The sequence below is a fragment of the Mesorhizobium amorphae genome (assembly GCF_014843845.1).
GTDB lineage: Bacteria > Pseudomonadota > Alphaproteobacteria > Rhizobiales > Rhizobiaceae > Mesorhizobium > Mesorhizobium amorphae_A.
Genome location: NZ_JHQS01000060.1, coordinates 225,053 through 277,997 on the forward strand (window position 1 = coordinate 225,053; position 52,945 = coordinate 277,997).

Genomic DNA, 52,945 nt, shown 5'->3' on the forward strand with positions numbered 1-52,945 from the left:
TCCGCCGCGCCACATGGTCGTAGAGCTTGCGCGCGGTGGCGTTGGTCTCGTGGGTCATCCAGTAGACGTTCTTGACGCCGATCTTGCCGGCCTCCTGCTTCACCGCTTCGATGAGCGCGGCACCCACGCCCTTGCCGCGCACCTCCGGGTCGGCGAACAGGTCCTGCAGATAGCAATTGTTTTTTTCCGACCAGCAGGACCGGTGGTAGAGATAGTGCGTCAGGCCAACCGCCTTGCCGTCGAGGGTGGCGATGAAACCCTTCGGCTCGAACTCGCCTGCCGTGAACAGCCGCTTCCAGGTGCCGGTGTAGACCTCCTCTGGGAGCTTGGTTTCGTAAAAGGTGAGATAGGCCGTCCACAGGCGCTGCCAGTCGGCACGGTCGGACTGCGCCAAGGGGCGGATGGTGATCTCGGTCATTTCGTTCTCCTCCGAAGCTTGTGGCTTGAAGCTGCCCCGGCGCCCGGTTGGCGGCAACGGTCCAGCGAGGGGATAACCGCTGTCCGGCCGGCCCTTCGCTATGGCTCCCTGCCCTTCGGGCGTTCAGTCCCTTGGAAAGGTCCACTGGACCTTTCGATCCGCCCGAAGGCAGACCGGGTCTTCACCGTTCGTCGCTCGAAAAGCCAAATCGTTGGCTTTTCGTCCGCTGCGCGGACCGCTCCTAACCCTGCCGCCGCGCCATGAAGGCCAGGCGCTCGAACAGATGCACGTCCTGCTCGTTCTTCAGCAGCGCGCCATGCAGCTTGGGCAGGGCGTTCTTCGGATCGGCGCGCAGGTCCTCGGGCGCGATGTCGTCGGAAACCAGCAGCCGGATCCAGTCGAGCGCCTCGGAGGTCGACGGCTTCTTCTTCAGCCCCGGCACCTCGCGGATCTCATAGAACTGGGTAAGGGCGGCGCGCACCAGGCTCTGCTTGATGCCGGGATAGTGCACGTCGACGATCCTGTGCAGCGTCTCGACATCGGGGAAGCGGATGTAGTGGAAGAAGCAGCGGCGCAGGAAGGCGTCCGGCAGTTCCTTCTCGTTGTTGGAGGTGATGATGACGATTGGCCTGACCGCGGCACGGATCGTCTCGCCGGTCTCGTAGACGAAGAACTCCATCCGATCGAGTTCCTGCAGCAGGTCGTTGGGGAATTCGATGTCGGCCTTGTCGATCTCGTCGATCAACAGCACGACCTTCTTGCCGGCAGCGAAGGCCTCCCACAGCTTGCCGCGCTTGATGTAGTTCCTGATGTCGTTGAAGCGGTCGTCGCCGAGCTGGCTGTCGCGCAGCCGCGAAACGGCGTCATACTCGTAGAGGCCTTGCTGCGCCCTTGTGGTCGACTTGACGTGCCATTCGATCAACTCGAGGCCGAGCGCTGCCGCCACCTGGCGGGCAAGTTCCGTCTTGCCGGTGCCGGGCTCGCCCTTGACCAGCAATGGCCGCTCCAGCGCGATCGCGGCGTTGACGGCCACCATCAGATCCTTGTCGGCGACATAGGCCGCCGTGCCTTCGAAACGCATTTTTGCTCCTCGGTTCGATCGAGCCGACCGTAAGGAGGCGGCCTGGTCGGCGCAAGGGTGGGGTGGCGGTGGCGAGGGCCTGAACCCAGCGTGGAAAGAATGTCGTCTCTCTGGCGCTTGGCCACCCATCGGCCTATATTGGGGTTGGCGGTCTGCGCTTCCCGGCAGGAGACACTTTTCCCCGGGGCCTTAACGATCCTTAGGGAGCTGTCCCTGGGAAGACCCGTGGGTTTTCTCACACGGCGCCCACCTACTTTGTAGGCACCCGGGATCGACTTCTCCACCGGTTGTGTGGATCGTCACTCGTTGAAAAGATCATATTTGGCGGATTTTGTCGTCGCGCCGCTTTGTGCGGTGCTCACGAACGAAAAGTTCGCTCCGCTCCTCCAAAACGTCGCTCCTAAAACTCCATCCAAATCTGACCTTTTCTAGCGTCGCGCATGACATCTTCCAAAGAACTAAAAAAACAACTGCGCAAGGAAGCTCTCGGGCGGCGCGATGCGCTCGACGAATTCTGGCGCGTGGAAATCGCGCTCGAAATGGCCGAGACGGCACGCGACCAGTTCGCGGTCGAACCTGGCCAGATCGTCTCCGGCTTCTGGCCGATGCGTTCGGAGGTCGACGTCCGGCCGCTGATGTTCGCCTTGCGCGAGAAGGGCGCAAGGCTTTGCCTGCCTGCCATCCTAGACAAGACCACCATCGTCTTTCGCGAACTGGTACGCGGCACGCCGTTGGTCGAGATGGGCTTCGGCACAATCGGCCCGCATGAAGAGGCCGCGGTGCTCGACCCGGCCGTAATGCTGGTGCCGCTCGCCGCTTTTGACGCGCGCGGCCACCGCATCGGCTACGGCGCCGGCTATTACGACCGCGCCATCGCCAAGCTTGTCGACAAGGGGCAGCCGCCACGGCTGATCGGCATCGCCTTCGACTGCCAGGAGGTGGCACAGGTGCCGGACGAAAACCATGACGTGATCATTCCGGAAATACTCACCGAGAGCGGGCTGCGCCGGTTCGATATATGATGATCTGCTTAACGCGTTTCTAAGACACATCGGATAGTACTTCTGCAATACAATCCGATTCGATGGCAGCAATAGCTATGGTCTTAATGCGTTTCCTCCTGATGCCGTTCGCCCTGATCGCGGTAGTGCTGTTTGCGATGGGATTGCACATCACCGGAACCATCCTGTATCACCAAGCCGCCTGGCATCAGACGGTCGCCACCGTGACGGATGTCGATCCCTACTTTGAAACGAAAAAAAACGGCCTCACGATAGATGGCATCAATGTCGCCGTCACCTATGTGGTTGACGACGCGCCGATGACTTGGTCCGGGAAGGGAAAGGTCATCGGTCTTTATGCGGCGTCCATAGGCGACAAGGTAGAATTGTACTACGACCCTGCCGATCCATCGAACCTCGATACCGCCGCAATGAAGGGCTGGCGCGGTGGGCTGCTGCTCCTTGCCGCCACCGGCGGTTTCACCGCTTTCTATGTCTGGTTCTTCTGGCTACGCCGACGGAACGCGCCGTAGGCGCCGCCTGGCCCGATCGCGTTGCGGGCGCACAGGTGCCGGATGCGAATCACGAGGTGATCTTCCGGAAATACTCACCGAGAGCGGGTTGCGTCGGTTCACGCCGCAATTATAGATACAGGTCAATGGACGCATGATCTTTGCGGAAAGTCATGCAGCTTTTGCTTCACTGACTTTCGGTTCGGGATCACGCATAGATGAGACTTCTCTTCCTCGGCGACATGGTCGGCAAGACAGGACGCACGGCAGTGTGGGAACAATTGCCCGGCCTGATCGCCGACTTCAAGCTCGACTTCGTCGTCGTCAATGGCGAGAACGCCGCCGGCGGCTTCGGCATCACCGAAGAGATCTTTCGCGAGACGATCGCGGCCGGTGCCGACGTCGTCACCACAGGCAACCATGTCTGGGACCAGCGCGACGCGCTTGTCTTCGCGCCGCGCGAAGAGCGCTTCCTGCGCCCGTCCAACTTTCCCAAGGGCACGCCGGGGCGCGGCTCCGGCGTCTACATCGCCAGGAACGGCGCGCGGGTCCTGGTCGCCAACATCATGGGCCGCGTGTTCATGCACCCCGAGTTGGACGATCCGTTCCAGGCCGGCGAGCGCGAGCTCGCGGCCTGCCCGCTCGGCGAACAGGCCGATGCGGCAGTCATCGACTTCCACGCCGAGGCGACGTCGGAAAAGATATGCTTCGCGCATTTCGTCGACGGCCGCGCCAGCCTTGTCGTCGGCACCCATACCCACCAGCCGACCGGCGACCACCAGATACTCAATGGCGGCACCGGCTATATGTCCGACGCCGGCATGTGTGGAGACTATGATTCCTCGCTCGGCATGGACAAGGAGGAGCCGCTCAACCGCTTTCTGTCGAAAGTGCCGAAAGGTCGCTTCGAGGCGGCGAACGGGCCGGCGACGCTGTGCGGCGTCGGCATCGAGATTTCCGACCGCACCGGGCTGGCCGAGAAGATCGCGCCGTTTCGTCGCGGGCCGCGGCTCGAGGAAACCGCGCCGTCCTTCTGGTCATGACATTGATATAGACGCACGCAATACCTAATTGCCGGCGACACCTGCTTCAGATCGTAGAGGGGACGACCTCCATGCAGCTCATCGAATTCCTGGCACCGCATTTTGCCTTTGTCTCCGACCCGACCGCCTGGGTCGCGCTGCTGACGCTGGTGGTGCTGGAGGTCGTGCTCGGCATCGACAATCTGATCTTCATCTCGATCCTGACCAACAAATTGCCGGAAGCGCAACGCGCCCGTGCGCGGCGGCTCGGCATCTCGGCGGCGCTGATCATGCGGCTGGTGCTGCTGGCCACCATCTCGATCATCGTCCAGCTGACGACGCCGGTGTTCACAGCTTTAGGCCACGGCTTCTCCTGGCGCGACCTGATCCTGATCGCCGGCGGCCTGTTCCTGGTCTGGAAGGCGACCAAGGAGATCCACCACACGGTCGATCCCGATGACCACAAGGACACGATGCTCGGCGAGACGCTGCAGATTTCGCTCGCCGGCGCCATCTTCCAGATCCTGCTGCTCGATCTCGTCTTCTCGATCGATTCGATCATCACCGCCGTCGGCATGACCGACGAGATCGCCATCATGTACATCGCCGTGATCGTGGCGGTCACCGTGATGATGCTGGCGGCCGGGCCGCTCGCCGACTTCATCGCCAAGAACCCGAGCATCGTCATGCTGGCCCTGGGCTTCCTTTTGATGATCGGCATGACGCTGATCGCCGACGGCATGGGCTACCATGTGCCCAAGGGCTACATCTACGCCGCTATGGGTTTTTCCGCCCTTGTCGAGGGCCTCAATATGCTGGCGCGGCGGCGGCGGAAGGCAAGGTCCGGCGGCGGGCATTGAGGCTGGCCGGCGCTTAGCTCGCCGGCACACCCTTCGGATGGCGATCGCCGATTAGGCCAAGCGTCAGGCCCTGTTCCAGCCACGCCTTGGCGCCGGCCAGCACGAGCGAGAAGCCGCCGGTCGAATCGATCGCCTGCTTGACCTGTTCGTCACCGCTGCCGGCGAAGCCGAAATTGCGAATATCGAGGAAGGTCGCGTTGTCCGGCATCTCGGTGAAGGTCCAGACCACCGTGGTCGGCGGGTCGCTCCACTGCATGACGATCTTCTTGTCCTTGACGATCTCGTTGACATCGACCGCCGTCGAGACGTCGTACATGCGCCATTCCCACTGAACCGGCTTGCCTGCGTCCAGCCGGCCGCTACCATGGGTGAACCAGAATTTCGTGGTGATCGCCGGGTCGACGATCGCTTCAAACACCTCGGCAACGGGCCGCCTGATCAGCATGGCGGTTTCGGCGGTTGGCGCTTCGCGGATTTCCATGACGATCTCCTTTCAGGGCTTTGGCGTTCACCAGGCGTCCGGTTCGCGCACCATGTGGATGATGCTGGCCGGATTGGCGATCCAGAAGCCACGGAAGCCTTCGCCCAAGGGCTCGATGGCGTCACAGCGCACAATGCCGGCCTTGGCGAAATGATCCGCGGCGACCGGGAAATCGTCGGTGAACAATTCCAGCCAGATTTCAGCCTGGCTCATCATCGGCGCTTCATCGATCCACAGGCGGTTGGGGCCGAGCTCGAAGCCGATTGCCGGCGCCTTGGCGGTGAACGGCTTCAGGCCGACGACATCGCGGTAGAAGGCGATCGTCGCCTCATACTGGTGCGGCGGTACCTTCATGGCGATGTTTACGCCGCCGGTGATTTTCGCGGTCATTGCTGGCTCCACTTCCTAGGTTCAGATGTTGTCGTCATCAGCCGGCGCGGTCCGCGCTCGCTATGACAGGTTGACCTGCCAGGAGACACCGAATCTGTCGTTCAGCCATGCGAAACGGCGGCTGAAGCCATAATTGTCGGGCGGCATCAGGAACGCGCCGTCCTTTGCCATTGTCTCGACAATACGGTTCAGCTCCTCTTCCGAGGAGCAGTCGACATAAAGCGAGACCGACGGCGTGAAGGTGAAGGCATGGTGCATCGGGCTGTTGAAGACCATCACGTCCAGGCCGCCGATGGACACACGCGCCAGCTTGAGCGTTCCTTCCGGGCCATCTTCGCCTGGGCCGTAACGGGTGACGTCAAGGACACTGCTGTCGGGAATGGTCTCGCAGTAGAAGGTCATCGCCGCCTCGGCCTTGCCCTCGAACATCAGGAATGGCGTCACCTTCTTCATGGCAGGCCTCCGTCTCCATCCACGGTCGCTCAGATATTGGTTTCGTTGGCGGGTTCGCCCTTCATCTCGCTGCGGTAATAGCCATCGCGCAAATTGATGCCGTATTCGACATAGGCCTTCATGCAGGCCAGCATCTGCGACCAGCCCTCGCAATTGAGGTAGGATTTTTTCAATCCGACCTCTCCTTCACGCCAGCCGGCCTCTGCGATGGTGACGAAGGTGCCGCCATCGTCCAGCGGCTCGAAATTCATTTCGATGCGCGTCTTGTAGGCCGGCTTGCCGTCGGCGTCGGTAGCGTCCCAACGCAGCACGATGCGGCTGTCTTTCTCGACCTCGTCGACCTCGACGGGCACCGTCTTCCACCATGTCACGGTAGTGCCCGCCACCAGCGGTGCGCTGGCGCCGCCGATGGTGGTGAAGTAGCCGCTGAGCTTGTTCGGATTGACGACCGCGTCGAAGACTTCGGCGACCGGTTTGCCGATGCGTCCGGAAACTCTGAAACCAAGAGACATATCCACAACTCCTTCCTTGCTTGTGTCAACGATATGTTATAGAAATATAACATGTCAAGCCGATCGCAAGATGACAATGTTTTCAAGGCGCTGGCGCATCCGCGCCGGCGCGAATTGCTTGACCAGATGAAGGACGCGCCGCGCACCACCGGCATGCTCTGCGAGGCCTTTCCCGACATGGACCGCTGTACCGTCATGCTGCACCTCAAGGTGCTGGAGGAGGCCGAGCTGATCGTGGCGCGGCGCGACGGGCGCGAGCGCTGGAACCATCTCAACGCGCTGCCGATCAAGCAGATCCACGACCGCTGGATCAGCCAGTATGCCGGCCACGCGATCAGCATCATCGACCGGCTGAAGTCCGATCTCGAGGCGTGAACGGTCGCGGGTCAGGCCCGTCGGGCTGATCGCGTCCAGGTCGCCAACGGCGCGGCTGGACGAATTGAGCCGATTTATTTATAAGCCGGCCATTCCGACAGAGAGCGCCGTATGTCCAATCGGGCATACTAGGGACGTTCTGAAAATTTGAATTCGAGCATTTTCGCAAACGTCGGGTGAAACCGCCCGGCCGCAAATGTTCTAGCCGAAGACGACAGGGGTGCCATGGCTGGCCATTCACAGTTCAAGAACATCATGCACCGCAAAGGCCGCCAGGATGCGGTGCGGTCGAAAATGTTTTCCAAGCTGGCGCGCGAAATCACCGTCGCCGCCAAGACCGGGACGCCGGACCCGTCGATGAACCCGCGCCTGCGCCTTGCCGTGCAGAATGCCAAGGCGGTGTCGATGCCGAAGGACAACATCCAGCGCGCCATCAACAAGGCGTCGATGGGCGATGCCGAAAACTACGAAGCCGTGCGCTACGAAGGCTACGGGCCGGGCGGCGTGGCGCTGATCGTCGAGGCGCTGACCGACAACCGCAACCGTTCGGCCTCGAACGTGCGCGCGGCCTTCACCAAGGCCGGCGGGGCGATGGGCGAAACCGGCTCGGTGTCGTTCATGTGGGATCGTGTCGGCGAAATCTATTATCCGGCGTCAGTCGGCAGCGCCGAAAAGGTCATGGATGCGGCGATCGAGGCCGGCGCCGACGACGTGCAGTCGGACGAGGAAGGCCACACCATCTATTGCGCCTTCGAAAATCTCGGCGAAGTCTCCAAGGCTCTGGAAGGCGCGCTCGGCGAAGCCGAATCGGTGAAGCCGATCTGGCAGCCGCAGAACAATATCCCGGTCGACGAGGAGCGCGCACAGTCGCTGATGAAGCTGGTCGCCACGCTCGAGGACGACGACGACGTGCAGAGCGTCTACGCCAATTTCGAGGTCGACGACGAGACCATGGCCAAGCTCAGCGCGGCATGACCGAAAAGCCGCTGCCCACCATCCGCATCACCTATTGCACACAGTGCCAGTGGCTGTTGCGCGCCGGCTGGATGGCGCAGGAACTGCTTTCCACCTTTGGCGCGGATCTCGGGGAGGTGACTCTGGTACCGGGCACCGGCGGCATCTTCACCATCTCCTGCAACGACACGCTCATCTGGGACCGCAAGCGCGATGGCGGCTTTCCGGATGCGGCCAAGCTCAAGCAGCTGGTCCGCGACGTCATCGACCCGGACCGCGATCTCGGCCATGCCGACCGCAAGGGGCATACGACAAAAGACCACACGCAAAAAGACCCGACCTGAGGCGATGTCTTTTTTTGCCTTTTTCAGATCAATGCGAAAATGAAGCAGGCTATCGCAACGATGGCGGTGATGGTGCGGACGTGGTTCCACATCACCCACTTGCTCAGATAGTTCGACCACACGGCGGCACCGTTGCTGCTTGCCGGATCGACGGCGGCGAGCGCGTCGTTGAGCGGCACGTTGAAGACCATGGTCACGATCGGGTTGCCCACGAGATAGAACAGCGCGCCGGTCAGCAGCCAGAAAGAGCCCGGCTGGCCCCAGCCGATGATCGCGCCGGCAATGAGCACCAGGCAGACCAGCCCGGTGCCGAAAAGCGCGGTCATGAACAGCGGCGTGATGACGGTGACGTTGATCGAATTCATCGCGGCGATGCCGCCTGGGGCGGGCAGCCGGGCAAGTCCCGCCATTATGAAATTGGAAAAGGCGAAGAACACGCCGCCGACGATGCCCGAGCCGAGCGCGGCGATGAAGATGAGGGCGGGAAGAAGCTTCGCGCTCATATCAGTTGCTCCAGATGCCGGAAGCGGCGGTTTCGGTTGTATAGGCGGAAAAGTCTTTTGGCGCACGGCCGAGAACACGCTGGACACCGTCGGTCAGCGCCTCGTTGCGGCCATCGAGCACCTCGGTGAACAGCTCGTTGAGCAGCCAGGCAAACTCGGCCGGCAGTTCGTGCGCGGCGATTGCGGCGGCGAACTCTGCATGCGAAATCTGCTTGAAGCGGATGTCGCGGCCGGCGGCCTTGCCGATCTCGGCGATCGCGTCGGCGAAACTCAGCAGCCGCGGTCCGGTTAGTTCATAAAGCTGGCCGACATGCCCTTGCTGGGTAAGCGCCGTTACGGCGGCGTCGGCGATGTCGTCTGCATCGACGAAAGGTTCCCCGACATTGCCGACCGGCAACTGCACCTCGCCTTCGAGCAAGGGGTCAAGCAGAAAGCTCTCGCTGAAGTTCTGGGCAAACCAGGCACAGCGCAGGATCGTCCAGTCGGCGCCCGAGGCCTTCAGCATCTCTTCGGCGCGCTGGGCCTCCGTTTCGCCCCGCCCCGACAGCAGCACCAGCCGCTTGATGCCGTTTTGCACTGCAAGATTGGCCAAGGAGCCGACCGCTTCAGCGGCACCCGGCACGGAGAGATCAGGATAGTAGCTGATGTAGACGGCGCCCACGCCCTGCATTGCCGGGGCCCAGGTCGCGTCGTCTTCCCAGTCGAAAGAAGGGGCGCCGGAACGTGAGCCGATGCGCACCGGAAGGCCGCGCGCCGTCAGCCGCTCGGCGATGCGGCGGCCGATCTTGCCGGTGCCGCCGAGGATCAAGGTCGGATGTTTCGCTGTGCTGTCAGTCATCTCGGTTTCCTCTTTTCACAAACATGAGAAATCCTCACATTTGCAAAACGTGATAAACCCTCGTATTTTGTGAGTCAAGCCAATTCGTCGAAGAAATGTTTCCGGAGTTAGCCATGGAAGGCAGATCCGCCGTGTCGCCTCAACAGGATGGGCAGGTCGCATCGCCGCGCCGGGCGCCCAGCCAGCAGCGCAGCCGCGAGCGGGTCGAGCGGATGCTGGCCGCCGCCTCGGTGCTGATCGCCGAGCAGGGCAGCGACGCCATGCGCATGGGCGAGGTGGCGGAAAGGGCAGGCGTGTCGATCGGCTCGCTCTACCAGTTCTTCCCGGACAAGCGGGCGATCGTCTGGGCGCTGGCCGAGCGCTACACCGCCGAAAGCCAGGCCTGTATCGCGGCCGCGCTGAAGGACGTTGGAGATGCCGAAGGCCTGCGGCAGGCGTTTTCGGAGCTGGTGGACATCTACTACCGGCTGTTCCTGGCCGAGCCGGTCATGCGCGACATCTGGTCGGGCACGCAGGCCGACAAGGCACTGCGCGAGCTCGAGCTGGCGGACAGCCGCGCCAATGCCGAATTCCTCATCGCGGTGCTGAGGCGGCTGCGTCCGGACGCCGATCCGGTAGCGCTGGAGACGACGGCTTTCCTGGTCTGGCAGATGGGCGAGGCCGCGATGCGGCTGGCGATCTCTGTCGATCGAGAGGAAGGCGACAGGCTGGTGGCAGCCTACAAGCGCATGGCGCTGCGGGAATTGCTTGCCGAGTAGGGCCGCGCGACCTCGGCTGAGAAGTGGCAGGCCCAATCAACAAAAAACCCGCCTCGAAGGCGGGTTTTTGATCTGCTATGTCGATCTGGCTTAGATGCCGAAGCCTTCGAAACGCTTCTTGAACTTTGACAGGCGGCCGCCGCGGTCGAGCAGGGTCTGCTGGCCGCCGGTCCAGGCCGGATGGGTGGTCGGGTCGATATCGAGGTTCATCGTATCGCCTTCCTTGCCCCAGGTCGAACGGGTCATGTATTCGGTGCCGTCGGTCATGACGACCTTGATCGTGTGGTAGTCGGGATGGATGTCGGTCTTCATGGTTCTGTTCCTGGCTTGCCGGCGCTGCCGACGGGCCCATGGCCTGCGTCGATGCGCCCCTTTTTAAAATTCGAAGCCGCAGCTATTGAGGAGCCACGGCTTCTAAAACGGTCGGCGACCCTATACATCAGCCGGAATTGAATCACAAGGCCGCGGCAGGCGCATATTGAAGACGCCCACCTGGAACAGGCCAGAGGAAACGGTCATGGCGGATATCAGCGGCGAGGAAGACGGGCGCCGGCGCTCGCTCGGGCCGCTGGGGCGCCTTTTTCCCTACATCACCCGCTACCGCAAATTGGTCATCGGTGCGGTCATCTCGCTGATCGTCGCCGCTGCGACGACGCTTGCCTTGCCGCTCGCCGTGCGGCGCATGATCGACCACGGCTTTTCCGCGTCCGATTCCAGCTTCATCGCCGAATATTTCGCCATGCTGGTGGTGATGGCCGCATTGCTGGCGGCGGCCTCGGCCAGCCGCTACTATTTCGTCATCACGCTCGGCGAGCGCGTTGTCGCCGACATCCGCAGCGATGTGTTTGCCCATGTCACGACGCTGTCGCCGGCCTTCTTCGACACCGCACAGTCGGGCGAGATCGTGTCGCGGCTCGCCGCCGACACCACGCAGGTGAAATCGGCGGTCGGCGCCACCGCCTCGGTGGCGCTGCGCAACGTCATCCTCGGCCTCGGCGCGGTGGCAATGATGGTCGTCACCAGCCCGAAACTGTCAGGCCTGGTGATTGCCGCGATTCCCGTCATCGTGCTTCCGCTGGTCGCCTTCGGGCGCTCGGTGCGGCGGAAATCGCGGCAGGCGCAGGATACGCTGGCCGACGCCACCGCCTATGCCAGCGAGCAGATCGGCGCGGTGCGCACGCTGCAGGCCTTCACCAACGAAAAACTGGTCACCGGGCGGTTCTCGGCCGCCGTGGAAGCCGCCTTCGAGGCGGCGCGGGCCTCGATCTTCGCCCGCTCCTTCCTGACCTTCTTCGCCATCTTCATGATCTTTTCCTCGGTCGTGGCGGTGCTCTGGTTCGGCTCGCGCGACGTGTTGGCGGGCACGCTGTCGCCGGGCACGCTCGGCCAGTTCCTGCTTTATTCGGTGTTCGCCGCCGGCGCGCTTGGCGCGCTATCGGAGGTCTGGGGCGAGCTTTCCCAGGCAGCGGGCGCGGCGGAGCGGCTGACCGAGATCCTGGCCGAAAAGCCCGCCATCCAGTCGCCGGCCAATCCCGCGCCGCTGCCGGTGAAAGCGAAAGGCGCGATCAGCTTCGACGACGTGTCCTTCTCCTATCCGGCACGGCCCGACCGCGCCGCCGTCCATGGCCTGAGTTTTCAGATCAAACCCGGCGAGACGGTGGCGATCGTTGGTCCCTCGGGCGCCGGCAAGAGCACCGTGTTTTCGCTGATCCTGCGCTTCTATGACCCCGAGACCGGCCGTATCGTCATCGACGGGGTCGACCTGCGCGAGGCCGATCCGGCTGATGTCAGGGAGCGCATTGCGATCGTGCCGCAGGACGTCACCATCTTCGCGGCCAGCGCGCGCGACAATATCGGCTTCGGCCGGCCCGGCGCCAGCACCGCAGAGATCGAGGCGGCGGCCAAGGCGGCCCTCGCCGACGAGTTCATCTTGAAGCTCGATAAAGGCTATGACAGCCAGGTCGGCGAGCGCGGCGTGACGCTCTCCGGCGGCCAGCGCCAGCGCGTGGCGATTGCCCGCGCCATATTGCGCGACGCGCCGATCCTGCTGCTCGACGAGGCGACTTCGGCGCTCGACGCCGAAAGCGAGACGCTGGTGCAGACGGCGCTGGAGCGGCTGATGCAGGGCCGCACCACTTTGGTCATCGCTCACCGGCTGGCGACGGTGCTGAAGGCCGACCGCATCCTGGTCATGGAGGCCGGCCGCATCGTCGAGGAAGGCACCCACCAGAGCCTCGTCGCCAAGGGCGGCATCTATGCGCGGCTGGCCAAGCTGCAATTCGAGACCGGCGCCAGCGCCTTCAAGGGCGCGGCCGAGTAGCCGGCGCACACGGCACGGCCCTGCTGTCAGGCGGTGCCGTAGCGCTTCTTCAGATGCTCGGTGAAATGCGCGGCATTCAGCCTTTCGCCTGTAGCGCGTTCGAGCAGGTCTGGCGTCGACCAGCGCGACCCTTGCGACCAGATCCTTTCACGGCGCCAATCGTTGATGGCACTGAAATCGCCTTTGGCGAGGTCACTGTCGGCTAGAGGATGGTCACGCGTCAGCGCCGCCCATTGCTGCGCCGCCATCATGGCGCCCAGCGTGTAGGACGGGAAATAACCGAACGCAGCACCCGGCCAATGCACGTCCTGCATCGGTCCGTCGGCGGGGTTGTCGATGGTCGACAGGCTGAGATAGTCGCGCATCTTGGCGTCCCAGGCCTCCGGCAGGTCGGCCACGTCCAGCCGGCCCGAAACCAGTTCCTGCTCCAGTTCGTAGCGCAGGATGACGTGCAGCGGGTACGTGACCTCGTCGGCATCGACGCGGATCAGGCCGCGCTCGACCCGGTGTACATGCGGCAGGATGTCGTCGAGCGACCAGGCCTCGCCGAGATGCTTTTCGACCACCGGCAGCGCCCAGCGCCAGAAGGCCGGATTGCGTCCGATCTGCTTTTCGACGAACAGGCTCTGGCTTTCATGCACCGCCATGCCGCGCGCCTTGCCGAGCTGCCAATGCGACCAGGCCTTGGGCAGGTTCTGCTCGTAAAGCGCATGGCCGGTTTCGTGCAGCACGCCCATCAGCGCCGACAGGAAATCCGATGTCTTGTAGCGGGTGGTGATGCGCACGTCGCTCGGCACACCGCCGCAGAAAGGGTGATGCGACACCGACAGCGAGCCGTGCGTCAGGTCGAAACCGGCGGCCGCCATCATGGCGAGGCCAAGCTCGCGCTGCCTGTCGGTCGCATAGCTGCCGGAGAGCGGCTTCAGCGGGCGCTCGGCCAGCCGCGCCTCTTGCACGGCCAGGGCTTCCGGCACGAAACCCTTGAGAAAGGTCTTCAGTTCGGCGAACACGGGTGTGATGTCGGCGGCGCGGTTGCCGGGATCGTACTGTTCCATCAATGCGTCGTAAGGGTCGAGGCCAAGCACGTCGGCGCGCAATGCCGCTTCCTCTCGTACCAGGGCGACTACGCCTTCCAGCGATGGCAGGAAGCCTGCCCAGTCGTTCTTGGCGCGCAGATCACGCCAGAGCTGTTCGGAGCGCATGCGCGCCGTCGTCTGGCGCTCGACGAACTCGACCGGCAGGCAGGTCAGGTTGGTGTATTGCCGGCGCAACTCCCCGACCGCCGCCTGCTGTTCCTCGTTCAGCACCTCCTGTTCCGCAGCGGCGATCCAGTCTGATATTTCGGGCGCGGTCGCCCGCGCGTGAAGCATGCCGGCAAGCGCCGACATCGCCTCGGCGCGCTTCTCGCCGCCGCCGACCGCCATGTGCGTCGCCTCGTCGGCGCCGAGGATGGCAAGCGCATGCTCCAGCGCTTCGAGCTTGTGGCCGAGGTCGTCAAGTTTCTGAAAGGACATTGTGGATTCCGTCGGCTTCGATTGGCTGGCGGGAAAAGATACCAACATGCCGGGGTTGGCAACCCTGAGCCTGGCGAGAGCCGCGCTCGAGGCACCTTGCGCAGCGACGCCCACGCATGATCAATGCTGGCTGGCCGAAAAGACGGCAAACGGGGGGCAAAATGATCGGCAACATTCTGGTCGGGCTGGTGGCGCTGATCCACTGCTACATCGTCTATCTGGAGATGGTGCTGTGGGATACGCCGCGCGGCCACAAGGCGTTCGGCCTGACACCTGACTTTGCCAAGGCGTCCAAGGTGCTCGCAGCCAACCAGGGGCTCTACAACGGCTTTCTCGCCGCCGGCCTGATCTGGGGCCTCACGCTCGGGGCGGCCGGCTTCCAGATCAAGGTGTTCTTCCTGCTTTGCGTCGCCATAGCAGGCCTCTATGGCGCGGCGACCGTCAGCAGGAAGATCCTGTTCATCCAGACCGTGCCGGCCGCGGTCGCCCTGATCGTGCTCTGGCTGGGCTGGTGAAAAAAGACGCCCTTGGGGCTGAGTTCCCTTGGGCGCCAGGTCGTCCCTTCCTCTTGTTCCGGTAATCAGCCGTTCGGATAGTGCCCGCCGTCGGCGCCGTCGCCCATCAGGAAGCCGGTGCTGGTGTCGAGCCGGAGCGCCTGGTCGACATTGTCGAGTTGGCGCAGCAAATCATGATACTGCGCAGCCGGTATCCTGCCATGGTCCGCGGCAGCCGTTCTTGCGGCGGCCTGGCTGATATGGGCGGCGCGCATATGCAGCTTCTGCGCTTCGGCCGGTGTGATCGTGTTCTCCTGCCTAGCGTCCGCGATGCCTTCGTCAACGCCCTTCGCCTGTTCGATCAGGCCGGTCACGCGCGGGCCGACCATGTCGGTCGGGTCCGTTGCGTCGAGAGCGCCCTTGTGATGTCCAGCGGCATAGGCGCCGGCCAAAGGAACCGCGACAAGAAAAGCGGCGATCGTTGCAGTCCTGATTGTTGCCTTGGGAGCATAAGAGCGCATGGCTGCGTCCTCCTCTTACTGTGGAAGGGGCGATTGCCGCGCCCACTTCCGGTCACAGGCCGTCCGGTTCCGTCGCGTCGCGATGATGGGAGCCATCGCCGGCGGTTCTCGGCCTCCGCAGCGGAAACTAGAAGCGGCCGGCGGCGAAGTGTAATTAAAAAAAGATAATCTTTTCAGGCCTTGTCGACCTGAGACCTACGCCCTAGCGTTGAGCCGGCGAACAAATTCGCGTGATGCGCGATCACCGTTCGGTGAGCTTCAGTTCAATGCGGCGGTTCTTATTGCGGGCCTCGTCGGTGTCGGCGGGGTCGAGCGGCTGGAACTCGCCGAAGCCGGCGGCGACCAGCCGGTTGGCCGGCACGCCGTTCTCAATCAGGAACTTCACCACCGAGGTCGAGCGCGCCGTCGAAAGCTCCCAATTGTCGCGGTAGCGGCCGGCGCCGGACAGCGGCTTGTTGTCGGTGTGGCCGTCGACGCGCAGCACCCAGTTGATCTCCGGCGGGATCTCCTTCTGCAGTTCGATGATGGCATCGGCGAGCTTCTTCATCTCGACCTTGCCGGCATCGTTGATCACCTCGGAGCCGGTGGGAAACAGCACTTCCGACTGGAAGACGAAACGGTCGCCGACGATGCGGATGTTCTCGCGGTCGGCAAGGATTTCACGCAGGCGGCCGAAGAAGTCGGAGCGGTAGCGGTTCAGCTCCTGCACGCGCTGCGCAAGTGCCACGTTGAGGCGGCGGCCGAGATCGGCGATCTTGGTGTTGGAGTCGCGATCGCGCTGTTCGGACACGTTGAGCGCGTCCTCGAGGGCGCCGATCTGCTTGCGGAGCGCCGCGATCTGCTGGTTGAGGATCTCGACCTGGCTCAGCGCCTGCTGGCTGATCTGGCGCTGGCTGTCGAGTTCGCCGGAAAGGGCGGTGGCACGCTGGTTGGCCGCATCGCCGGCGCCGGCGCCTTGCGCCAGCAATTGCTGGAGCCGGCTCTTTTCCGCCTCCGACGCCGACAGCGAAGCCTGCAGATTGGCGAGCGAATCCTCCTTGTCCTGCGTCGACGAGCGCTCCAGCGCCAGGAGCTGGGTCAGTTCGTTGATCTGCGAGTTGAGGCGGTTGAGCACAGTGTCCTTGCCGGAGATTTCGCGGCCGAGCAGGAACTGCGCCAGCACGAAGACGGTGAGCAGGAACATGATCGCCAGGAGCAGCGTCGACAGCGCATCGACGAAGCCCGGCCAGTAGTCGATGCGGCGATCGGCGCGCCGTGCCCTGGCGAGAGCCATGCTAGTGGACTCCCTGCTTCTTCAGGGCGTCGGCGATCTTTTCCAGCGTGTTGCGCATCGCCTTCTGCTCGTCTGACTGCGCCTCGACCCAGTCGCGCATGATCTGCTGTTCGGAGCGCATGTTCTTGACCAGCCCGGAAATGCCGTCGGCAAGATTGGCCATGGCGGTGGCGACGCGCGGATTGGAGCCGCCGCCATTCTCCTGCAGGCTGCGCAGCCTTTCCGACAACAGGCGGATCTCGTCGGAAGGTTCGCTCCTGGCCGGATCGGCAACGACGATGTCGGAGGAGAGATCGGTGACCGAGGACAGCCAGTTTTCCAGCTCGGTGTAGAAGCGGGTCTGGGCGCGGCCTGCCTGCAGGTCGAGGAAGCCGAGCACCAGCGAGCCGGAGAGACCGAACAGCGAGGACGAGAAGGCGGTGCCCATGCCGGCCAGCGGCGCCGACAGGCCTTGCTTGAGCGACTCCAGCACAGCGGCGGCATCACCGGTGCCGGGATCGAGAGATTCGATGGTTTCGCGGATCGAGCCGATGGTGTTGAGCAGGCCCCAGAAGGTGCCGAGCAGGCCGAGGAAGACCAGGAGGCCGACGAGATAGCGCGAGGTGTCACGGCTTTCGTCGAGGCGGGTGGCGATCGAATCGAGCATGGTGCGCATCGAGGAGGTCGAGAAGGCCACCGTCGACGAACGGCCGATCATCGCCTTCATCGGCGCCAGCAGCACCGGTTCGGTGGTTTCCGAGCCGGCGCGGAAGGAGTTGACCCAGCGCACCTCGCGAAACAGGCGCCCGACCTGGGCGAAGGCGAGCAGGATGCCGACCACCAGCACGCCGATGATCAGCCCGTTGAGGCCCGGATTGGTGACGAATGCGCTCGAGACCTGGCGGGTCAGGATGGCGGCGATGAAGGCCACGATGACCAGGAAGATCAGCATGGTCAGCAGAAAAACCTGCGGGCTGGACAGTTTATGGGGGTCGTAGATCAGAACGTCGGAGCGCCTGCCGATGCCGAAGGATCTGAGAAAAGCCATTCGTGCCCCGTTTCCGATGCCGCTGCCGCCGATCAACTTGTTCGCGACTCTAAACGGAATTGTGACCAAATTGAATGGCGCTTGGCAATATTGCCCGCCAAAGCTCAGAAGCGGTTTATCACCAGACAGTCGACCATGGCGGCCAGATGCAGCCCGGCGCCGGTGACGACAAAGCCGTGCCAGACGGCGTTGTGGAAGCGCAGGCCCTTCCAAGCGAAGAAGATGACGCCCAAGGAGTAAACAACGCCGCCGGCGACGATGAGCGCGATCGACGTCGTCGGCAAGGTCTGCACCAGCGGGCCGACCAGGACGATGCCGCTCCAGCCGATGGCGAGATAGAAGACGACCGCCAGCCGGTCGAAGCGGCCGGGAAGAAACACTTTTATGGCGATGCCGATCGCCGCCGAGACCCAGACCAGGACGATCATCGAGACAGCCAGCGGCGAGCCATCGAGTTGGGCGAGGAAGGGCGTATAGGTCGCGGCGATCAGGAGAAAGATCGCGGCATGGTCGAAGCGACGCAGGATCCACTTCGCCGGCGACGACACCGGCCACAGGTTGTAGGCCAGCGACACCGACAAGACGGTAAGCAGCGACACGACGTAGAAGGCGGCGGCGATATACTCGCCGGGACCGGCATGGAAGGCCGCCAGCGCCAGGAATGCCGAGCCGGCCGAGATCGCCAGCACGATGCCCACCGCATGCACGATACCGTCGGCGATCATTTCGGCGCGCGAATAGTGCCAGCGGCCCATGAACGGGATGTCGAGCTGGGATTGCGGTCGGGTGTCGCTCATGAATGGTCCTGCATCGCCCGTATCTGGGCGGTTGCCGGACAGTATTTCAAGCTTTGGTTGCGATTTTGCGACTGCGGCGCTTCAGCGCGGCAACATTATCAGCGCGGCGTAACCGGCTTCTTCACTGTCTTCAACAGCGCGCGCTGGATGATCTCGTTGCCGGCGACGACCGAGCCGTTGTCCAGCATGTCCTGGCCGCCATCGAAGTCGGAGACGAAGCCGCCTGCCTCGCGGATCAAGAGCAGGGCGGCGGCGATGTCCCAGGCCGACAGGCCGACTTCCCAGAACCCGTCCATGCGACCGGCGGCGACATAGGCGAGATCGAGCGAGGCGGAGCCGAGGCGGCGCACGCCCGAAACCTCGGCCATCACATTGCGCAGTTCGACAAGGAAATTGCCGTGCTGGCCGCGGCCGAGATGCGGCATGCCGCAGCCGATCACCGCGTCGACCAGCTTGGTGCGGCCGGCGACGCGCAGCCGGCGGTCGTTCATGAACGCACCGCCGCCGCGCTCGGCGGTGTAGAGCTCGTCCATCGCCGGATTGTAGATGACGCCGGCGACGATCTGGCCCTGGCGCTCGAGCGCGATCGAGATGGCAAACAGCGGAATGCCGTGCAGGAAATTGGTGGTGCCGTCGAGCGGGTCGACGATCCAGCGGTGCTGGCCGTCATCGCCCGCGACGGCGCCGCGCTCCTCCATCAGGAAGGAGTAACCCGGCCGTGCCTTTGACAGCTCGGTGAACAGGATGTCCTCGGCCTTGCGGTCGGCCTGGCTGACATAGTCGCCCGGCCCCTTCATCGAGACCTGCAGGTTCTGCACTTCGCCGAAGTCGCGCGACAGCGAGCGGCCGGCCTTCATGGCGGCCTGGACCATGACATTGAGGATCGCGGAGCGCGCCATTTTTGTTCTTCCCGCTGCTCGCAGCCCTAATCGGCGCGGCGAATGTAAGTGATTTCGTTGGTGTCGACGAGGATGCGCTCGCCGGCGCCGATGAACGGCGGCACCAAAACGCGGATGCCGTTTTCCAGGATCGCCGGCTTATAGGACGAGGCCGCCGTCTGGCCTTTCACCACCGGGTCGGCCTCGGTGATGGTCAGCGTCACCTGGTCGGGCAGCGAAATACCGATCGGCCGCTCTTCATAGAGCTGCACCGTCACCATCATGCCGTCCTGCAGGAAGGCGGCGCGGTCGCCGACGAAATCCTTCTGCAGTTCGAGCTGTTCGTAGCTCTCGGTATCCATGAACACCAGCGCATCGCCCTGCTCGTAGAGGAAGGAAAAGTCCTTCATCTCCAGCCTGATCTGCTCGACCGTCTCGGCGGAGCGGAAGCGCTCGTTGAGCTTGGTGCCGTTGATGAGGTTCTTCAGCTCGACCTGGTTATAGGCGCCGCCCTTGCCGGGCTTGACGGTGTTGGTCTTGACCGCCACCCACAGGCCGCCATCGTGCTCGATGACATAGCCCGGACGGATTTCGTTGCCATTGATCTTGGCCATGTTGAGTTGTTCCGGAATGAGATTGTCGCCTGACGGCGATTTGGCGCCTCCAAGACCACAAATCGGCTGGAGAGGCAAGGGAGCGGGGCGACACAGGCCTGATCGGCGGCGACGGCGTTCCTACCTGACCTGCGGTGGCGTCAAGGCAGGCGGTTGGCCTTCTGCAGCGCCTGCCTCGTCTGGTCGTCGGTCAGGCCTTGCAGGAAATCGTCCATCTGCGGATCGATCAACCCGGCGCGGCGGGCGACGACGTACCAGGCGCCGGCAAGGATCAAATCGGGGTCGGTGCCGATGCCTTCCATATAAAGCTTGGCGAGGCGATTCTGGGCCGCGACGTTGCCGCCCTCGGCGGCCTGCTTCATCCAGCCGAAGCCGGATTTGAGATCGCGATTGCCGCCGCGCCCTTCGATCATCCAGGTGGCGAGGTCGATCTGCGCCGTGTCGTAATTCTGCCTGGCGGCCTGCGCCAGAAGGGTGCGCGCCTGGGCATCGTCGCGCGGCTTGCCGCCGATGCCATTGGCATAAATCTGCGCCATCGCATATTGCGCGTCTGCGAGCCCGGTGGCTGCGGCGCGTTCGTAGTAGGACGCGGCCTTGGCCATGCCGACATCGCCCGGGTCCTGCTGGACGAGCAATTGCGCGAAATTGAACTGCGCCAGCCGGTTGCCGGCCTCGGCGGCGGCCTGCATCAGCGCATAGGCCCCCTTCTCGTCCTTCTTGACGTAGCGGCCGTCGAGCAGCATCAGCGCGTACTGGAACTGCGATTCCGGCACGCCCTGCTCGGCGGCAAGCGCGTACCATTTCGCGGCTTCCGCCGCGTTCAACGGCACGCCAAGCCCGCGCGACAGGATCTCGGCCACCAGCGTCTCGGCAGCCGGATCGCCGTTCTGCGCGCGCACCAAAGCGAGATTGTAGGCGGTCTTGTAGAGACCGCGCTGAAAGGCGCCATAGGCCGGATCCGCCGGCTTGGCGCCGAAACGATCGGGATTGATGGTGTCGACCGACGGCAGCGGTGCCGTGGTGGCGGGCTGCGGCAGCGGTGTCTCGATCGGCTTGTCGACATGCGCGCCTGCATCCGGCTTGGGCTGCGGCAGCGGAACGGTCTGCGCGGCAGAGGCGGGCTGGGCAGCAACGGCCACGACAAGACCCAGGAGAGGAAACCGCAGCCAGCGCACGTCAGTCCTCGAAACGCGGTGCGGTTTCGTCAAGCATCGCATTGGCGGTGGCGACTGCCGCCTTCGGGTCGATGTCGTCGGCAAAGACGGCGCTGGACAGCGCCACGAATTCGGCACCCGTAACGGCCACGGTTTCGACGGAAGCGATCTCCGAGCCGGCCATGACGATGCAGGGAATCTGGATCATATCCGCCCACCATTGCCCGAGCGACAGATTGCGCGGATGCGGCTCCGGCTTGTTGTCGTAGCCGAAGCGGCCGAAGAAGATGTAGTCGGGCCTGGCTTCACCGAGTTCCAGCGCGTCGTCGCGGGTCTTGGCGCCGCCGGCGCCGACCATCATTTTCCCCTGAAAATGTTCGATGGTCTCGGCAAGTTCGCCCTTGGAGACCTCGACATGGATGCCGTCGGCCTGGACACGTCCGGCGATGCGGCTGTCGCCGGCGATGACGACGGCGATGCCGGCAGCCTGTGCGAGCGGCACGATCTGTTCGGCGAAGGCCTGGAAGGAGGCCTCGTCCATGCCGTTTTCAGGCAGGATGAGCGAGGCGACGTCGCCGCCTTCGAAGGCCGCCGCAATGCGCTCGGCCGGCGCGTCTTTCGGCGCGATCAGCACGATGCGGCAGCGGTTGGGCGGTGTGGCGTCGTTCATTGGCTTTCGATCCCGGTTTTCGCCTATGCCGGGCGAAGATGGTTGCATTGCGGCATAGAGCAAAGCGCCCGCCTTGAACAGGCGGGCGGGGATCATTGCGGTGGCCTTGGTCTACGAGCGTTGGCAGACGGCTGACCGGAGGCTCATTTGACGGCTTGAGGGCTTTCGACCGGCGGCTTCGATCTCCACAGCGACCAGCCGAGATTCATCCCGGCGGCGGCAACCAGGATGGCAGCGGCGCCGATGACCTGGGCAGGATGCAGCCGATGGCCGAAGGCAGCGACATCGACCAGGATCGCCACGACAGGATAGATGAAGGACAGCGATCCCTGCAGATGGGTCGGCAGCTTCTGGATGGCGCCATACATCAATATGTACATCAGGCCGGTGTGGACGATGCCGAGCGTCGCCAGCATGGTCCAGTTCCACGCGTCGGCGGGAAGGTCGGAAAGATTGGCAAAGGGCGCCAGTATGACGACGCCGACGCAGACCTGGATCAGCGCGATCAGGTGCGGCGGCGTGCCCTTGAGCTTCTTGGTGACGATCGCGGCGACGGCCCAGAAGAAGGCCGCCCCCAGCGCCATCGCGATACCGGTGAAATAGTCTGAGCCGACATCGCCGGTGTCGGGCGTGGCCTGCACGATCAGCAACATGCCGGCGAAGGCAATGCCAAGCCAGGTCAGCTTGGTCAGGGTCAGCCGCTCGCCGAAGAACAGCGCGCCGAAGCCGACCAGCATGAAGGGCTGGGTGTTGTAGACAGCGGTGGCGATCGAGATTGAGGCGCGCGAAAAGGCGCTGAACAGCAAGAGCCAGTTGATGACGATGGCCGCGCCGCCGAGAGCGGCGATCGCCACGATGCGAAGCGTCAGCCTGCCGCGCAGCAAGCCAAGTGCCGCGCAGATGACCAACAGCGTCACGGCGCCAAAAGCGCAACGCCAGAACACCACGTCCATGATCGGCTGGCCCGACATGACGACGAACCAGCCGATCGTGCCGAGGATCGCCATTGCGGCCGTCATTTCGATCGTGCCGCGCACCGTGTTGTCCATAGCTTGCTCCCGGATCATCGATGCTTGACAATCCCATGTTGTGCCGACGCGTTCCATGAGATAGGAAGGGGCATATAGATATGTTGCCTAATTTAATTAGGCGCCGTCGGCCTTTTATCTCAGGAAGTAAAAATGCTGGACGAGCAGGACAAAAAACTTCTCGAGATACTGGTGAGGGATTCGCGGACCTCGCTGAAGGATCTGGCGCAGCAGATCGGGCTGTCGTCGCCGAGCGTCTCGGAGCGGCTGCGGCGGCTCGAGGAGCGCGGCGTCATCCGGGCCTTCACCATCGAGATCGATCCGCAGGCGCTGGGCTTTTCGCTGCAGGCGATCGTGCGCATCCGGCCGCTGCCGGGCAAGCTGCATATCGTGCAGAAGCTGATCGAGGAAATTCCAGAGTTCGGCGAATGCGACAAGGTGACCGGCGACGACTGCTTTGTCGCGCGGCTGTTCGTGCGTTCGATCGGCGAACTGGATCACCTGCTCGACCGTATCGCCGACAAGGCGGAGACGAGCACGGCCATCATCAAGGCGCAGCCGATCAGGCGCCGCCCGCCGCCGCTCGATACCCCCGCCCGAAGCTGAGCTACAGTTCGAGCTTGTAGCCGATATGGCTGGCCTTGAAGCCAAGCCGGTCATAGAAGCGATGCGCGTCCTGGCGGCTCTTGTTGGTTGTCAACTGGACCAGCCTGCAGCCGCGTCGACGGCACTCTTCGACCGCCCACTCCAGCAGGCGTTGCCCCAGCCTTTCCCCGCGCCGGTCGTCGGCGATGCGGACGGCTTCGATCTGGCCGCGCAACGCACCCTGTAACGACAGTCCGGCAAGGTAGGTGATCTGCAGCGTACCGATGATGCGGCTGCCCTCGGTCATGACGGCGAGAAACTGGTTTGGGTCCGCATCGACGGCCGCGAAGGCATCCCGATAGGCCTTGGCAAGTGGCTCGCTGGTGTCCTCGCGGCCGCGTCCAAGCGGATCGTCCGCAAGCATGACGACGATGGCCGGAAGGTCGGCTTCTTCCGCGCGGCGGATAATGATTTCGTTCAATCTCAAACCCTATGGCCCGGACATAGCGCGCTGGCGACCATCTTATGCATCGGCCGGCCAGATGCCGCAAATCCGTGAAGCGGGGTTACGGACAGTTGATCGCCAGCAGCCGCTGCCTCCAATATTGGCTGTCGCGGCGCGAAGGTTTCTGGGTTATTGCAGGGGCCACCGTCTTCCCCTCCAGCCTCCTTCACCGATGTCAGGTCTGCTCGCCGATCCGTGGTTCTATGCCGCCGCCCTTCCGGCGGTCATGCTCGTCGGCCTGTCGAAGGGCGGCTTTGGCGGGGCTGTCGGCTTCGTCGGCGTGCCGCTGATGGCGCTGACGATGCCGCCGGTGCAGGCCGCCGCCATCCTGCTGCCGATCCTGTGCCTGATGGATATCGTTTCGGTATGGACATGGTGGGGCGTCTACGACCGCAAGATGCTGGTCGACATGATGCCGGGAGCGGTGATCGGCATCGGTCTCGGCTGGCTGACGGCTGCTTTGGTCACCGAAGAAATGGTGCGGTTGATCGTCGGCGCGGTCGCCCTGATCTTCGTGCTGCGCTGGCTCTATCTGCAGTTCCGCCACGGCGCCGACCATGCGGCGGCACCCAACCGCGTGACCGCCGCCTTCTGGGGCACGGTCGCCGGCTTCACCAGCTTCGTCGCCCATGTCGGCGGCCCGCCCTTCCAGGTCTATGCCTTGCCGATCCGGCTCGATCCGAAGGTGCTGTCCGGGACATCGGCGATCTTCTTCGCCGCCACCAATGCGCTGAAGCTGATCCCCTATTTCGCGCTCGGCCAGTTCGACACCGCCAATTTGACCGCATCGGCGGTGCTGATGCCGCTGGCGCCGCTCGCGACCATCGCCGGCGCCTGGCTGGTGCGGCGCATGCGGCCGGAGGTCTTTTATCCGTTCACCTACGCCACCGTGGCCGTCGTCGCGGTCAAGCTTCTGTGGGACGGGATTGCCGGCCTGTTTTAGATCGTGAGGGGCGGCCATGCGGCTGCCCCATCACCGGTTTCAGGCAGCGCGCTCCACGAGCCGGCGGCTGCCGCCAAAGGCGAGCGTGGCGCCTGCCACCACGACCAGCGCCATGCCGGCGAGGACGGCGAGGTCGTGCGCGGTCGGCTTGAGAACCATGTCGGCGACGATCACCAGCATCACCGCATAGTCGAAGCGTGCCACGCTCATCATGCGCTGGCCCACGGCAAGGGCGGCCGGCGTCACGCCGTCCTTGGCGATCATGCCGGCCATCCGCTCGGCGGTCGGCTTGAAGATGAACATGCCGATCGAGAAGGTGGTGGCGTAGCCGGCAAGGCCGATCAGGATCCAGAGGTCGGAGAAGCCGATCCAGAAGCCGCACATGATGAGCCCGAAGATGAGCGTCAGCATCGACATCGGCGCGAAAAAGCGGCCGCCCAGCTGCCCGCTGGCGCGCATCGCCTGCAGCTTGTCTTCGATGTTACCGGCGCGCTCGGCAAGCACGCCAAGCAGGAACAGCACGAAACCGCCGCCGACCCACAGGGTGGCCGAAACGACGTGGAGGAATTTGACGATCGAGTACCAGTCCATGGGTCTCTCCCTTGGGTATCCCAAATGATTGCAGGCGGCGCGGCCGCCCGGTTCAGAGGAGCGGGCGTTTAGCGTGGCGGCTGTTTCGGAACGATGTCGGGAGGGAGACCGGCTTGTATCGACGATGCGCACGCCGCCCGATCGGGCACGTTTGTCCACGGGCGCGGCGATGCCGCCCTGTCCCGAAGCGGTACAGATTTGCGGCACGATGAGAATTTTTCCGGCGCCGTTAAGGGTTCATTAAGCTTTACGGGCGTTTACTATGCGCATCCAGTGATCTGGATTCTTACCGAGTGGTTGGAGCCACTTTGTTTGACGCCTCCCTGTTAAACTCCTGAGAGCCGCCTTATCCGCGGCTCTTTTTTTGTCCGCGGCCCGCTTTGGCCAGGCCGGCTCCGCCGTTAACCCTTCGTTAAACATGTGCTTGCCTTCACCGGCGGCGAAGCGCATTTTCAAGCTTCAGTCATTTAGGGTTCAGGGCGTGACGGCATACGATGCCGAATCGGCTTGCGGCAGTGCAGGGGCGTAGCGATGAACGAGCCTTCCATGGGGAGCGCGAAAACCATCAAATTGGCGGAGCGCCGGGTTTTCTCCCAGTCCTTCAAGCCACTCTACCAGGAGGGCATGGGCCTGGTCGAGCAGGCGGCCGAATATCTCGACGGCAAGGGCCGCGCCGAGGCCAAGAAGCTGTCGAGGACGGCTGCGACCCTTTATGCGGCCGAATCGATGCGGCTGACCACCAGGCTGATGCAGGTCGCTTCCTGGCTGCTTCTGCAGCGGGCGGCCAATTCCGGCGAGATGACCCGCGACCAGGTCGCGTCCGAAAAGTCCAAGGTGCGTCTCGACACCGCTTCCGCGCATGACGAAGCGATCGGCTGGGCCGAATTGCCGGCGGATTTTCTCGACCTCGTCACCCGCTCGCTGCGCCTGCAGGCGCTGGTGCGCCGCATGGATGAGGAGATCTACGGCAACGCCTTCGCCGATGCGCCGCCGGCGGTCCGCCGGGCCAATCCGGTTTCCGACCAGATCAGCCTGCTGAACACCGCATTCGCGCGCGGCTGAAAAGGCCCGCGCCATCTCCCATCAGTGCGAATTCTTAGGCAGCGAGTGAGCTGCTGTGCAGTATCGTTTCTGGTTTGTTCACATTTCGCTGGCATCGCTGTCCGCCGAGGGTAGACTTGGTGGATGGGGGAAGCGATTCGCATCATCGGTATCGATCCGGGGCTCAGGCGCACCGGCTGGGGCATCGTCGAGAGCCTCGGCAATTCCCTGCGCTTCGTCGACTCCGGCACCGTGCGTTCCGACGACAAGGCGGCGCTGGCGGTGCGGCTCTGCCAGCTGCATGACGGGCTGACCGAGGTGCTGCACGCGGCCATGCCGCACGAGGCCGCGGTCGAGCAGACTTTCGTCAACAAGGATGCAACGGCGACGCTGAAGCTCGGCCAGGCGCGGGGCATCGCCATGCTGGTGCCGGCGCGCGCCGGGCTGGTCGTGGCCGAATATGCGCCCAATGCCGTCAAGAAGGCGGTGATCGGCGTCGGCCATGGCGACAAGAAGCAGATCCACATGATGGTCAAGGTGCTGATGCCAAAGGCGACCTTCGACAGCGACGACGCCGCCGATGCGCTGGCCATCGCCATCTGCCACGCCCACCACCGGCAAAGCGTCGCCTACCGGATGGCGGCAGCCGGATAAATCTGTTCTTGACTTGTTCACGGTAAAGGCGGTAAGTAATACCTAGAGGTATTACCATGCGCGTGACAACCAAAGGGCAAGTGACCATTCCCAAGGAGATACGGGATCATCTGGGTATCGGCCCGGGTTCGGAGGTTGAGTTTGTGGCCACAGACGATGGTGCCCGGGTTGTGGCGGTAAACGAAAATATTTCCGAAGAAGAGGCTTCTCACAGGTTCAGCCAAGCGCTCGACCTGCTGGCCGGGACGCTGGATCTGGGTGGCATGACGACGGACGAGTATATGGAGTGGCTGAGGGGCTCCCGTGAAGATCTCGACGTTGGTTGACACAAATGTCCTGATCGATGTTTGGGGGCCAGCCGGGCGCCAGACGAAGTGGTCGGCATCGGTGATCGCCGCATGCCGACGCGACGGCGCGTTGGTCATCAACACAATCGTCTGGTCCGAACTCGCTCCGCTCGCGACCGAAGCGGCACTTCGTAGAGCGGTTGAAACGCTCAAGATGGATCGCGAACTCCTGCCATGGGAGGCGGCCTTTCTCGCCGGTATCGCTCATTCCCAATACCGTCGCGCCGGCGGTCTTCGCGAGCGAACCCTGCCTGATTTCTTCATTGGCGCCCATGCAGTCGTTGCCGGACATCGTCTGCTGACGCGCGATGCCGTGCGCTACCGAAGCTATTTTCCGGACCTCGAAATCATCTCTCCGGAGACTCACCCATGAGGGCCAGGGCATGATCGGCAAGCTCAAGGGCACACTGGACGAGATCGACGAGGATTTCTGCCTCGTCGACGTGCATGGCGTCGGCTACGTCGCCTACTGCTCGGCGCGCACGCTGGCCGCGTTGCCGGCGCCCGGCGAGGCTGTGGTGCTGTTCATCGAGACCTATGTGCGCGAGGACATGATCCGGCTCTACGGTTTCCAGTCGGCGCTGGAGCGCGAGTGGTTTCGGCTCTTGATGAACAATGTGCAGGGCGTCGGCGCCAAGGTGGCGCTGGCCATCCTGTCGACGCTGGCGCCGGCCGATCTCGCCAATGCGATCGCGCTGCGCGATATCGCCATGGTCTCCCGCGCGCCGGGTGTCGGCAAGAAGGTGGCCGAGCGCATCGTCACCGAACTGAAGAACAAGGCGCCGGCCTATGCCGGTGCTGCCTCCGGCACCATCGGCCTCAAGCAGGAGCTCGGCGAGGGCGTCGCACCGGCACCGATCACCGATGCCGTCTCGGCGCTGGTCAATCTCGGCTATTCGCGCGACATCGCTGCCAATGCGGTGTCGGCGGCACTGAAGACGGCCGGCGAGGGCGCCGATGCCTCTAAGCTCATTCGATTTGGGCTGAAGGAACTGGCGCGGTGAGGCGTGGCTTGCCGTCATCCATGGCTTGTGCAAGGAGATCAGCATGAGCCTTTCGCCCCGTCTGATCGCGCCTGACAAACGCGGCGAGGATGCCGAGCAGACCTTGCGGCCGCAGACGCTCGACGACTTCGTCGGCCAGGCGGCGGTGCGGGCCAACCTCAAGGTCTTCGTCGACGCCGCCAAGGGGCGCGGCGAGGCGCTCGACCATGTGCTGTTCGTCGGTCCGCCGGGTCTCGGCAAGACAACGCTGGCACAGATCATGGCGCGCGAGCTCGGCGTCAACTTCCGCTCGACCTCCGGCCCGGTCATTGCCAAGGCCGGCGATCTGGCGGCGCTGCTCACCAATCTCGAAGACCGCGACGTGCTGTTCATCGACGAGATCCACCGGCTCAATCCGGCGGTCGAGGAAATCCTCTATCCGGCGATGGAGGATTTCCAGCTCGACCTGATCATCGGCGAAGGGCCGGCGGCGCGTTCCGTCAAGATCGACCTTGCCCGCTTCACGCTGGTTGCCGCCACCACTCGGCTCGGCCTGTTGACCAATCCGCTGCGCGACCGTTTCGGCATTCCGGTCCGGCTCAATTTCTACACGGTCGAGGAGCTGGAGCAGATCGTGCGCCGCGGCGCTCGGATCCTTGCCATGCCGCTCGGCGACGACGGCGCGCTGGAGATCGCGCGGCGCGCACGCGGCACGCCGCGTATCGCCGGCCGGCTGCTGCGCCGCGTGCGCGATTTTGCATCGGTCGCCGGCGACGGGCATGTCGACCGCAGGATCGCCGACGAGGCGCTGACCAGGCTGGAGGTCGACGCGCTGGGCCTCGATGCGCTCGACCGTCGCTATCTCTCAATGATCGCGCGCAATTTCGGCGGTGGGCCGGTCGGCATCGAGACCATCGCCGCAGGGCTCTCCGAGCCGCGCGACGCCATCGAGGACATCATCGAACCCTACCTGATCCAGCAGGGTTTCATCCAACGCACGCCGCGCGGGCGGGTGCTGACAGCCAATGCCTGGCGCCATCTCGGCCTCGATGCACCGAAGGATCTGGCGCAGCAGCAGATCAGCCTGTTCCAGGAAGAGTAACGGAGATTTGTTCTTCGGTTGCCCCGAGGAACGGCGTTACTGCGCAAAATCTCCTCGCTTCCGCCAGCGTGAAGGCGCAATTGCCCGCTTCATGGCAAGTCTTGCTCAATGGAATTGCCATCCCAAAGAGGCCGGGGCTCTTCGATGATCACCAGACGTGGCTTCCTGCGCCTCATCGGCGGCTCGTTCCTGTCGATGGTGTCGCTTGGCGCCTATGCGGTCGGCATCGAGCCGATGCTGCTGACGCATGTGAAGCGCTATTCGCTGACACCGCCGCATTGGCCGGCGGGCCTCAAACTGCGCGTCGTTGCTCTGGCCGACATCCATGCCTGCCGTCCCTGGATGACGCCCGAGCGGATTGCCTCGCTCGCCGCCGAGGCAAACGCACTCAAGCCGGATGTGATCGTCATGCTTGGCGATTTTCCGGCTGGAACCCGCCTGGTGTCGGACTGGGTGGACGCGTCGGAATGGGCGCCGGCCCTGTCCGGGCTCAAGGCACCGCTCGGCGTCTGGTCCATCCTTGGCAATCACGACTGGTGGGAGGATCGTGCAGCGCAGGCGGCCGGCGCCGGGCCGACGATTTCGCGCAAGGCGCTGGAGGCCGTCGGCATTCCGGTGCTGGAGAACGATGTCGTGCGCCTCGAAAAGGACGGACACGGTTTCTGGCTTGCCGGACTTGCGGATCAGCTGGCACTACGCCCTGGCCAGGCCTGGGGCCGGACCGGCTTCAAGGGGCTCGACGATCTCGACGGCACACTGGCAAAGGTAAGCGACGGCGCGCCCGTCATCCTGCTGGCGCATGAGCCGGACATATTTCCGAAGGTGCCGTCGCGGGTTTCGCTGACCCTGTCCGGCCACACCCATGGCGGGCAGGTGCGGCTGTTCGGCTATTCGCCGGTCGTGCCGTCACGGTTCGGCAATCGCTACGCCTATGGCCATGTTGTGGAACAGGACCGCAACCTGATCGTATCCGGCGGGCTCGGCTTCAGCATCATGCCAGTGCGTTTTGGCATGCGCCCGGAGATACTGCAGATCGATTTGGGTTGATTCCTCAATCCTGCCCGGCGTCTTAGTGAAGCGACCGGATCGCATCCATCACTTCAGGCTCGGCCTTGTCGCCATCGAAGGCATCGACGATGCCGAAGGCGCCGCCGAAACTCCACACCGACCAGGAAAAGCCGTGCGCTTCGGCGCGCGCGATCATGTCCCTGACATAGGCTGCGCGATAATCACCAGGCATCACATAGGAATTGCCGTATTCCTGGCGAATCATGCCGAACTCACCCAGCGTGATGTTTTCCGGCTTGATGCCGTTGGCCTTGGCCCAACCCTCCACTGCCTTGAATGGTGCATCCATCAGCCCAAGCAGCTTTTCGTCCGTGTCCATACTGGCGACCTGCTCGTCGAGATAGGCAAGCATGCCGTTCTGCCGTGTCCATGGCGCTTCGGCCTTGATCCGGGCGCGGATCGTATCCAGCGCCACATCGAGCTGAGCGTGCGGCACCGCGGTCAGCGGAAAGGGCAGACCGGTGACATAGCGGATGAAATCGCCGGCCCAGGTAGCGCCCTGATGGGTGAGCAGGAACGGATCATAGGAATGGAAGGTCCAGATGATGTTGTCGTCGGCGATCATCGTCGGATCGATCTTCGCCAGCGAGGCGGCGTTGGAATAGCAGGCCCCGGTCAGGATCAAAGTGAGCTTGGTCGCCGAGGCGCGCGCCGCCGCGAACAGTTTCAGCTGCCGGTCGGGCCACAGGCTGGTGCCGTCGCCGTCACAGTCGACGATCGGCTCGTTCATCGGCTCGAAAGCGACCTGGTGCGGATCCTCAGTGGCCAGCGTGCGCGCCATCTTGCGCACCATCTCGACATAGGCATCGAAGATCCCGGGATTGTCCATCACCTCGCCCATGCCGATCTTGCGGCTGCCGCCGGACGGGATCAGGTGCATGTCGACGATGACCTTCAGCCCGGCACGGTTGATCATGCGCACCGAGTCCAGCACACTGGCGTAGAGGTCGTCGCGCAGCGCCACCGTCTCGGCGGAGAGGAATGGCGAGGGGTCGACCGGCATGCGCAGGAAATCGAAACCGGCATCCTTCAGCGCTTTGAGATCGTCATCTTTGAGGAACTTGCGCCACTCTGGATAAGGCAGGATGGCTTTGGGGTCGTTCCACTTGTCCTCGCCGACCCAGGTCGTCCATTGGTCGAGGTTGAGGCCGCGCTTCATGGAGAAGGTCGCCGCCTGGCCAGGCAGCGCCAGGTTGGTCAGCACAAGCAGCGTCGCCAGCAAGGTCTTGATCATCGCGCCCAACAGTGCCATCCGGTTCCCGCGCCGCAACACCTGCCTGCTCATGCCCGAAAAGGAAAGCGCAATGGACGATCATGGTGAATCGGCGACGCTTCTGGCAGGGCTTTCCGGCGCGCTGACGGAATTCGGCCACCGGCTGATGGCGCGGGTCTATTATGCAGACACCGATTTCTCCGGCGTCGTCTACCATGCGCGCTATCTCGAATTCTTCGAGCGCGGCCGTTCCGATTATCTCAGGCTCGCCGGTGTCCACCACACCGAGCTGGCCGACGGCAAGCATGGCGAAAAGATCGTCTGGGTGGTCAGGCGCATGGAGATCGATTTCCGCTCACCTGCCCGCATGGACGATATCCTGACCATCGACACGCGCACCGAGGACATTTCCGGGGCCCGCATCGTCATGGCGCAGCAGTTGAAACGCGGTGACGAGGTGCTGGTCGAGGCAAAGGTCGAAGCAGCGATCATCGGCGAGAACGGCCGGCCGAGGCGCTTTCCCAAGGACTGGGTGGCAGCCTTCCTACCCAAAGCAGGCGTTTAGGCGTTTGAGATTCTGGCGCCGGCGACGCCAGGGCCGCCACTCCATTGATGAGGTACCGACATGCCGGCCAGGGCAGAAGGCGCGGCAATGCGCCGCGCTGTACGTCCTAACCCATCCTTAACCATAACGGTTCATGAAGAGATTGGTGAAGATTGGCGGAATCCGAACGCCTTCCTTTCACCAACATTTGCCCCGAAAAGGCCGCGGACGGCGCATTTCGGGGATGCTCCGCAAGCTTCAAGCTTCGCGCGAACGGACCACAAGGGATGCCCATGGGCCAGCCGCCAGCGATGCCCGGAAAATCTTTAAGGACGTAACCATGGAAAACATCGCACTCGCCGAACCGGGCGCGCATCTGTCGATCTGGGCGCTGTTCATGCAGGCCAACTGGGTCGTCAAGCTGGTCATGATCGGCCTGCTCTTCGCCTCGATCTGGACCTGGGCGATCATCGTCGACAAGCTGGTCACCTATGCCCGCATGCGGCTCGCGCTCAACCGCTTCGAACAGGTGTTCTGGTCGGGACAGTCGCTGGAAGAGCTTTACCGTACGCTCGCCGACCGCAAGACCACCGGCATGGGCGCGATCTTCGTTGCCGCCATGCGCGAATGGAAGAAGAGTTTCGAGAAGGGCGCAAAATCGCCGCTCGGCCTGCAGACCCGCATCGACAAGGCGATGGACTTGGCATTGACGCGCGAGATGGAGCGGCTGGAGGGGCGTCTCGGCTTCCTTGCCACCACCGGCTCGGCCGCGCCCTTCATCGGCCTGTTCGGCACCGTCATCGGCATCATGACCTCGTTCCAGGCCATTGCCGCTTCCAAGAACACCAGCCTGGCGGTGGTGGCGCCCGGCATCGCCGAAGCGCTGCTGGCTACGGCCATCGGCCTGCTCGCCGCCATTCCCGCGGTCATCGCCTACAACAAGCTGTCATCGGATGCGAACAAGATCGCCGTGCGCATGGAAGGGTTCTCGGATGAGTTCTCCGCCATACTCTCGCGCCAAATCGATGAAAAAGTCGCGCAGAAGGCCTGAGGTACAAACATGGGTATGTCCGTAGGCATGTCGGGGCGCGGTGGGCGCGGCCACAGGCGGCGCGGCCGCCATCACGCGCTGATGTCGGAAATCAACGTCACGCCGATGGTCGACGTGATGCTGGTGCTTTTGATCATCTTCATGGTCGCGGCACCGCTGTTGACGGTCGGCGTACCGATCGACCTGCCGGATACGCAGGCCAAGGCGATGAATGTCGATACACAGCCGATCACCGTCTCCATCAATGCCTCCGGCCAGATCTATCTGCAGGAAACCGAGATCCCGATCGACGAACTGGTGGCCAAGCTGCAGGCGATATCGAAGACCGGCTATGACGAGCGCATCTTCATCCGTGGCGACAAACTGACGGATTACGGCACCGCCATGAAGGTGATGGCTCGCATTTCGGCCGCCGGCTACAAGAATATCGGCCTGGTTTCGCTGCAGGAACAGGATCAATAGACAAGAAGATGAGGACCGGGCTCACCACATCGGTAATCTTGCATGCGGTGGCGCTCGCCCTCGGGTTGTTCACGCTGACGTCGCCGGCTGCGCTGCCGGCGGCCGATGTGGAATCCGTATCGGTCGACATCGTGCCGACGGAAGCTGTGGCGCAGGTGCTGCAGGGCGACAAGAAGGCGGTGATGCATGACAAGCCGGCGCCGGTGCCGACCCAGCGTCCCGATATCATTCCCGCTGCCCAGAAGATTGGCGAAAACAGCGTCGACACCGACAAGCCGATAACGCCGGAGGCCAAGCCGAAGCCGGTCGACATGACTTCGGCGCCGCCGCCGGCACCAACGCCGGTCGAGAAGCCGAAGCCCGAGGACGTGCCGAAGCCGCGGGAAAAGCCGAAGCCCATTCCGGCGACCGAAGTGGCGCCAGAGCCGCAGCCCAAGGAAGAGGTCAAGCCAGAGCCGGTGAAACAGACGGAGCCCAAGCCGACTCCGGCCAAGGAGCCTGCCCCCACGCCGCCGGAGGACAAGACCGCCGCGATCGAGCCGAAACCCGAGGTCAAGCCCGACGCCGTTGCCGAGGCGATTGCTCAGGAGCCGCCGACCGAAACGACGCAACTGCCGGACTCCGCACCGGCGCCGCAAGCCCGGCCGAAGCCGCAGCCGGCGCAGGCCGAAAGCGCCAAGGCGCCGGATCGCAAGGACGCCGAAAAGCCGGTCAAGGAGGCTTCGTCCAAGCCGAAGTCCGAAGACAAGCAGTTCAACGCCGACGAGATTTCCGCCATGCTCGACAAGCAGAAGCCGTCGGGCGGCGGCGCCAAGCGCTCGACCCAGCAATCGTCGCTCGGCGGCGATAAAGATCAGGGCGCGAAGCTTTCCAAGTCGGAGCAGGGAGCGCTGGAAAGTCAGCTCGGCGGTTGCTGGACGCTGCCGGTCGGGCTCGAGGGTTCGGAGAATTTCGTCGTTGTGGTCCGGTTCAATCTGGACACTTCCGGCAAGCTGGATGGCCGTCCATCTGTCGAGCAATCGAGCGGCAACCGCCAGTTCGACGAAAGTGCGGTGCGCGCGGTGCAGAAATGCGACATGGCCGGCCTGCAGGTTCCCGCCGGCAAGCAGGACATCTGGAACGACATCCGGGTCACCTTCGATCCAAGGGAGATGCTTGGCCTCTAGGCCTGGCGTCCACACAATCAAAGAAGAGAAGCGAGAAGATATGAGATCTTTCCTCAAGCCGCTCCTGACGATTGCAGCGATGGCGCTGGGCATGACGGCCGCGGCTCCGCTGCCGGCGTGGGCGCTCGTCGAGCTCAACGTCAACAAGGGCAATGTCGAGCCTCTGCCGATCGCCATCACCGACTTCCAGGGCGGCGACGCGCTGGGGGCGGAGATCTCCGACATCGTCAGCGCCGATCTCAAGCGTTCGGGTCTGTTCGCGCCGATCGACAAGAGCGCCTTCATCGAGAAGATATCCAATCCCGACGCCCAGCCCCGCTTCGACGACTGGAAGGTGATCAACGCGCAGGCGCTGGTGACCGGCAGCGTCGGCAAGGAAGCCGACGGCCGCATCCGCGCCCAGTACAGGCTGTGGGACACCTTTGCCGGCCAGCAGATGTCGGGCGAGCAGTTTTTCGCCAACGACGCCAACACCAGGCGCGTCGCCCATATCATCGCCGACGCCATCTATGAGAGGCTGACCGGCGAGAAGGGTTATTTCGACACCCGTGTCGTCTTCATCGACGAATCCGGCGCCAAGAACGCGCGCAAGAAGCGCTTGGCCATCATGGATCAGGACGGCGCCAATGTCCGCTATCTTTCGGACGGTCGGGCGATCGTGCTGACGCCGCGTTTCTCGCCGAACCGGCAGGAAATAACCTACATGTCCTATGAGAGCGGCCAGCCGAAGGTCTATCTGCTGCAGATCGAGACCGGGCAGCGCGAACTGGTCGGCAATTTCCCCGGCATGACGTTTGCGCCGCGCTTTTCGCCTGACGGCCAGAAGGTGATCATGAGTCTGCTGCGCGACGACGGCAATTCCAACATCTTCGCCATGGACCTGAGAAGCCGCTCGACGACCAGGCTGACCAATTCGACCGCCATCGACACCTCGCCGTCCTATTCGCCCGACGGCAGCAAGGTGGTCTTCACCTCCGACCGCGGCGGCCGCGCGCAGATCTATGTGATGGGCGCCGACGGTTCGGGCCAGACCCGCATATCGTTCGGCGACGGTGTCTATTCGACACCGGTGTGGTCGCCGCGCGGCGACCTCATCGCCTTCACCAAACAGACCGGCGGCGAGTTCCAGATCGGCGTCATGAAGACCGACGGTTCCGGCGAGCGCATCCTGTCGTCAGGCTTCCAGCAGGAAGGCCCGACCTGGGCGCCGAACGGCCGCGTGCTGATGTTCTTCCGCGATGCCAATGGCGGCCCGAAGCTGGTTTCGGTCGATCTTACCGGCCGCAACGAACAGTCGATCCCGACGTCGAACTTCGCCTCGGATCCAGCCTGGTCGCCGCTGCTGGAATAGACCCGGCAACGGATGTTCGAGTCGAGCATCCGTTGCTCAGTTGCAATTCGGTAACGGTGCCGGAAAAGCCCCAATATTGGGGCTTTTTTCATGTCTTGGTCGCCTTTCGGCCGCATTTACGCCTAGGGTCCGCGTGAAATGTGGCTCCAGGCCAAACAGCTGCGGACGGGCAGCCGAAACCAAATTTTAACCGTGTTTCTTGAATGCCGGTTAACCCAAACGTGGTTACTGGGTGATCAACGAAATCACTCGAAATGCGAAGGAGAGGCGGCATGGGCCGTATCGCAGCACTTACTCGAAACCCGGTGATGATCGCGCTGGTCGCGATGCTCGCCATTACCGGTTGCGCCTCGAAGAAGACCCCGAACAGCGCTGCCGATCTCGGCCTCAACGGTGCTGGCGCCGCGACCCCCGGATCGGCGCAGGATTTCACCGTCAACATCGGCGACCGCATCTTCTTCGACACCGACTCGTCCTCGATCCGCGCCGACGCGCAGACGACGCTTGCCCGCCAGGCGCAGTGGCTGAACCAGTACAGGCAGTATGCCATCGTCATCGAAGGCCATGCCGACGAGCGCGGCACGCGCGAATACAATCTGGCGCTCGGCGCCCGCCGCGCCGCCGCCACCCGCGACTTCCTGGTCGCCAAGGGTGTCTCGGCGCAGCGCCTGAAGACGATTTCCTACGGCAAGGAACGTCCAGTCGCGGTCTGCGACGACATCTCCTGCTGGTCGCAGAATCGCCGCGCCGTCACCACGCTGAGCGGCGCCGGTTCCTGATCGGCAAAAATACAACACACCTGTGCGAAAGGCGGCCTCGGGGCCGCCTTTTTCATGTGCAGCTTCGATATCCCTTGGCCAAACAAAATTTGGCCGAAGTCTCAGGCCCTGCTATGAGCCGAGGGCGCTTGGTCCCACTCTGATCGGAAGGGCGCAACAGACCAACGATTTTCACGGCGAGAGATATAATGCATTTCAGAACGGTCCTGAGCGGCACGCTTGCGCTGCTGCTCGTATCAAGCATCGCCGCCCCGGCAAGCGAGACCGGGCAGCCAGCAGACAGCGGGTTCTCCTTCCACCTGCCGACGCTGGGCATTTTCGGCCAGAAGAAAAAGCCGGACCAGCAGCAGGTGGCCCAGCAGGATCCTGCCGGCGCCACCGGCCTGGAAGACCAGCTGCGGCAGATGAACGGCAAGATCGAGGAACTCAATTTCCAGATCCTGCAGATGCAGGAGCAGATGCGCAAGCAGCAGGAAGACAACGAGTTCCGCTTCCAGCAGCTTGAAGGCGGCACGCAGGGGGCCCAGCAGCCGCCGGCACAGAAGAAGTCGGAAGCGGCGCCGGAGAATACCGACAACAGCGTCGCCGAGGCCCCGGCGACGCAGGCACCTGCCGATACGGCCACGCCGCCGGCGGGTGGCCAGAGCGTCGGCGAGGTCATCGTCGAATCGCAGACCGGCGATCCCGGCAAGGTGATCACCGGCGCGCCGCCTAAGACGTTCGGCACCATCACCGTCGACAAGAACGGCAATGTGGTCGAGGCCGGCGGCAACACGCAGGCGAGCGCGCCGGCGGAGACTGCTGCTCCGGCTACCGAGGCTCCGGCAACCGGGTCCAAGACCGGCAAGGCCGACGGCACGGTGGTCGCGGCGCTGCCGTCCACCAACAATCCCGATGAGCTCTATCGCAACTCCTACCAATTCATCCTGTCGGGCGACTACGGCACAGCCGAACAGGGTTTCCGCGACCACATCAGCCGCTTCCCCAAGGACGCCAAGGCGGCGGACGCCCATTACTGGCTGGGTGAGTCGCTGCTCGGCCAGCAGAAATACCGCGACGCGGCCGAGATATTCCTTGCCGCCAGCAAGGACTATCCGAAGGCCAAGAAGGCTCCCGACATGCTATTGAAGCTCGGCGTGTCGCTGGTCGGCCTGAAGCAGAACGACGTGGCCTGCGCCACCTTCGGCGAGATCGGCAAGCGCTATCCCGACCTTTCCAGCGCGCTCAAGGAACGTATCAAGCAGGAAAGGGCGCTCGCGGCGTGCTGACGCTCGATACCAGGCCTGACCCTACAGGGCCTGACCTTTCGGATTTTTCCAAGATCGACTTTACCAACGGCGCCATTGCAGCCGTATCCGGCGGCAGCGACTCGACCGCCCTCCTCCTTCTCCTCAAAAACCATCTCGACCGCACCGCGCCGGCCACCAGGCTGCTGGCGGTGACGATCGATCACGATTTGCGGCCTGGCTCGGCGGCGGAAGCGCGAGCGGTGGCCAGCCTTTGCGCCGAGCGCGGCATCGCGCATCGCACACTTCGCTGGTCCGGACCAAAGCCGTCGAGCGGCCTGCCCGCCGCCGCGCGCGAGGCGCGCTACCGGCTGTTGGCGCAGGCCGCGCTAGAGGATGGCATCGACCTGATCCTGACCGGCCATACCGCCGACGACCAGGCTGAAACCGTGCTGATGCGGCACGCGCGGGATGAGGGCCGAGGACTTGCCGAAATGACAGGCCGCGGCCTTGCCGGCATGGCGCCGGCCACCCTCTACGATTGGCGGCACTGGATCGTCAGGCCGCTGCTCGGCGCGCGGCGCGCGGCATTGCGCACATTCCTGCGGCGCGAGAATGTCGGCTGGACCGAAGATCCGACCAACGCCGACGCGCATTTCGAACGGCCGCGCGTCCGGGCAGTGCTTGGCGAAGACGATGGCCAGCGATTTGCCGAGGCGATCGGCCTAGCCAAGCGGGTCGCCACCGAGCGCGAAGAACTCGGGCAACGCGCAGCCATGCTGATCCGGGACTTTGCCGCCATGCCGGCCGCGGGGCTCATCCGTCTCGACCCTGCCTTCGCGGCATCGGACGATGCCCCGGCCGCCGTCTACGCAATGCGCATCCTGCTGGCGGCGGTCGGCGGCGTGCCCTTCCTGCCCGACGAGGCGCGCAGCCAGGCGCTGTTTTCCCGGCTGCGGGCCGGACCGCTTTGCGCCACATTGTCGCGGACGGTGGTCGACGCGCGGCGCGCCGGCATCTTCCTGCGCCGGGAAGCGCGCGGCCTGCCCTTGGCGGCACCGGTCAGCGACGATGTCTTTTGGGACGGCCGTCGGCGTATCACATTGGGCGACAGCTCAGGCGCATTGTTGATCGCGCCGCTCGGACAGGCCGCGGCTGCAAAGCGGGATATTGCCGAAAACGGCACACCGTCCAGCCTTGCGCGCGCTGCTCGAGCCGCCGAGCCGGCGCTGTGGCGTGGGGCCGAATGCCTGGGTCTTGCGGGCGAGAGCGGCCTGCCGACGACGGTCGCTGCGTCTCCCGTCGTCGCGCCCTTTGCCTGCTTCCTGCCGTCCTTCGATCTGGCGCCCGCCGCAGCCGTTTCCGGGCTGATCGGCGCGCTACCGGTCCCAGCCCTGCCTTTCCGCGGCCATAGTGCCGGGCGATGATGGGCGAAAGCTTAACCCAGACGTGCTGTTATGCTTGGCAAGGGGAGGCGCTCTCCCTATGTTAGGCTCAAGCTTCCTCTCATCATGTGTGTCCGCGTGCGGGCGCTAACGGGACATTAGATGAATCCGAATTATCGCAACCTCGCGCTCTGGGCGATCATAGCGGTCCTGCTCATCGCCCTGTTCAACCTGTTCCAGACGCCGCAGACGCGGGGCGCCTCGAGCGATGTGCCTTATTCTCAGTTCCTGCAGGACGTCGCGGCGGGCCGGGTCAAGACGGTGACGATCGCCGGCGCCCGCATTTCCGGCACCTACACCGACAGCTCGACCGGCTTCCAGACTTATTCGCCCGGCGACCCCTCGCTGGTCACACGGCTGCAGGACAAGAACGTCACCATCAATGCCCGGCCTGAATCCGACGGCTCCAACTCCCTGTTCGGCTATCTGATCTCCTGGCTGCCGATGATCCTGATCCTCGGCGTCTGGATATTCTTCATGCGCCAGATGCAGTCGGGCTCCGGCCGCGCCATGGGCTTCGGCAAGTCGAAGGCCAAGCTTCTGACCGAAGCGCATGGCCGCGTCACCTTCCAGGACGTCGCCGGCGTCGACGAAGCCAAGGAAGACCTGGAAGAGATCGTCGAATTCCTGCGCGATCCGCAGAAGTTCCAGCGCCTCGGCGGCAAGATTCCGCGCGGCGTGCTGTTGGTCGGCCCGCCCGGAACCGGCAAGACGCTGCTCGCCCGCTCGGTCGCCGGTGAAGCCAATGTGCCGTTCTTCACCATTTCCGGTTCGGACTTCGTCGAGATGTTCGTCGGCGTCGGCGCGTCCCGTGTCCGCGACATGTTCGACCAGGCCAAGAAGAATGCGCCCTGCATCATCTTCATCGACGAAATCGACGCCGTCGGCCGCCATCGCGGCGCCGGCCTCGGCGGCGGCAATGACGAGCGCGAGCAGACGCTCAACCAGCTGCTGGTCGAGATGGACGGTTTCGAATCCAACGAAAGCATCATCCTGATCGCCGCCACCAACCGCCCCGACGTGCTCGATCCGGCGCTGTTGCGTCCGGGCCGTTTCGACCGCCAGGTGGTGGTGCCGAACCCCGACATCGTCGGCCGCGAGAAGATCCTCAAGGTGCATGTGCGCAACGTGCCGCTGGCGCCGAACGTCGATCTCAAGGTGATCGCGCGCGGCACTCCGGGCTTTTCCGGCGCCGACCTGATGAACCTCGTCAACGAGTCCGCCTTGATGGCGGCGCGGCGCAACAAGCGCCTCGTCACCATGGCCGAGTTCGAGGATGCCAAGGACAAGATCATGATGGGCGCCGAGCGCCGCTCGTCGGCGATGACGCAGGCCGAGAAGGAGCTGACCGCCTATCACGAGGCCGGCCACGCCATCCTGGCGCTCAACGTGCCGTCGGCCGATCCGCTGCACAAGGCGACCATCATCCCGCGCGGCCGTGCGCTCGGCATGGTCATGCAGCTGCCGGAAGGCGACCGCTATTCGATGAGCTACAAATACATGGTGTCGCGGCTTGCCATCATGATGGGCGGCCGCGTCGCCGAGGAATTCAAGTTCGGCAAGGAGAACATCACCTCGGGCGCCTCCTCGGACATCGAGCAGGCGACCAAGCTGGCGCGTGCCATGGTCACGCGCTGGGGCTTCTCCGACAAGCTCGGCCATGTCGCCTATGGCGACAACCAGGAAGAAGTCTTCCTCGGCCATTCGGTGGCACGCACCCAGAACATCTCCGAAGAGACGGCGCAGATCATCGACGCCGAAGTGCGCCGGCTGATCGACGAGGCCTATTCGACGGCGAGGGCCGTGCTGACCAAGAAGAAGAAGGAATGGATCGCGCTGGCGCAGGGGCTGCTCGAATACGAGACGCTCACCGGCGAGGAGATCAAGCAGCTGATCGCCGGCCATAAGCCGGCCCGCGACCTCGGCGACGACACGCCGCCGAGCCGTGGCTCGGCCGTGCCGAAAGCCGGCACCGGCGGCCGCCGCAAGAAGGGCCCCGAGCCCGAAGGCGGCATGGAGCCTCAGCCGTCGAGCTGAGGTTTCGGGTAGGAGACTGATTTCGAAAACGCCGCGGCTTGGTCCGCGGCGTTTTTGTTTTGCAGAGGCTTATTAGCGGTCTGCCGCAGCTGAAAGTCGTCGTTTGCAAAGATAGCCGGCCATTTGCAGATGTCTGCGCCGCCCCTCATCGCCCTGCCGGGCACTTCTCCCCGTATAGTGACGGGGAGAAGGACGCTGGTCGCAGCCTTGGCACGCTTCCTGCCACGTTGGCGATTGGTGAAACCGCCGATGATGGCGTCCCTCGCCCCGTTGACGGGGAGAAGATGCCGGCAGGCAGATGAGGGGCGGTGCCAACGTTCGCAAATGCTCCCCCGGCCTTGAAAGCGGACCAGTCTGTCCAATCAACCTGCGGAGAACATTCCCGCTGCCGGCAGCAAAAGGCCCGCGCACTTTGCTGGTGCGCGGGCCTTCGTCGTTGGGAATATTACTGCGCTATCAGCTCTTCAGCTTGGCGTTGCAGAGGCTGTAGAAGCCGCCGCCCTTCTGGATCCACTTCAGGCCGCCCAACGTGTTGGCGTCCTTGTTGGCATAGTACAGTTCGAGGCAGGTGTGCATGCGACCCTTGGCGGGCGTCTCGCCGGCAAACTTCTTCGAGATCGCCGTCGGGAACTTTACGCCCCTGGGCGCTGCAACCGTCGGCTTCTCGGGGTCGCTTGTATAGGTCGCCTCGTCGGCGGCCGGCACGGTGTCGTCGTCGGAGGCGGAAGCACCGCACTCGCTCTTGCGGAAGTCGTTCCACTTCTTGCCGCCCAGCGAGTTGCTTGCCTTGGCAGTCTGATACTTGGCGCTGCAATCGGCCATGCTCAGGCCCTTGCCGTCTTCGGCGGCTGCCTTGGTCGTCGCCTTGGCGGGCTCCGCCGCGGCCGTGGCGCCGGCGGCGCATTCGGTCTTGCGGAAGTCGTTCCATTTCATGCCGTTCAGCGTGCCGGCGGCCTTGGCCGCCTGATACTTGGTGCTGCATCCCTTCGCGGTCAGACCCTTGGCCGCATCGTCGTCGCTGGCCGCGGCGGCCTTGGTCGTCGCTTTGGCGGGTTCGGCTGCGGCCGTTGCGCCGGCGGCGCATTCCGTCTTGCGGAAGTCGTTCCACTTCATGCCGTTCAGCGTGCCGGCGGCCTTGGCAGCCTGGTATTTGGTGCTGCATTCCTTCGCCGTCAGGCCGTTGGCCGCATCGTCGTCACTGGCCGCCGCCGCCTTGGTGTCGGTCTTGGTCGTCTTCTTGGCCGGCTTGGTGTCGGTCGTCGCTGCCGCGTCGGTGCCGCACTCGGCCTTGCGGAACTGGTTCCAAGTCTGTCCGCCAAGTGTTCCCGCATCCTTGGCTGCGTTATACTTGGTGCTACACTCTGCCATGGTCAGCGCGTTGGCCGGCGCCGCCAGGAGCAGGGTTGCGACTACAAGGCCCGTCAGTGTTGCAAGTCTGTGGATGAGCATGGCGTTTCTCCGTTGCTGCCGCCCAATTTTGTCCCGTTGCGGAATCAATAGCTCTCAACGGCCGGTTGCGCCAGATGCTAACTGGCGCGGACGTCGCCGGAAACTGCGTTCTGCCGACAAGGTGATGAAAACGTTGCGGATCAAGGCCACCGGGCCAGGAGTTGCCCGGCGAATCTGTGCCGTTCTGCCCGCCGCGACTGGTCCATTGTGGCGAGACAGTGTCATCGTGGTAGACTGTCGAATCGCTTGAACTAACCGCAACAATGATTTTCTAAGGAATCGTAATACATAATCACACAATGTGATGTTCGGACGCAGCCCAATTGTGGCAATACGAGCGGCTGAAAAATCGACGGGGACCAAGGCAGGTATGGCAGGGCAGTATTTCGGCACCGACGGTATTCGCGGACGCGCCAACAAATTTCCGATGACGGCGGAGATCGCCATGCGGGTCGGCATGGCCGCAGGCCTGTCGTTCCAGCGCGGCAGCCATCGGCACCGCGTCGTGCTCGGCAAGGACACCAGGCTTTCCGGCTACATGATCGAGAACGCGATGGTGTCGGGCCTGTGCGCCGCCGGCATGGACGTGTTCCTGCTCGGTCCCATTCCGACGCCGGCGGTTGCCATGCTGGTGCGTTCGCTGCGCGCCGATATCGGCGTGATGATCTCGGCCTCGCACAACCCCTATTACGACAATGGCATCAAGCTGTTCGGCCCCGACGGCTACAAGCTCTCCGACGAGATCGAGGAGCGCATCGAGGGGATGCTCGACAAGGATATCGAACTGGCGCTTGCCGATTCCGACGGGCTTGGCCGCGCCAAGCGCGTCGACGGCGTGCATGACCGCTATATCGAGTTCGCCAAGCGCACCTTGCCGCGCTCGATGTCGCTGTCGGGTCTCAGGATCGTCGTCGATTGCGCCAACGGCGCCGCCTACAAGGTGGCGCCCGAGGCATTGTGGGAACTCGGCGCCGAGGTGGTGGCCATCAATGTCGAGCCCAACGGCTTCAACATCAACAAGGAATGCGGCTCGACCCATCCGGCCGGACTGCAGAAGAAGGTGCATGAGGTGCGCGCCGATATCGGCATCGCGCTCGACGGCGACGCCGACCGCGTCGTCATCGTCGACGAGAACGGCACGATTGTCGACGGCGACCAGATCATGGCGCTGATCGCCGAGTCATGGCACCAGAGCGGACGACTGGCCGGCGGCGGCGTGGTTTCGACGGTGATGTCCAATCTCGGCCTCGAACGCTTCCTCGGCGACATGAAACTGCAACTGCACCGCACCAAGGTGGGCGACCGCTATGTCGTCGAGCATATGCGCGCGCATGGGTTGAATGTCGGCGGCGAGCAATCGGGCCACATCGTGCTCTCCGACTTCTCGACCACGGGCGACGGCCTGGTCTCGGCGCTGCAGGTGCTGGCCTGCATCAAGCGGCAGAACCGGCCGGTCAGCGAACTGTCGAAGAAGTTCGAGCCGGTGCCGCAGCTTTTGAAGAATGTGCGTATCGCCGGCGGCAAGCCGCTCGAGGAGGCGCCGGTCAAGGCGGCGATCGAGGATGCCCGTCACCGCCTCGGCAAGGCTGGGCGGCTGGTCATCCGTCCTTCCGGTACCGAGCCGCTGATCCGCGTCATGGCCGAGGGCGACGATCCGCAACTGGTCGAGGCGGTCGTCAACGACATCGTCGGCATCATTTCCGAGACCCGCAGCGCCGCCTGACCCCTGGCGGCGCGAAAAACTACCTGTTCCAGAGTTGCAAAGGCCCGTCTCCAGACGGGCCTTTTTGTGCTTGCCGGACACCCTGCTGCCCGGGGAACATGCTCTACTTCTAAAATTCTATAGATTCGTGGTTAATCGACACGGTTAAACGCCTTTTAACCTTTGCAATTCATTATCCACGCCGAGGTCAATCACATTCGGGCGGATACGTCGTTCCGAGGCTTCTTAGGGGTGACAAGCATGTTCAATACAGCAAGAATGGCACTGTTCGCCGCGCTGTTGGCGGGCGTGGCCGGACCGGTCTTCGCCGCCGATTTCGTGGAACCGCCCGTGGTCGAGCAGGCGCCGCCGCAGGTGGCCTATCAAGAACCAGCCGAATATGGCGGCTGGTATATTCGCGGCGACATCGACTACCATTGGTCGGAGTTCGGCGGTGGCGACTACACCACATACAGTGGAACAGCGCCCCAGAATCCTGGGTCTTTCGCCAGCGGTGACCTGAAGGGCGCCTTCTCGGCCGGCGCCGGTGTCGGTTATCAGGTCAATCGGTACTTCCGTACAGACCTGACCTTCGACTGGATGGGCAAGTCTGACTTCCGCGGATCGACGAACGGCTTCTGCGGCCCTGCACCGCAAGTTGCCTGTACCTCGACCGACACATCGTCCTATTCGGCCATGCTGCTGCTGGCCAACGCCTATGTCGACATCGGCACATGGCACGGCGTGACGCCCTATGTAGGCGCGGGCATCGGCGGCGCCTGGGTCAAGTGGGACACGTTGCACAACAGCGACTCCGATGGTGAATTCGAACACACAGGCGGTAAGGGCTGGCGCTTTGCCTACGCCCTCATGGCCGGCGCTTCCTACTGCCTTACCGACCAGGTCAAGCTCGATGTCGGCTATCGCTACAGCCACATCAATGGCGGCAAGATGTTCGAATACGCTTCGGACAGCAATGTCGGCCCGGGCTACGATCACGGCATCAACGTGCACGAAGTGCGCGGCGGTCTGCGCTACCAGTTCGGCCGGTCCGACTGCGCTCCTCCGCCGGAGCCCTATGTGCCGGAGCCGGTCTACACCAAGTAATCGGATCGATTTCAGACCTTCGCCAACCGCCCGGCCTTGCCGGGCGGTTTTCGTTTGTGCCGCTTCAGTCCGTGTCCGACCCTTTCCGAACCAAGATCAGCGAAGCAAAACCGGATCGCTTTCTGCCGCCGACCTTCAGTGGGGTAAATGCTCCAGTCAAAACCCTGCCGAAATCAATTCGCTAACGCTCTGTTATCCTTAACCGGCACTTAACCACTATGGTTAACAATGCTCCCTGAAACGGTGCGTGCCATTGCAATGCGCGCCAAGTTCGGGAGCCCGGGGACCATGGTACTCAAATCGCGTATAGCGCTGGCGCTTGCCGCAATCATGCTGATACCGGTGACGCAGTCGTTGTCGGCCGACTACGATCCGCCCATCTATGTCGACCAGGCACCCGACTATGTGCCGGTCGAGGTCGGTTCGGGATGGTATCTGCGCGGCGATATCGGCTACGCCTTCAGCCATCCGTTCGAACACGAGACAGCAGCCAGCGGATCGACCACTTTCACGAACGACAGCAGCCTGTTCACCGGCAGCATCGGCATGGGCTATCACATCAACGACTACCTTCGGGTCGAACTCAACGGCGGAATTCTGCCGACCAACAAGTTCGGCGACCATGCGCTGGTGCCAAGCGGGTGCGCCGGCACAACGAACAGCCTGTTTCCGGACGGGGCTGGCGGCTTCATCATTGTTCCCACGGCTACGACCCAGGATTGCGAGGCCTCAAACTACGCCACCAACAAGGGTTACAGCGTGATGGCCAATGGCTATGTGGACCTCGGCACCTATGTGGGCATCACGCCCTATATCGGTGGTGGCGTCGGTGTTGCCTACAACAAGTATTTCAAGACCCAGGGCGCGCGCAATTGCGTTCCGATCGATCCCGATCCGACGTCGGGCGCGGGTGGCTTCCAGTGTAACGATCCGGCTGGATACAGCGGGTCGGAAGACTCAGAGGCCAAATTCAATCTCGCTTATTCGATCGGCGCCGGCCTGTCCTATCAAGTGACCAAGAACGTCTCGGTTGACCTGGGCTACGAGTATTTCTCGATCCCAAGCGCCAAATATGTCGCCTATGATGATGGCGCCTTCGGCATCCACAAAGGCATCAATTATCAGACGGTCAAGCTCGGCCTGCGCTACGATCTCTGGTAAGCGCGCAACGAAGTCCAAGGAATCGACGGCGAGCCCTCGGGCTCGCCGTTTGCTTTATGCGCCTAAGACGGCATGGCGCGCGAGTATCCCGCCAGCGACAAAAACTTTCCTCTTGACGCCGGAAGCCTGAACGCATATCGCCGTCCGTGGGCCACCCCTCCCCAACGAGGGGCCACTATCTGGAAGGATAGACCACGATGACGACACATACGAAGCCCGGACTCCGTCCGGCAAACCCCAATTTCTCCTCAGGTCCCTGCGCAAAGCGCCCCGGTTGGTCGGTCGAGGCCCTCAAGAATGCCGCGCTTGGACGTTCGCATCGCGCCAAGATCGGCAAGACCAAGCTCGAACAGGCGATCGAGCTGACGCGCGAGATCCTCCAGGTACCAGCGGACTACCGCATCGGCATCGTGCCGGCGTCCGACACCGGCGCAGTCGAGATGGCGCTGTGGTCGCTGCTCGGCGAGCGCGGCGTCGACATGGTCGCCTGGGAGAGCTTCGGCTCCGGCTGGGTCACCGACGTGGTCAAGCAGCTGAAGCTCGCGGACGTGCGCAGGATCGAAGCCGGCTACGGCGAGCTGCCTGATGTGGCCAGGATCGACTTCGACCGCGACGTGGTCTTCACCTGGAACGGCACGACCTCGGGTGTGCGGGTGCCGAACGGCGATTTCATCCCGGCCGCTCGCAAGGGCCTGACCATCTGCGACGCGACGTCGGCGGCCTTCGCGCAAAGGCTCGATTTCGAAAAACTCGATGTCGTCACCTTCTCCTGGCAAAAGGTGCTGGGCGGCGAGGGGGCGCATGGCATGCTGATCCTCAGCCCGCGCGCTGTCGAGCGGCTGGAAACCTACAAGCCTTCATGGCCGCTGCCGAAAATCTTCCGCCTGACGTCGGGCGGCAAGCTGATCGAAGGCATCTTCAAGGGCGAGACCATCAACACGCCGTCGATGCTGTGCGTCGAGGATTATCTCGATGCGCTGCAGTGGGCGAAGTCGATCGGCGGCCTCGAGGCCCTGATCGCCCGCGCCGATGCCAATGCCGCGGCGCTCGATCGCTTCGTCGCCAAGTCCTCCTGGCTCGGACACCTGGCCGTGGAGCCGGCGACACGGTCGAACACCTCCGTCTGTCTCTCCTTCACCGATGCGGATGTCGCGGCGCTCGACGCCGACGGCCAGGCGGCTTTCGCCAAGGGATTGGTGTCGATGCTCGACAAGGAAGGTGTCGCCTACGACATCGGCGCCTATCGCGACGCACCGCCCGGTCTGCGCATCTGGTGCGGCGCGACGGTCGAGACCTCCGATCTCGAGGCACTGCTGCCCTGGCTTGACTGGGCCTTTGCCATGCAAAAGGCGTCGCTGAAAGCGGCTGCCTGAGTTCATTGCGCGGCGGCCTTCGGGCCGCCGATTCCCGTACGGATCAATCCCATTTTCAAGGAGGCCGCCATGGCGCCCCGCGTTCTCGTCTCAGACAAACTTTCCACCACGGCCGTGCAGATATTCAAAGACCGAGGAGTCGAGGTCGACTATTTGCCGGATCTCGGCAAGGACAAGGAAAAGCTCGCCGAGGTGATCGGCCAGTATGACGGCCTCGCCATCCGTTCGGCGACCAAGGTCACCGAGAAGCTGATCAACGCCGCCACCAATTTGAAGGTCGTCGGCCGCGCCGGTATCGGCGTCGACAATGTCGACATCCCAGCGGCGAGCCGCAAGGGCATCATCGTGATGAACACGCCCTTCGGCAATTCGATCACCACGGCCGAGCATGCGGTTGCCATGATCTTTGCGCTGGCGCGTCAGATACCGGAGGCCAATGCCTCTACGCATGCCGGCAGATGGGAGAAGAACCGTTTCATGGGCATCGAGATCACCGGCAAGACGCTGGGCGTGATCGGCTGCGGCAATATCGGTTCCATCGTCGCCACGCGCGGCGTTGGGCTGAAGATGCATGTCATCGCCTTCGACCCGTTCCTGTCGGACAGCCGTGCGGAAGAACTTGGCGTCGTGAAGGTCGAACTGGACGAGCTGTTCGCCCGCGCCGATTTCATCACGCTGCACACGCCGCTGACCGACAAGACGCGCAACATCATCGACGCGTCGGCGATCGCCAAGATGAAGGACGGCGTGCGCATCATCAATTGCGCGCGCGGCGGCCTGATCGTCGAGGCCGATCTGGTGGCGGCGTTGAAGGGCGGCAAGGTGGCGGGCGCCGGCATCGACGTGTTCGAGGTCGAACCGGCGGAGAGGAACGAGCTGTTCGGCATGGACAATGTCGTGGCGACGCCACATCTCGGCGCCTCGACCACCGAGGCGCAGGAGAACGTTGCGCTGCAGGTCGCCGAACAGATGGCCGACTATCTGATCAAGGGCGCCGTTTCCAACGCCATCAACATGCCGTCGATCTCCGCCGAGGAAGCGCCGCGGCTGAAGCCTTTCGTCAAGCTCGCCGAAGTGCTCGGCGCCTTTGTCGGCCAGGTCACCGAGGATCCGATCAAGGAGGTCGAGATCCTGTTCGACGGCTCGACCGCGACGATGAACACGCGCGCACTGATCAGTGCCGCCCTTGCCGGCCTGATTCGGCCGCAGGTCTCCGACGTCAACATGGTGTCGGCGCCGATCATGGTGAAGGAGCGCGGCATCATCGTCGCCGAGGTCAAGCGCGACAAGTCGGGCGTGTTCGACGGCTACATCAAGCTGACCGTCAAGACCGAGCACCGGACGCGCTCGATCGCCGGCACCTGCTTCTCCGACGGCAAGCCGCGCTTCATCCAGATCAAGGGCATCAATCTCGACGCCGAGGTCGGCCAGCACATGCTCTACACGACCAATGCCGACGCGCCGGGCATCATCGGCCTGCTCGGCACGGTGTGCGGCGAAAATGGCGTCAACATCGCCAACTTCCAGCTTGGCCGCAACCGGCCCGGCGGCGATGCCATCGCGCTGCTCTATCTCGATGCGCCGTTCCCGGAAAGGGTGCTCGATCAGCTGCGGGCGCACAAGTCGATCGACTCGGCCAAGCCGCTGCACTTCGACGTCGGCAGCGCCTGACCTGATTCCAGGAAAGCTTTATCGAAGGCGCGGCTCCGTCCGCGCCTTTATGTTTTGCGGCGGCTCGCCCAAGTAAATGATGCGGAAGGCGAAAATTGTTGTGCCTCAGGCCGTTTCCAGCGGCAAAGAATGGTCGCGTCGGCCTGCTCTTGACGCTATAGAGGCCTGTCGTTTCAAAGCCGCCTGTCGGCATCTCAAGGGAAAAGAAACATGGCCAATGTGGTGGTCGTCGGCTCACAGTGGGGCGACGAAGGCAAGGGCAAGATCGTCGACTGGCTGTCGGAACGGGCGGACGTCGTCGTGCGCTTCCAGGGCGGCCACAATGCCGGCCACACGCTGGTCGTCGACGGCAAGGTCTACAAACTGTCGCTGCTGCCGTCCGGCGTGGTGCGGCCAGGCAAGCTGTCGATCATCGGCAATGGCGTGGTCTTCGACCCGCACGCCTTCGTCGCCGAAGCGGCGAAACTGAAGGCGCAAGGCGTGGAGGTGACGCCGGATCGCCTGAAAATAGCCGAAAACACCGCGCTTATCCTGTCGCTGCACCGCGAGCTGGACGGATTCCGCGAGGACGCCGCCTCCAATTCCGGAACGAAGATTGGCACGACCCGCCGCGGCATCGGCCCCGCCTACGAGGACAAGGTGGGCCGGCGTGCGGTCAGGGTGATGGACCTGGCGGATTTGGAAACGCTTCCCTTGAAAGTTGACAGGCTGCTGACGCACCACAATGCGCTGCGCCGCGGGCTCGGCCATGCCGAGGTCACGCATGACGCGATCATGGGCGAGCTGACTTCGGTCGCCGACGAAATCCTGCCCTATATGGATCGGGTCTGGAAGGTTCTCGACGACCGGCGCCGCGCCGGCGAACGCATCCTGTTCGAGGGCGCGCAAGGCACACTGCTCGACATCGACCACGGCACCTATCCATTCGTCACCTCGTCCAATACCGTGGCCGGCCAGGCGTCGGCCGGCGCCGGCGTCGGCCCCGGCGTCATCGGCTATGTGCTCGGCATCACCAAGGCCTATACGACGCGTGTCGGCGAGGGTCCGTTCCCGACCGAACAGAAGAACGAGATCGGCGAATTCCTCGGCACGCGCGGCCATGAATTCGGCGTCGTCACCGGCCGCAAGCGCCGCTGCGGCTGGTTCGACGCCGTGCTGGTCCGCCAGGCGGTCGCCGTCAACGGCATCAAGGGCATCGCGCTGACCAAGCTCGACGTGCTCGATGGCCTGGACGAGATCAAGGTCTGCACCGGCTACCGCCTCGACGGCGAGACGATCGACTATCTGCCCGCCAGCCAGGGCGCGCAGGCCCGGGTCGAACCGGTTTACGAGACGCTGGAGGGCTGGAAAGGCACCACTGCCGGTGCGCGCAGCTGGAACGATCTGCCGGCCCAGGCGGTCAAATATGTCCGTTACATCGAAGAGCTGATCGGCGCGCCGGTAGCACTCCTTTCCACCAGCCCGGAACGGGACGATACGATACTTGTGACCGATCCGTTTCAAGACTAGTTTCTGAGCCTTTCCGGGCATTGCGGCTGATTTGCGGGGCCGGTCCGTGAACAAAATACAGGTCGACTGACGCATGGCGGATTTCGTTGCTGTTCTGAAAAAGACGATCGACGGTCTCGGTGAGAACACGCCGGAGATTCGGGCGAGGGTCTACGACAAGGCCCGGGCGACGATCGCGAAGAAGCTTGCGGATCACGTTCCGCCTTTGGCTCCGTCGGTCGCCGACCAGCAGAAGCGCACGCTTGAAGATGCCATTTCCAGCGTCGAGCGGACCTACGCCAAGAGCGTGCCTGCCGCCGACCCGCTGGCGGAGCTGGAGCACATCTTCTCGTCCATAGACCGCAACAAGAATCAGCCGAGCCACACACGGCAACCGGCAAAGACGGAACCGACCTGGCCGCCGCCGCCTATGGCCAAGCCGGAACCCGCCAAGTCGGAGACCGTCAGGCCGGCGCCGCCCGCCGCCAAGGCAGAGCCGATCTGGCAGAAGGCGCCGCCGCCGCCATTGGACACTGCCGATAACCGCCTTCCGGGGATGGACGCGTCGGCGCCGAGCGACCAGGACGACGTCTTTGCCAATGACGAGCAACCGGCGGCGGCGGACACCTTCCAGCGCTTGCGCCCCGCCGTGCGCAAGCGCAGCTATGGCGGGCTGATCGCGACCGCCGCCGTGCTGCTGGTGGTTGCCGGCGGCGGGTACGGCATCTGGCTGAACAAGGACGCATTCGGCTCGATGTTCGGCCCTGGCGGGTCGAAGACTGTCACCACCGAGCCGCTGGTGAAACCGGCGGCCCCGGCCAAGCCGGCGGCCGATGCCGCGGCGGCACCGCCGGCGGCGGGCGCCACCGACACCGCCGAGACAACCAAGTTCACCCAGCGCCTGACGCCCGAGGGCAAGGAGACCGATCCCGGTCCGGCCGCCGGACAAAGCGGCATAGGCGAAGGCGAATCCGTCGCCGCACTGACCACGCCGCCGCCGGCGACGCCGCCTGCGGCCACTCCGGCGCCGACCACGCAACTGCCGACCACTCCGGGGCCGACCACTCCGGCGCCTGCGCCGGCCGACCAGCCGGCAGCAGGCGCTCCCG

Annotated in this window: 57 protein-coding genes, 1 other RNA gene and 1 pseudogene (1 of these 59 only partly in view); 36 read left to right on the plus strand and 23 right to left on the minus strand. The window is 63.8% G+C overall.

Annotated elements, in window-relative coordinates; genetic code table 11:
• Positions 1 to 418: the 5' portion of a GNAT family N-acetyltransferase gene (locus DH08_RS26160; protein ID WP_192182026.1), read on the minus strand. The gene continues 29 nt to the left of window position 1, outside the view; only the first 418 of its 447 coding nucleotides appear in the window; its start codon is at positions 416 to 418; its stop codon lies off the left edge, out of view.
• 241 nt (positions 419 to 659) lie between these two features.
• Positions 660 to 1,499 (minus strand): AAA family ATPase, encoded by an 840-nt coding sequence (locus tag DH08_RS26165; protein ID WP_192182027.1) that lies wholly within the window; start codon positions 1,497 to 1,499, stop codon positions 660 to 662.
• A gap of 146 nt (positions 1,500 to 1,645) precedes the next feature.
• Here DH08_RS26165 and ssrS point away from each other — a divergent pair.
• The 5 genes from ssrS to DH08_RS26190 all read left to right on the plus strand — a co-directional run bounded on the left by ssrS (position 1,646) and on the right by DH08_RS26190 (position 4,894).
• A non-coding RNA gene (ssrS, locus tag DH08_RS26170) (6S RNA) lies at positions 1,646 to 1,801 on the plus strand.
• A 138-nt stretch (positions 1,802 to 1,939) separates the two neighbouring features.
• Positions 1,940 to 2,521 carry a 5-formyltetrahydrofolate cyclo-ligase gene (locus DH08_RS26175; protein WP_192182028.1) on the plus strand — a complete coding sequence of 194 codons (582 nt, stop codon included), beginning with the start codon at positions 1,940 to 1,942 and terminating at the stop codon, positions 2,519 to 2,521.
• Between the two features lie 62 nt (positions 2,522 to 2,583).
• Positions 2,584 to 3,033, plus strand: a complete 450-nt coding sequence (locus tag DH08_RS26180) for a DUF3592 domain-containing protein (protein ID WP_192182029.1) — start codon at positions 2,584 to 2,586, stop codon at positions 3,031 to 3,033.
• Positions 3,034 to 3,230: 197 nt separating this feature from the next.
• Positions 3,231 to 4,055 (plus strand): TIGR00282 family metallophosphoesterase, encoded by an 825-nt coding sequence (locus DH08_RS26185; RefSeq protein WP_192182030.1) that lies wholly within the window; start codon positions 3,231 to 3,233, stop codon positions 4,053 to 4,055.
• Between the two features lie 71 nt (positions 4,056 to 4,126).
• Complete coding sequence (locus DH08_RS26190; protein ID WP_006200155.1) at positions 4,127 to 4,894, plus strand: TerC family protein; 768 nt, start codon at positions 4,127 to 4,129, stop codon at positions 4,892 to 4,894.
• A 13-nt stretch (positions 4,895 to 4,907) separates the two neighbouring features.
• On the opposite strand, the gene DH08_RS26195 is transcribed toward DH08_RS26190, so the two are convergent.
• From DH08_RS26195 to DH08_RS26210, 4 genes are read right to left on the minus strand one after another with little or no spacing between them, the layout of a single operon-like run.
• A complete protein-coding gene (locus DH08_RS26195; RefSeq protein WP_192182031.1) occupies positions 4,908 to 5,375 on the minus strand; it encodes an SRPBCC family protein in 468 nt (155 codons plus the stop codon).
• 27 nt (positions 5,376 to 5,402) lie between these two features.
• Positions 5,403 to 5,765, minus strand: a complete 363-nt coding sequence (locus DH08_RS26200; RefSeq protein WP_192182032.1) for a hypothetical protein — start codon at positions 5,763 to 5,765, stop codon at positions 5,403 to 5,405.
• 60 nt (positions 5,766 to 5,825) lie between these two features.
• Complete coding sequence (locus tag DH08_RS26205) at positions 5,826 to 6,218, minus strand: VOC family protein (protein ID WP_192182033.1); 393 nt, start codon at positions 6,216 to 6,218, stop codon at positions 5,826 to 5,828.
• Between the two features lie 29 nt (positions 6,219 to 6,247).
• Positions 6,248 to 6,730 carry an SRPBCC domain-containing protein gene (locus tag DH08_RS26210; RefSeq protein WP_192182034.1) on the minus strand — a complete coding sequence of 161 codons (483 nt, stop codon included), beginning with the start codon at positions 6,728 to 6,730 and terminating at the stop codon, positions 6,248 to 6,250.
• Between the two features lie 51 nt (positions 6,731 to 6,781).
• Between DH08_RS26210 and DH08_RS26215 the strand changes: the two genes are divergently transcribed.
• The 3 genes from DH08_RS26215 to DH08_RS26225 all read left to right on the plus strand — a co-directional run bounded on the left by DH08_RS26215 (position 6,782) and on the right by DH08_RS26225 (position 8,403).
• Positions 6,782 to 7,105 carry an ArsR/SmtB family transcription factor gene (locus DH08_RS26215; RefSeq protein ID WP_192182035.1) on the plus strand — a complete coding sequence of 108 codons (324 nt, stop codon included), beginning with the start codon at positions 6,782 to 6,784 and terminating at the stop codon, positions 7,103 to 7,105.
• A 225-nt stretch (positions 7,106 to 7,330) separates the two neighbouring features.
• Positions 7,331 to 8,080 carry a YebC/PmpR family DNA-binding transcriptional regulator gene (locus DH08_RS26220; protein WP_192182036.1) on the plus strand — a complete coding sequence of 250 codons (750 nt, stop codon included), beginning with the start codon at positions 7,331 to 7,333 and terminating at the stop codon, positions 8,078 to 8,080.
• Positions 8,077 to 8,403, plus strand: coding sequence for an Rdx family protein (locus tag DH08_RS26225; RefSeq protein WP_192182037.1), 327 nt, complete (start codon positions 8,077 to 8,079; stop codon positions 8,401 to 8,403). The genes DH08_RS26220 and DH08_RS26225 overlap by 4 nt, the downstream gene beginning before the upstream one ends.
• A 23-nt stretch (positions 8,404 to 8,426) precedes the next feature.
• Here DH08_RS26225 and DH08_RS26230 read toward each other — a convergent pair whose 3' ends face one another.
• Both DH08_RS26230 and DH08_RS26235 read right to left on the minus strand, forming a co-directional pair.
• Entirely contained in the window at positions 8,427 to 8,906 is a 480-nt protein-coding gene (locus DH08_RS26230) for an anthrone oxygenase family protein (protein WP_192182038.1), read from the minus strand.
• Between the two features lies 1 nt (position 8,907).
• The gene (locus tag DH08_RS26235) at positions 8,908 to 9,744 is read right to left on the minus strand and encodes an NAD(P)H-binding protein (RefSeq protein ID WP_192182039.1); all 837 of its coding nucleotides are present in this window, start codon (positions 9,742 to 9,744) and stop codon (positions 8,908 to 8,910) included.
• Between the two features lie 113 nt (positions 9,745 to 9,857).
• Here DH08_RS26235 and DH08_RS26240 point away from each other — a divergent pair, with 113 nt between their 5' ends.
• Entirely contained in the window at positions 9,858 to 10,502 is a 645-nt protein-coding gene (locus tag DH08_RS26240; protein ID WP_192182040.1) for a TetR/AcrR family transcriptional regulator, read from the plus strand.
• A 90-nt stretch (positions 10,503 to 10,592) separates the two neighbouring features.
• Here DH08_RS26240 and rpmE read toward each other — a convergent pair whose 3' ends face one another.
• Complete coding sequence (gene rpmE / locus DH08_RS26245) at positions 10,593 to 10,814, minus strand: 50S ribosomal protein L31 (protein ID WP_006200144.1); 222 nt, start codon at positions 10,812 to 10,814, stop codon at positions 10,593 to 10,595.
• A 205-nt stretch (positions 10,815 to 11,019) separates the two neighbouring features.
• On the opposite strand from rpmE, the gene DH08_RS26250 reads away from it, so the two are divergent.
• Complete coding sequence (locus DH08_RS26250; RefSeq protein ID WP_192182041.1) at positions 11,020 to 12,822, plus strand: ABC transporter transmembrane domain-containing protein; 1,803 nt, start codon at positions 11,020 to 11,022, stop codon at positions 12,820 to 12,822.
• A gap of 26 nt (positions 12,823 to 12,848) precedes the next feature.
• Here the strand turns inward: DH08_RS26250 and DH08_RS26255 are convergent, their stop codons facing one another.
• Positions 12,849 to 14,336, minus strand: a complete 1,488-nt coding sequence (locus DH08_RS26255; RefSeq protein ID WP_192182042.1) for a carboxypeptidase M32 — start codon at positions 14,334 to 14,336, stop codon at positions 12,849 to 12,851.
• A gap of 161 nt (positions 14,337 to 14,497) precedes the next feature.
• Here DH08_RS26255 and DH08_RS26260 point away from each other — a divergent pair, with 161 nt between their 5' ends.
• On the plus strand, positions 14,498 to 14,851 hold the full coding sequence (locus tag DH08_RS26260; RefSeq protein ID WP_192182043.1) for a DUF1304 domain-containing protein: 354 nt from the start codon (positions 14,498 to 14,500) through the stop codon (positions 14,849 to 14,851).
• Between the two features lie 65 nt (positions 14,852 to 14,916).
• Here the strand turns inward: DH08_RS26260 and DH08_RS26265 are convergent, their stop codons facing one another.
• From DH08_RS26265 to DH08_RS26305, 9 genes are all read right to left on the minus strand, one after another.
• Positions 14,917 to 15,351 (minus strand): hypothetical protein, encoded by a 435-nt coding sequence (locus tag DH08_RS26265; protein ID WP_192182044.1) that lies wholly within the window; start codon positions 15,349 to 15,351, stop codon positions 14,917 to 14,919.
• 241 nt (positions 15,352 to 15,592) lie between these two features.
• Positions 15,593 to 16,624: a peptidoglycan -binding protein gene (locus tag DH08_RS26270; protein ID WP_192182045.1), complete on the minus strand. Its 1,032-nt coding sequence runs from the start codon at positions 16,622 to 16,624 to the stop codon at positions 15,593 to 15,595.
• A gap of 1 nt (position 16,625) precedes the next feature.
• Positions 16,626 to 17,651, minus strand: a complete 1,026-nt coding sequence (locus tag DH08_RS26275; RefSeq protein WP_192182046.1) for a MotA/TolQ/ExbB proton channel family protein — start codon at positions 17,649 to 17,651, stop codon at positions 16,626 to 16,628.
• 104 nt (positions 17,652 to 17,755) lie between these two features.
• Complete coding sequence (gene trhA, locus DH08_RS26280; protein ID WP_192182047.1) at positions 17,756 to 18,448, minus strand: PAQR family membrane homeostasis protein TrhA; 693 nt, start codon at positions 18,446 to 18,448, stop codon at positions 17,756 to 17,758.
• 98 nt (positions 18,449 to 18,546) lie between these two features.
• Entirely contained in the window at positions 18,547 to 19,347 is an 801-nt protein-coding gene (locus DH08_RS26285) for an inositol monophosphatase family protein (RefSeq protein WP_192182048.1), read from the minus strand.
• Between the two features lie 26 nt (positions 19,348 to 19,373).
• Positions 19,374 to 19,940: an elongation factor P gene (efp, locus tag DH08_RS26290; protein WP_192182049.1), complete on the minus strand. Its 567-nt coding sequence runs from the start codon at positions 19,938 to 19,940 to the stop codon at positions 19,374 to 19,376.
• A gap of 140 nt (positions 19,941 to 20,080) precedes the next feature.
• Positions 20,081 to 21,157, minus strand: coding sequence for a tetratricopeptide repeat protein (locus DH08_RS26295; protein WP_210328882.1), 1,077 nt, complete (start codon positions 21,155 to 21,157; stop codon positions 20,081 to 20,083).
• Positions 21,117 to 21,764, minus strand: a complete 648-nt coding sequence (locus tag DH08_RS26300) for a thiamine phosphate synthase (RefSeq protein ID WP_192182051.1) — start codon at positions 21,762 to 21,764, stop codon at positions 21,117 to 21,119. The genes DH08_RS26295 and DH08_RS26300 overlap by 41 nt, the downstream gene beginning before the upstream one ends.
• Before the next feature lie 143 nt (positions 21,765 to 21,907).
• A complete protein-coding gene (locus DH08_RS26305) occupies positions 21,908 to 22,813 on the minus strand; it encodes a DMT family transporter (protein ID WP_192182052.1) in 906 nt (301 codons plus the stop codon).
• A gap of 132 nt (positions 22,814 to 22,945) precedes the next feature.
• On the opposite strand from DH08_RS26305, the gene DH08_RS26310 reads away from it, so the two are divergent.
• Entirely contained in the window at positions 22,946 to 23,398 is a 453-nt protein-coding gene (locus DH08_RS26310; RefSeq protein WP_192182053.1) for an Lrp/AsnC family transcriptional regulator, read from the plus strand.
• 1 nt (position 23,399) lies between these two features.
• Here DH08_RS26310 and DH08_RS26315 read toward each other — a convergent pair whose 3' ends face one another.
• Positions 23,400 to 23,858: a GNAT family N-acetyltransferase gene (locus DH08_RS26315; protein WP_192182054.1), complete on the minus strand. Its 459-nt coding sequence runs from the start codon at positions 23,856 to 23,858 to the stop codon at positions 23,400 to 23,402.
• A 196-nt stretch (positions 23,859 to 24,054) separates the two neighbouring features.
• Between DH08_RS26315 and DH08_RS26320 the strand changes: the two genes are divergently transcribed.
• Complete coding sequence (locus DH08_RS26320; RefSeq protein ID WP_192182055.1) at positions 24,055 to 24,825, plus strand: sulfite exporter TauE/SafE family protein; 771 nt, start codon at positions 24,055 to 24,057, stop codon at positions 24,823 to 24,825.
• Positions 24,826 to 24,864: 39 nt separating this feature from the next.
• Here DH08_RS26320 and DH08_RS26325 read toward each other — a convergent pair whose 3' ends face one another.
• Positions 24,865 to 25,416 carry a DUF2269 family protein gene (locus DH08_RS26325; protein WP_192182056.1) on the minus strand — a complete coding sequence of 184 codons (552 nt, stop codon included), beginning with the start codon at positions 25,414 to 25,416 and terminating at the stop codon, positions 24,865 to 24,867.
• 531 nt (positions 25,417 to 25,947) lie between these two features.
• On the opposite strand from DH08_RS26325, the gene rcdA reads away from it, so the two are divergent.
• From rcdA to DH08_RS26360, 7 genes are all read left to right on the plus strand, one after another.
• A complete protein-coding gene (gene rcdA, locus DH08_RS26330) occupies positions 25,948 to 26,478 on the plus strand; it encodes a protease adaptor protein RcdA (RefSeq protein ID WP_192182057.1) in 531 nt (176 codons plus the stop codon).
• A 123-nt stretch (positions 26,479 to 26,601) separates the two neighbouring features.
• Positions 26,602 to 27,111 (plus strand): crossover junction endodeoxyribonuclease RuvC, encoded by a 510-nt coding sequence (gene ruvC, locus DH08_RS26335; RefSeq protein ID WP_192182058.1) that lies wholly within the window; start codon positions 26,602 to 26,604, stop codon positions 27,109 to 27,111.
• 56 nt (positions 27,112 to 27,167) lie between these two features.
• Positions 27,168 to 27,437, plus strand: coding sequence for an AbrB/MazE/SpoVT family DNA-binding domain-containing protein (locus DH08_RS26340; RefSeq protein WP_192182059.1), 270 nt, complete (start codon positions 27,168 to 27,170; stop codon positions 27,435 to 27,437).
• Positions 27,415 to 27,831, plus strand: coding sequence for a type II toxin-antitoxin system VapC family toxin (locus DH08_RS26345; protein ID WP_006200122.1), 417 nt, complete (start codon positions 27,415 to 27,417; stop codon positions 27,829 to 27,831). The genes DH08_RS26340 and DH08_RS26345 overlap by 23 nt, the downstream gene beginning before the upstream one ends.
• 10 nt (positions 27,832 to 27,841) lie before the next feature.
• The gene (ruvA, locus tag DH08_RS26350) at positions 27,842 to 28,462 is read left to right on the plus strand and encodes a Holliday junction branch migration protein RuvA (protein WP_192182060.1); all 621 of its coding nucleotides are present in this window, start codon (positions 27,842 to 27,844) and stop codon (positions 28,460 to 28,462) included.
• Between the two features lie 43 nt (positions 28,463 to 28,505).
• Positions 28,506 to 29,543, plus strand: coding sequence for a Holliday junction branch migration DNA helicase RuvB (gene ruvB, locus DH08_RS26355; protein WP_192182061.1), 1,038 nt, complete (start codon positions 28,506 to 28,508; stop codon positions 29,541 to 29,543).
• A 144-nt stretch (positions 29,544 to 29,687) separates the two neighbouring features.
• Entirely contained in the window at positions 29,688 to 30,590 is a 903-nt protein-coding gene (locus tag DH08_RS26360) for a metallophosphoesterase (RefSeq protein ID WP_192182062.1), read from the plus strand.
• A 22-nt stretch (positions 30,591 to 30,612) separates the two neighbouring features.
• Here DH08_RS26360 and DH08_RS26365 read toward each other — a convergent pair whose 3' ends face one another.
• On the minus strand, positions 30,613 to 31,863 hold the full coding sequence (locus DH08_RS26365) for a glycoside hydrolase family 5 protein (protein ID WP_192182063.1): 1,251 nt from the start codon (positions 31,861 to 31,863) through the stop codon (positions 30,613 to 30,615).
• Between the two features lie 52 nt (positions 31,864 to 31,915).
• Between DH08_RS26365 and ybgC the strand changes: the two genes are divergently transcribed.
• The 9 genes from ybgC (at position 31,916) to ftsH (ending at position 41,885) form a co-directional block, all read left to right on the plus strand.
• Complete coding sequence (gene ybgC, locus DH08_RS26370) at positions 31,916 to 32,389, plus strand: tol-pal system-associated acyl-CoA thioesterase (protein ID WP_192182064.1); 474 nt, start codon at positions 31,916 to 31,918, stop codon at positions 32,387 to 32,389.
• A gap of 319 nt (positions 32,390 to 32,708) precedes the next feature.
• Positions 32,709 to 33,419: a protein TolQ gene (tolQ, locus tag DH08_RS26375; RefSeq protein WP_192182065.1), complete on the plus strand. Its 711-nt coding sequence runs from the start codon at positions 32,709 to 32,711 to the stop codon at positions 33,417 to 33,419.
• 9 nt (positions 33,420 to 33,428) lie between these two features.
• Positions 33,429 to 33,881 carry a protein TolR gene (gene tolR / locus DH08_RS26380; RefSeq protein ID WP_006200115.1) on the plus strand — a complete coding sequence of 151 codons (453 nt, stop codon included), beginning with the start codon at positions 33,429 to 33,431 and terminating at the stop codon, positions 33,879 to 33,881.
• Positions 33,882 to 33,889: 8 nt separating this feature from the next.
• Complete coding sequence (locus tag DH08_RS26385) at positions 33,890 to 35,047, plus strand: TonB family protein (protein ID WP_192182066.1); 1,158 nt, start codon at positions 33,890 to 33,892, stop codon at positions 35,045 to 35,047.
• Positions 35,048 to 35,126: 79 nt separating this feature from the next.
• Positions 35,127 to 36,398 carry a Tol-Pal system beta propeller repeat protein TolB gene (tolB, locus tag DH08_RS26390; RefSeq protein WP_244425862.1) on the plus strand — a complete coding sequence of 424 codons (1,272 nt, stop codon included), beginning with the start codon at positions 35,127 to 35,129 and terminating at the stop codon, positions 36,396 to 36,398.
• Between the two features lie 272 nt (positions 36,399 to 36,670).
• Positions 36,671 to 37,177 (plus strand): peptidoglycan-associated lipoprotein Pal, encoded by a 507-nt coding sequence (gene pal / locus DH08_RS26395; RefSeq protein ID WP_192182067.1) that lies wholly within the window; start codon positions 36,671 to 36,673, stop codon positions 37,175 to 37,177.
• Between the two features lie 188 nt (positions 37,178 to 37,365).
• Complete coding sequence (gene ybgF / locus DH08_RS26400; protein ID WP_192182068.1) at positions 37,366 to 38,445, plus strand: tol-pal system protein YbgF; 1,080 nt, start codon at positions 37,366 to 37,368, stop codon at positions 38,443 to 38,445.
• The gene (gene tilS, locus DH08_RS26405) at positions 38,439 to 39,830 is read left to right on the plus strand and encodes a tRNA lysidine(34) synthetase TilS (RefSeq protein WP_192182069.1); all 1,392 of its coding nucleotides are present in this window, start codon (positions 38,439 to 38,441) and stop codon (positions 39,828 to 39,830) included. The genes ybgF and tilS overlap by 7 nt, the downstream gene beginning before the upstream one ends.
• Positions 39,831 to 39,950: 120 nt before the next feature.
• Positions 39,951 to 41,885 carry an ATP-dependent zinc metalloprotease FtsH gene (gene ftsH, locus DH08_RS26410; RefSeq protein WP_192182070.1) on the plus strand — a complete coding sequence of 645 codons (1,935 nt, stop codon included), beginning with the start codon at positions 39,951 to 39,953 and terminating at the stop codon, positions 41,883 to 41,885.
• A gap of 456 nt (positions 41,886 to 42,341) precedes the next feature.
• Here ftsH and DH08_RS26415 read toward each other — a convergent pair whose 3' ends face one another.
• Entirely contained in the window at positions 42,342 to 42,998 is a 657-nt protein-coding gene (locus DH08_RS26415) for a hypothetical protein (RefSeq protein ID WP_428339215.1), read from the minus strand.
• Between the two features lie 706 nt (positions 42,999 to 43,704).
• Here DH08_RS26415 and glmM point away from each other — a divergent pair.
• The 7 genes and pseudogenes from glmM to DH08_RS26450 form a co-directional block, all read left to right on the plus strand.
• Positions 43,705 to 45,057 (plus strand): phosphoglucosamine mutase, encoded by a 1,353-nt coding sequence (glmM, locus tag DH08_RS26420; protein WP_006202419.1) that lies wholly within the window; start codon positions 43,705 to 43,707, stop codon positions 45,055 to 45,057.
• A 240-nt stretch (positions 45,058 to 45,297) separates the two neighbouring features.
• Positions 45,298 to 46,143: an outer membrane protein gene (locus DH08_RS26425; RefSeq protein ID WP_192182072.1), complete on the plus strand. Its 846-nt coding sequence runs from the start codon at positions 45,298 to 45,300 to the stop codon at positions 46,141 to 46,143.
• Between the two features lie 288 nt (positions 46,144 to 46,431).
• Positions 46,432 to 47,304 (plus strand): outer membrane protein, encoded by an 873-nt coding sequence (locus DH08_RS26430; protein WP_192182073.1) that lies wholly within the window; start codon positions 46,432 to 46,434, stop codon positions 47,302 to 47,304.
• A gap of 197 nt (positions 47,305 to 47,501) precedes the next feature.
• Positions 47,502 to 48,677, plus strand: coding sequence for a phosphoserine transaminase (locus DH08_RS26435; RefSeq protein WP_192182074.1), 1,176 nt, complete (start codon positions 47,502 to 47,504; stop codon positions 48,675 to 48,677).
• A 69-nt stretch (positions 48,678 to 48,746) separates the two neighbouring features.
• Positions 48,747 to 50,348 (plus strand): phosphoglycerate dehydrogenase, encoded by a 1,602-nt coding sequence (gene serA / locus DH08_RS26440; protein ID WP_192182075.1) that lies wholly within the window; start codon positions 48,747 to 48,749, stop codon positions 50,346 to 50,348.
• A gap of 210 nt (positions 50,349 to 50,558) precedes the next feature.
• Complete coding sequence (locus DH08_RS26445) at positions 50,559 to 51,857, plus strand: adenylosuccinate synthase (protein ID WP_192182076.1); 1,299 nt, start codon at positions 50,559 to 50,561, stop codon at positions 51,855 to 51,857.
• Positions 51,858 to 51,930: 73 nt separating this feature from the next.
• Positions 51,931 to 52,945: pseudogene (locus tag DH08_RS26450) on the plus strand (hypothetical protein); the annotation flags it as partial.

Bases quoted from the DNA above. Each gene is read 5' to 3' on its own strand.
- DH08_RS26165 (WP_192182027.1), bottom strand. From the start codon at position 1,499: ATGCGTTTCGAAGGCACGGCGGCCTATGTCGCCGACAAGGATCTGATG.
- DH08_RS26175 (WP_192182028.1), top strand. From the start codon at position 1,940: ATGACATCTTCCAAAGAACTAAAAAAACAACTGCGCAAGGAAGCTCTC.
- DH08_RS26180 (WP_192182029.1), top strand. From the start codon at position 2,584: ATGGCAGCAATAGCTATGGTCTTAATGCGTTTCCTCCTGATGCCGTTC.
- DH08_RS26185 (WP_192182030.1), top strand. From the start codon at position 3,231: ATGAGACTTCTCTTCCTCGGCGACATGGTCGGCAAGACAGGACGCACG.
- DH08_RS26190 (WP_006200155.1), top strand. From the start codon at position 4,127: ATGCAGCTCATCGAATTCCTGGCACCGCATTTTGCCTTTGTCTCCGAC.
- DH08_RS26195 (WP_192182031.1), bottom strand. From the start codon at position 5,375: ATGGAAATCCGCGAAGCGCCAACCGCCGAAACCGCCATGCTGATCAGG.
- DH08_RS26200 (WP_192182032.1), bottom strand. From the start codon at position 5,765: ATGACCGCGAAAATCACCGGCGGCGTAAACATCGCCATGAAGGTACCG.
- DH08_RS26205 (WP_192182033.1), bottom strand. From the start codon at position 6,218: ATGAAGAAGGTGACGCCATTCCTGATGTTCGAGGGCAAGGCCGAGGCG.
- DH08_RS26210 (WP_192182034.1), bottom strand. From the start codon at position 6,730: ATGTCTCTTGGTTTCAGAGTTTCCGGACGCATCGGCAAACCGGTCGCC.
- DH08_RS26215 (WP_192182035.1), top strand. From the start codon at position 6,782: ATGTCAAGCCGATCGCAAGATGACAATGTTTTCAAGGCGCTGGCGCAT.
- DH08_RS26220 (WP_192182036.1), top strand. From the start codon at position 7,331: ATGGCTGGCCATTCACAGTTCAAGAACATCATGCACCGCAAAGGCCGC.
- DH08_RS26225 (WP_192182037.1), top strand. From the start codon at position 8,077: ATGACCGAAAAGCCGCTGCCCACCATCCGCATCACCTATTGCACACAG.
- DH08_RS26230 (WP_192182038.1), bottom strand. From the start codon at position 8,906: ATGAGCGCGAAGCTTCTTCCCGCCCTCATCTTCATCGCCGCGCTCGGC.
- DH08_RS26235 (WP_192182039.1), bottom strand. From the start codon at position 9,744: ATGACTGACAGCACAGCGAAACATCCGACCTTGATCCTCGGCGGCACC.
- DH08_RS26240 (WP_192182040.1), top strand. From the start codon at position 9,858: ATGGAAGGCAGATCCGCCGTGTCGCCTCAACAGGATGGGCAGGTCGCA.
- rpmE (WP_006200144.1), bottom strand. From the start codon at position 10,814: ATGAAGACCGACATCCATCCCGACTACCACACGATCAAGGTCGTCATG.
- DH08_RS26250 (WP_192182041.1), top strand. From the start codon at position 11,020: ATGGCGGATATCAGCGGCGAGGAAGACGGGCGCCGGCGCTCGCTCGGG.
- DH08_RS26255 (WP_192182042.1), bottom strand. From the start codon at position 14,336: ATGTCCTTTCAGAAACTTGACGACCTCGGCCACAAGCTCGAAGCGCTG.
- DH08_RS26260 (WP_192182043.1), top strand. From the start codon at position 14,498: ATGATCGGCAACATTCTGGTCGGGCTGGTGGCGCTGATCCACTGCTAC.
- DH08_RS26265 (WP_192182044.1), bottom strand. From the start codon at position 15,351: ATGCGCTCTTATGCTCCCAAGGCAACAATCAGGACTGCAACGATCGCC.
- DH08_RS26270 (WP_192182045.1), bottom strand. From the start codon at position 16,624: ATGGCTCTCGCCAGGGCACGGCGCGCCGATCGCCGCATCGACTACTGG.
- DH08_RS26275 (WP_192182046.1), bottom strand. From the start codon at position 17,651: ATGGCTTTTCTCAGATCCTTCGGCATCGGCAGGCGCTCCGACGTTCTG.
- trhA (WP_192182047.1), bottom strand. From the start codon at position 18,448: ATGAGCGACACCCGACCGCAATCCCAGCTCGACATCCCGTTCATGGGC.
- DH08_RS26285 (WP_192182048.1), bottom strand. From the start codon at position 19,347: ATGGCGCGCTCCGCGATCCTCAATGTCATGGTCCAGGCCGCCATGAAG.
- efp (WP_192182049.1), bottom strand. From the start codon at position 19,940: ATGGCCAAGATCAATGGCAACGAAATCCGTCCGGGCTATGTCATCGAG.
- DH08_RS26295 (WP_210328882.1), bottom strand. From the start codon at position 21,157: ATGCGATGCTTGACGAAACCGCACCGCGTTTCGAGGACTGACGTGCGC.
- DH08_RS26300 (WP_192182051.1), bottom strand. From the start codon at position 21,764: ATGAACGACGCCACACCGCCCAACCGCTGCCGCATCGTGCTGATCGCG.
- DH08_RS26305 (WP_192182052.1), bottom strand. From the start codon at position 22,813: ATGGACAACACGGTGCGCGGCACGATCGAAATGACGGCCGCAATGGCG.
- DH08_RS26310 (WP_192182053.1), top strand. From the start codon at position 22,946: ATGCTGGACGAGCAGGACAAAAAACTTCTCGAGATACTGGTGAGGGAT.
- DH08_RS26320 (WP_192182055.1), top strand. From the start codon at position 24,055: ATGTCAGGTCTGCTCGCCGATCCGTGGTTCTATGCCGCCGCCCTTCCG.
- DH08_RS26325 (WP_192182056.1), bottom strand. From the start codon at position 25,416: ATGGACTGGTACTCGATCGTCAAATTCCTCCACGTCGTTTCGGCCACC.
- rcdA (WP_192182057.1), top strand. From the start codon at position 25,948: ATGAACGAGCCTTCCATGGGGAGCGCGAAAACCATCAAATTGGCGGAG.
- ruvC (WP_192182058.1), top strand. From the start codon at position 26,602: ATGGGGGAAGCGATTCGCATCATCGGTATCGATCCGGGGCTCAGGCGC.
- DH08_RS26340 (WP_192182059.1), top strand. From the start codon at position 27,168: ATGCGCGTGACAACCAAAGGGCAAGTGACCATTCCCAAGGAGATACGG.
- ruvA (WP_192182060.1), top strand. From the start codon at position 27,842: ATGATCGGCAAGCTCAAGGGCACACTGGACGAGATCGACGAGGATTTC.
- ruvB (WP_192182061.1), top strand. From the start codon at position 28,506: ATGAGCCTTTCGCCCCGTCTGATCGCGCCTGACAAACGCGGCGAGGAT.
- DH08_RS26360 (WP_192182062.1), top strand. From the start codon at position 29,688: ATGATCACCAGACGTGGCTTCCTGCGCCTCATCGGCGGCTCGTTCCTG.
- DH08_RS26365 (WP_192182063.1), bottom strand. From the start codon at position 31,863: ATGGCACTGTTGGGCGCGATGATCAAGACCTTGCTGGCGACGCTGCTT.
- ybgC (WP_192182064.1), top strand. From the start codon at position 31,916: ATGGACGATCATGGTGAATCGGCGACGCTTCTGGCAGGGCTTTCCGGC.
- tolQ (WP_192182065.1), top strand. From the start codon at position 32,709: ATGGAAAACATCGCACTCGCCGAACCGGGCGCGCATCTGTCGATCTGG.
- tolR (WP_006200115.1), top strand. From the start codon at position 33,429: ATGGGTATGTCCGTAGGCATGTCGGGGCGCGGTGGGCGCGGCCACAGG.
- DH08_RS26385 (WP_192182066.1), top strand. From the start codon at position 33,890: ATGAGGACCGGGCTCACCACATCGGTAATCTTGCATGCGGTGGCGCTC.
- tolB (WP_244425862.1), top strand. From the start codon at position 35,127: ATGGCGCTGGGCATGACGGCCGCGGCTCCGCTGCCGGCGTGGGCGCTC.
- pal (WP_192182067.1), top strand. From the start codon at position 36,671: ATGGGCCGTATCGCAGCACTTACTCGAAACCCGGTGATGATCGCGCTG.
- ybgF (WP_192182068.1), top strand. From the start codon at position 37,366: ATGCATTTCAGAACGGTCCTGAGCGGCACGCTTGCGCTGCTGCTCGTA.
- ftsH (WP_192182070.1), top strand. From the start codon at position 39,951: ATGAATCCGAATTATCGCAACCTCGCGCTCTGGGCGATCATAGCGGTC.
- DH08_RS26415 (WP_428339215.1), bottom strand. From the start codon at position 42,998: ATGAAGTGGAACGACTTCCGCAAGACGGAATGCGCCGCCGGCGCAACG.
- glmM (WP_006202419.1), top strand. From the start codon at position 43,705: ATGGCAGGGCAGTATTTCGGCACCGACGGTATTCGCGGACGCGCCAAC.
- DH08_RS26425 (WP_192182072.1), top strand. From the start codon at position 45,298: ATGTTCAATACAGCAAGAATGGCACTGTTCGCCGCGCTGTTGGCGGGC.
- DH08_RS26430 (WP_192182073.1), top strand. From the start codon at position 46,432: ATGGTACTCAAATCGCGTATAGCGCTGGCGCTTGCCGCAATCATGCTG.
- DH08_RS26435 (WP_192182074.1), top strand. From the start codon at position 47,502: ATGACGACACATACGAAGCCCGGACTCCGTCCGGCAAACCCCAATTTC.
- serA (WP_192182075.1), top strand. From the start codon at position 48,747: ATGGCGCCCCGCGTTCTCGTCTCAGACAAACTTTCCACCACGGCCGTG.
- DH08_RS26445 (WP_192182076.1), top strand. From the start codon at position 50,559: ATGGCCAATGTGGTGGTCGTCGGCTCACAGTGGGGCGACGAAGGCAAG.